Annotated in this window: 56 protein-coding genes, 1 tRNA gene and 1 pseudogene (1 of these 58 cut by a window edge); 26 read left to right on the forward strand and 32 right to left on the reverse strand. The window is 63.9% G+C overall.

Annotated features, from left to right (window positions below):
• Window positions 1-81, forward strand: a pseudogene (locus tag GA0061099_RS40075) (IS5/IS1182 family transposase); the annotation flags it as partial.
• Between the two features lie 316 nt (window positions 82-397).
• Here GA0061099_RS40075 and GA0061099_RS17445 read toward each other — a convergent pair.
• Entirely contained in the window at window positions 398-1135 is a 738-nt protein-coding gene (locus GA0061099_RS17445; RefSeq protein ID WP_141697630.1) for a hypothetical protein, read from the reverse strand.
• 84 nt (window positions 1136-1219) lie between these two features.
• Here GA0061099_RS17445 and GA0061099_RS17450 point away from each other — a divergent pair, with 84 nt between their 5' ends.
• Window positions 1220-1600, forward strand: a complete 381-nt coding sequence (locus GA0061099_RS17450) for a hypothetical protein (protein WP_036027942.1) — start codon at window positions 1220-1222, stop codon at window positions 1598-1600.
• On the opposite strand, the gene GA0061099_RS17455 is transcribed toward GA0061099_RS17450, so the two are convergent.
• From GA0061099_RS17455 to GA0061099_RS17460, 3 genes are all read right to left on the reverse strand, one after another.
• Window positions 1597-2205 carry a hypothetical protein gene (locus tag GA0061099_RS17455; protein ID WP_141697631.1) on the reverse strand — a complete coding sequence of 203 codons (609 nt, stop codon included), beginning with the start codon at window positions 2203-2205 and terminating at the stop codon, window positions 1597-1599. The genes GA0061099_RS17450 and GA0061099_RS17455 overlap by 4 nt on opposite strands.
• Before the next feature lie 44 nt (window positions 2206-2249).
• Window positions 2250-2744 carry a hypothetical protein gene (locus tag GA0061099_RS41200; RefSeq protein WP_145793561.1) on the reverse strand — a complete coding sequence of 165 codons (495 nt, stop codon included), beginning with the start codon at window positions 2742-2744 and terminating at the stop codon, window positions 2250-2252.
• A gap of 312 nt (window positions 2745-3056) precedes the next feature.
• Window positions 3057-3863: a hypothetical protein gene (locus GA0061099_RS17460; RefSeq protein WP_036027944.1), complete on the reverse strand. Its 807-nt coding sequence runs from the start codon at window positions 3861-3863 to the stop codon at window positions 3057-3059.
• 229 nt (window positions 3864-4092) lie between these two features.
• On the opposite strand from GA0061099_RS17460, the gene GA0061099_RS17465 reads away from it, so the two are divergent.
• Window positions 4093-4473: a hypothetical protein gene (locus GA0061099_RS17465; RefSeq protein ID WP_141697632.1), complete on the forward strand. Its 381-nt coding sequence runs from the start codon at window positions 4093-4095 to the stop codon at window positions 4471-4473.
• Between the two features lie 405 nt (window positions 4474-4878).
• Here the strand turns inward: GA0061099_RS17465 and GA0061099_RS42760 are convergent, their stop codons facing one another.
• The 12 genes from GA0061099_RS42760 to GA0061099_RS17525 all read right to left on the reverse strand — a co-directional run bounded on the left by GA0061099_RS42760 (window position 4879) and on the right by GA0061099_RS17525 (window position 14220).
• Window positions 4879-5007: a hypothetical protein gene (locus tag GA0061099_RS42760; protein WP_276325021.1), complete on the reverse strand. Its 129-nt coding sequence runs from the start codon at window positions 5005-5007 to the stop codon at window positions 4879-4881.
• Window positions 5008-5084: 77 nt separating this feature from the next.
• Window positions 5085-5297 carry a hypothetical protein gene (locus GA0061099_RS17470; protein WP_338060691.1) on the reverse strand — a complete coding sequence of 71 codons (213 nt, stop codon included), beginning with the start codon at window positions 5295-5297 and terminating at the stop codon, window positions 5085-5087.
• 389 nt (window positions 5298-5686) lie between these two features.
• Window positions 5687-6022 carry a hypothetical protein gene (locus GA0061099_RS17480; protein ID WP_141697633.1) on the reverse strand — a complete coding sequence of 112 codons (336 nt, stop codon included), beginning with the start codon at window positions 6020-6022 and terminating at the stop codon, window positions 5687-5689.
• 160 nt (window positions 6023-6182) lie between these two features.
• The gene (locus tag GA0061099_RS17485; RefSeq protein WP_074447947.1) at window positions 6183-6803 is read right to left on the reverse strand and encodes a hypothetical protein; all 621 of its coding nucleotides are present in this window, start codon (window positions 6801-6803) and stop codon (window positions 6183-6185) included.
• 142 nt (window positions 6804-6945) lie between these two features.
• Window positions 6946-7191 carry a hypothetical protein gene (locus tag GA0061099_RS17490; RefSeq protein WP_074447948.1) on the reverse strand — a complete coding sequence of 82 codons (246 nt, stop codon included), beginning with the start codon at window positions 7189-7191 and terminating at the stop codon, window positions 6946-6948.
• Window positions 7192-7318: 127 nt separating this feature from the next.
• Window positions 7319-7786 carry a hypothetical protein gene (locus GA0061099_RS17495; RefSeq protein ID WP_036027949.1) on the reverse strand — a complete coding sequence of 156 codons (468 nt, stop codon included), beginning with the start codon at window positions 7784-7786 and terminating at the stop codon, window positions 7319-7321.
• On the reverse strand, window positions 7783-8223 hold the full coding sequence (locus GA0061099_RS17500) for a hypothetical protein (RefSeq protein WP_036027950.1): 441 nt from the start codon (window positions 8221-8223) through the stop codon (window positions 7783-7785). Before GA0061099_RS17500 ends, GA0061099_RS17495 begins: the two co-directional genes overlap by 4 nt.
• Before the next feature lie 401 nt (window positions 8224-8624).
• Window positions 8625-9080, reverse strand: a complete 456-nt coding sequence (locus GA0061099_RS17505) for a hypothetical protein (RefSeq protein ID WP_074447949.1) — start codon at window positions 9078-9080, stop codon at window positions 8625-8627.
• Window positions 9081-9155: 75 nt separating this feature from the next.
• Complete coding sequence (locus GA0061099_RS17510; RefSeq protein ID WP_141697634.1) at window positions 9156-9557, reverse strand: hypothetical protein; 402 nt, start codon at window positions 9555-9557, stop codon at window positions 9156-9158.
• Window positions 9558-9924: 367 nt separating this feature from the next.
• Window positions 9925-12363: a DUF3987 domain-containing protein gene (locus GA0061099_RS17515; RefSeq protein ID WP_074447950.1), complete on the reverse strand. Its 2439-nt coding sequence runs from the start codon at window positions 12361-12363 to the stop codon at window positions 9925-9927.
• A 148-nt stretch (window positions 12364-12511) separates the two neighbouring features.
• Entirely contained in the window at window positions 12512-12709 is a 198-nt protein-coding gene (locus GA0061099_RS17520) for a helix-turn-helix domain-containing protein (protein WP_036027954.1), read from the reverse strand.
• 131 nt (window positions 12710-12840) lie between these two features.
• Window positions 12841-14220: a tyrosine-type recombinase/integrase gene (locus GA0061099_RS17525; protein ID WP_074447951.1), complete on the reverse strand. Its 1380-nt coding sequence runs from the start codon at window positions 14218-14220 to the stop codon at window positions 12841-12843.
• Between the two features lie 906 nt (window positions 14221-15126).
• Between GA0061099_RS17525 and GA0061099_RS17530 the strand changes: the two genes are divergently transcribed.
• Entirely contained in the window at window positions 15127-15321 is a 195-nt protein-coding gene (locus tag GA0061099_RS17530; RefSeq protein WP_036027955.1) for a hypothetical protein, read from the forward strand.
• Between the two features lie 12 nt (window positions 15322-15333).
• Here the strand turns inward: GA0061099_RS17530 and GA0061099_RS17535 are convergent, their stop codons facing one another.
• Complete coding sequence (locus GA0061099_RS17535) at window positions 15334-16506, reverse strand: OpgC domain-containing protein (RefSeq protein ID WP_036027956.1); 1173 nt, start codon at window positions 16504-16506, stop codon at window positions 15334-15336.
• Between the two features lie 253 nt (window positions 16507-16759).
• Here GA0061099_RS17535 and GA0061099_RS17540 point away from each other — a divergent pair, with 253 nt between their 5' ends.
• The gene (locus GA0061099_RS17540; RefSeq protein WP_024337795.1) at window positions 16760-17065 is read left to right on the forward strand and encodes an ETC complex I subunit; all 306 of its coding nucleotides are present in this window, start codon (window positions 16760-16762) and stop codon (window positions 17063-17065) included.
• A 37-nt stretch (window positions 17066-17102) separates the two neighbouring features.
• On the opposite strand, the gene GA0061099_RS17545 is transcribed toward GA0061099_RS17540, so the two are convergent.
• Complete coding sequence (locus GA0061099_RS17545; RefSeq protein WP_035999655.1) at window positions 17103-17501, reverse strand: hypothetical protein; 399 nt, start codon at window positions 17499-17501, stop codon at window positions 17103-17105.
• A gap of 182 nt (window positions 17502-17683) precedes the next feature.
• Here GA0061099_RS17545 and GA0061099_RS17550 point away from each other — a divergent pair, with 182 nt between their 5' ends.
• Window positions 17684-18178 carry an Lrp/AsnC family transcriptional regulator gene (locus GA0061099_RS17550; RefSeq protein WP_035999653.1) on the forward strand — a complete coding sequence of 165 codons (495 nt, stop codon included), beginning with the start codon at window positions 17684-17686 and terminating at the stop codon, window positions 18176-18178.
• Window positions 18179-18223: 45 nt separating this feature from the next.
• On the opposite strand, the gene GA0061099_RS17555 is transcribed toward GA0061099_RS17550, so the two are convergent.
• A complete protein-coding gene (locus tag GA0061099_RS17555) occupies window positions 18224-19252 on the reverse strand; it encodes an AraC family transcriptional regulator (RefSeq protein ID WP_036027957.1) in 1029 nt (342 codons plus the stop codon).
• A 110-nt stretch (window positions 19253-19362) separates the two neighbouring features.
• Here GA0061099_RS17555 and GA0061099_RS17560 point away from each other — a divergent pair, with 110 nt between their 5' ends.
• The 4 genes from GA0061099_RS17560 to GA0061099_RS17575 are packed head-to-tail and all read left to right on the forward strand — an operon-like array spanning window position 19363 to window position 25082.
• Window positions 19363-20535, forward strand: coding sequence for an isovaleryl-CoA dehydrogenase (locus GA0061099_RS17560; RefSeq protein WP_035999647.1), 1173 nt, complete (start codon window positions 19363-19365; stop codon window positions 20533-20535).
• 24 nt (window positions 20536-20559) lie between these two features.
• Entirely contained in the window at window positions 20560-22164 is a 1605-nt protein-coding gene (locus GA0061099_RS17565) for a carboxyl transferase domain-containing protein (RefSeq protein ID WP_036027958.1), read from the forward strand.
• A gap of 4 nt (window positions 22165-22168) precedes the next feature.
• Window positions 22169-24172: an acetyl/propionyl/methylcrotonyl-CoA carboxylase subunit alpha gene (locus GA0061099_RS17570; RefSeq protein WP_036027959.1), complete on the forward strand. Its 2004-nt coding sequence runs from the start codon at window positions 22169-22171 to the stop codon at window positions 24170-24172.
• 1 nt (window position 24173) lies between these two features.
• Window positions 24174-25082, forward strand: coding sequence for a hydroxymethylglutaryl-CoA lyase (locus GA0061099_RS17575; RefSeq protein WP_036027960.1), 909 nt, complete (start codon window positions 24174-24176; stop codon window positions 25080-25082).
• Window positions 25083-25187: 105 nt separating this feature from the next.
• Here GA0061099_RS17575 and GA0061099_RS17580 read toward each other — a convergent pair whose 3' ends face one another.
• The 4 genes from GA0061099_RS17580 to GA0061099_RS17595 form a co-directional block, all read right to left on the reverse strand.
• A complete protein-coding gene (locus tag GA0061099_RS17580) occupies window positions 25188-26114 on the reverse strand; it encodes a dihydrodipicolinate synthase family protein (RefSeq protein ID WP_036027961.1) in 927 nt (308 codons plus the stop codon).
• 72 nt (window positions 26115-26186) lie between these two features.
• Window positions 26187-27170, reverse strand: a complete 984-nt coding sequence (locus GA0061099_RS17585; RefSeq protein WP_036027962.1) for a TRAP transporter substrate-binding protein — start codon at window positions 27168-27170, stop codon at window positions 26187-26189.
• A 23-nt stretch (window positions 27171-27193) separates the two neighbouring features.
• Complete coding sequence (locus GA0061099_RS17590) at window positions 27194-28459, reverse strand: TRAP transporter large permease (RefSeq protein WP_036027963.1); 1266 nt, start codon at window positions 28457-28459, stop codon at window positions 27194-27196.
• Complete coding sequence (locus GA0061099_RS17595) at window positions 28459-29067, reverse strand: TRAP transporter small permease (RefSeq protein WP_036028015.1); 609 nt, start codon at window positions 29065-29067, stop codon at window positions 28459-28461. The genes GA0061099_RS17590 and GA0061099_RS17595 overlap by 1 nt, the downstream gene beginning before the upstream one ends.
• 227 nt (window positions 29068-29294) lie before the next feature.
• On the opposite strand from GA0061099_RS17595, the gene GA0061099_RS17600 reads away from it, so the two are divergent.
• The gene (locus tag GA0061099_RS17600; RefSeq protein ID WP_036027964.1) at window positions 29295-29978 is read left to right on the forward strand and encodes a GntR family transcriptional regulator; all 684 of its coding nucleotides are present in this window, start codon (window positions 29295-29297) and stop codon (window positions 29976-29978) included.
• Window positions 29979-30081: 103 nt separating this feature from the next.
• On the opposite strand, the gene GA0061099_RS17605 is transcribed toward GA0061099_RS17600, so the two are convergent.
• From GA0061099_RS17605 to GA0061099_RS17615, 3 genes are read right to left on the reverse strand one after another with little or no spacing between them, the layout of a single operon-like run.
• Window positions 30082-31440 carry a TRAP transporter large permease gene (locus GA0061099_RS17605; RefSeq protein WP_035999621.1) on the reverse strand — a complete coding sequence of 453 codons (1359 nt, stop codon included), beginning with the start codon at window positions 31438-31440 and terminating at the stop codon, window positions 30082-30084.
• On the reverse strand, window positions 31437-31991 hold the full coding sequence (locus GA0061099_RS17610) for a TRAP transporter small permease (RefSeq protein WP_035999618.1): 555 nt from the start codon (window positions 31989-31991) through the stop codon (window positions 31437-31439). Before GA0061099_RS17610 ends, GA0061099_RS17605 begins: the two co-directional genes overlap by 4 nt.
• Window positions 31988-33010 carry a TRAP transporter substrate-binding protein gene (locus GA0061099_RS17615; RefSeq protein ID WP_035999613.1) on the reverse strand — a complete coding sequence of 341 codons (1023 nt, stop codon included), beginning with the start codon at window positions 33008-33010 and terminating at the stop codon, window positions 31988-31990. The genes GA0061099_RS17610 and GA0061099_RS17615 overlap by 4 nt, the downstream gene beginning before the upstream one ends.
• Before the next feature lie 327 nt (window positions 33011-33337).
• Here GA0061099_RS17615 and GA0061099_RS17620 point away from each other — a divergent pair, with 327 nt between their 5' ends.
• Window positions 33338-33583 (forward strand): pentapeptide MXKDX repeat protein, encoded by a 246-nt coding sequence (locus GA0061099_RS17620; RefSeq protein WP_036027965.1) that lies wholly within the window; start codon window positions 33338-33340, stop codon window positions 33581-33583.
• A 115-nt stretch (window positions 33584-33698) separates the two neighbouring features.
• On the opposite strand, the gene GA0061099_RS17625 is transcribed toward GA0061099_RS17620, so the two are convergent.
• Window positions 33699-34046 carry a DUF6481 family protein gene (locus GA0061099_RS17625; RefSeq protein WP_036027966.1) on the reverse strand — a complete coding sequence of 116 codons (348 nt, stop codon included), beginning with the start codon at window positions 34044-34046 and terminating at the stop codon, window positions 33699-33701.
• A 264-nt stretch (window positions 34047-34310) separates the two neighbouring features.
• On the opposite strand from GA0061099_RS17625, the gene GA0061099_RS17630 reads away from it, so the two are divergent.
• The 3 genes from GA0061099_RS17630 to GA0061099_RS17640 all read left to right on the forward strand — a co-directional run bounded on the left by GA0061099_RS17630 (window position 34311) and on the right by GA0061099_RS17640 (window position 35794).
• On the forward strand, window positions 34311-34547 hold the full coding sequence (locus GA0061099_RS17630) for a hypothetical protein (protein WP_035999592.1): 237 nt from the start codon (window positions 34311-34313) through the stop codon (window positions 34545-34547).
• Window positions 34548-34623: 76 nt separating this feature from the next.
• Complete coding sequence (locus tag GA0061099_RS17635) at window positions 34624-34860, forward strand: hypothetical protein (RefSeq protein ID WP_036028016.1); 237 nt, start codon at window positions 34624-34626, stop codon at window positions 34858-34860.
• A gap of 172 nt (window positions 34861-35032) precedes the next feature.
• On the forward strand, window positions 35033-35794 hold the full coding sequence (locus GA0061099_RS17640) for a hypothetical protein (RefSeq protein WP_036028017.1): 762 nt from the start codon (window positions 35033-35035) through the stop codon (window positions 35792-35794).
• Window positions 35795-36078: 284 nt separating this feature from the next.
• Here GA0061099_RS17640 and GA0061099_RS41205 read toward each other — a convergent pair whose 3' ends face one another.
• Window positions 36079-36240 (reverse strand): hypothetical protein, encoded by a 162-nt coding sequence (locus tag GA0061099_RS41205; RefSeq protein ID WP_035999590.1) that lies wholly within the window; start codon window positions 36238-36240, stop codon window positions 36079-36081.
• A 163-nt stretch (window positions 36241-36403) separates the two neighbouring features.
• Between GA0061099_RS41205 and GA0061099_RS17645 the strand changes: the two genes are divergently transcribed.
• Window positions 36404-36595 carry a hypothetical protein gene (locus GA0061099_RS17645; protein WP_074447952.1) on the forward strand — a complete coding sequence of 64 codons (192 nt, stop codon included), beginning with the start codon at window positions 36404-36406 and terminating at the stop codon, window positions 36593-36595.
• A gap of 282 nt (window positions 36596-36877) precedes the next feature.
• On the opposite strand, the gene GA0061099_RS17650 is transcribed toward GA0061099_RS17645, so the two are convergent.
• Window positions 36878-37105 carry a DUF2171 domain-containing protein gene (locus GA0061099_RS17650; RefSeq protein WP_025036201.1) on the reverse strand — a complete coding sequence of 76 codons (228 nt, stop codon included), beginning with the start codon at window positions 37103-37105 and terminating at the stop codon, window positions 36878-36880.
• Window positions 37106-37219: 114 nt separating this feature from the next.
• On the opposite strand from GA0061099_RS17650, the gene GA0061099_RS17655 reads away from it, so the two are divergent.
• Window positions 37220-38503 (forward strand): PLP-dependent aminotransferase family protein, encoded by a 1284-nt coding sequence (locus tag GA0061099_RS17655; protein WP_035999576.1) that lies wholly within the window; start codon window positions 37220-37222, stop codon window positions 38501-38503.
• A 21-nt stretch (window positions 38504-38524) separates the two neighbouring features.
• Here GA0061099_RS17655 and GA0061099_RS17660 read toward each other — a convergent pair whose 3' ends face one another.
• Together GA0061099_RS17660 and GA0061099_RS17665 are read right to left on the reverse strand one after the other, a co-directional pair.
• Window positions 38525-38743 (reverse strand): hypothetical protein, encoded by a 219-nt coding sequence (locus tag GA0061099_RS17660; RefSeq protein WP_225112821.1) that lies wholly within the window; start codon window positions 38741-38743, stop codon window positions 38525-38527.
• A gap of 140 nt (window positions 38744-38883) precedes the next feature.
• Window positions 38884-38960 (reverse strand) — tRNA-Arg (locus GA0061099_RS17665).
• 419 nt (window positions 38961-39379) lie between these two features.
• Between GA0061099_RS17665 and GA0061099_RS17670 the strand changes: the two genes are divergently transcribed.
• From GA0061099_RS17670 to GA0061099_RS17695, 6 genes are all read left to right on the forward strand, one after another.
• A complete protein-coding gene (locus GA0061099_RS17670; protein WP_036028018.1) occupies window positions 39380-44575 on the forward strand; it encodes an alpha-2-macroglobulin family protein in 5196 nt (1731 codons plus the stop codon).
• A 5-nt stretch (window positions 44576-44580) separates the two neighbouring features.
• Window positions 44581-46752, forward strand: coding sequence for a penicillin-binding protein 1C (pbpC, locus tag GA0061099_RS17675; RefSeq protein WP_225149648.1), 2172 nt, complete (start codon window positions 44581-44583; stop codon window positions 46750-46752).
• A gap of 50 nt (window positions 46753-46802) precedes the next feature.
• On the forward strand, window positions 46803-48545 hold the full coding sequence (locus GA0061099_RS17680) for an ArnT family glycosyltransferase (RefSeq protein ID WP_036027969.1): 1743 nt from the start codon (window positions 46803-46805) through the stop codon (window positions 48543-48545).
• 1 nt (window position 48546) lies between these two features.
• Complete coding sequence (locus tag GA0061099_RS17685; protein ID WP_036027970.1) at window positions 48547-49392, forward strand: phosphatase PAP2 family protein; 846 nt, start codon at window positions 48547-48549, stop codon at window positions 49390-49392.
• Window positions 49393-49456: 64 nt separating this feature from the next.
• Entirely contained in the window at window positions 49457-50194 is a 738-nt protein-coding gene (locus tag GA0061099_RS17690; RefSeq protein WP_036027971.1) for a glycosyltransferase family 2 protein, read from the forward strand.
• Window positions 50191-50529, forward strand: a complete 339-nt coding sequence (locus GA0061099_RS17695) for a lipid-A-disaccharide synthase N-terminal domain-containing protein (protein ID WP_025036223.1) — start codon at window positions 50191-50193, stop codon at window positions 50527-50529. Before GA0061099_RS17690 ends, GA0061099_RS17695 begins: the two co-directional genes overlap by 4 nt.
• Before the next feature lie 65 nt (window positions 50530-50594).
• Here the strand turns inward: GA0061099_RS17695 and metC are convergent, their stop codons facing one another.
• A complete protein-coding gene (metC, locus tag GA0061099_RS17700; protein WP_036027972.1) occupies window positions 50595-51779 on the reverse strand; it encodes a cystathionine beta-lyase in 1185 nt (394 codons plus the stop codon).
• Window positions 51780-52176: 397 nt separating this feature from the next.
• Between metC and GA0061099_RS17705 the strand changes: the two genes are divergently transcribed.
• The 3 genes in view from GA0061099_RS17705 to GA0061099_RS17715 are tightly spaced (at most 25 nt apart) and all read left to right on the forward strand, a layout consistent with a single transcriptional unit that may run on beyond the window.
• The gene (locus tag GA0061099_RS17705) at window positions 52177-53193 is read left to right on the forward strand and encodes an amino acid ABC transporter substrate-binding protein (protein ID WP_036027973.1); all 1017 of its coding nucleotides are present in this window, start codon (window positions 52177-52179) and stop codon (window positions 53191-53193) included.
• Window positions 53194-53218: 25 nt separating this feature from the next.
• On the forward strand, window positions 53219-54424 hold the full coding sequence (locus tag GA0061099_RS17710) for an amino acid ABC transporter permease (RefSeq protein ID WP_036027974.1): 1206 nt from the start codon (window positions 53219-53221) through the stop codon (window positions 54422-54424).
• Window positions 54421-54673: the beginning of an amino acid ABC transporter permease gene (locus tag GA0061099_RS17715; protein WP_036027975.1), read on the forward strand. 1268 nt of this gene lie beyond the right edge of the window; 253 of the gene's 1521 nt are visible here — the first part of the coding sequence; it begins with the start codon at window positions 54421-54423; the stop codon falls past the right edge of the window. The genes GA0061099_RS17710 and GA0061099_RS17715 overlap by 4 nt, the downstream gene beginning before the upstream one ends.

The raw sequence follows: 54673 nt of genomic DNA on the forward strand, positions 1-54673 counted from the left end.
GCAACTCGCTACGACAAACTAGCCACGAACTTCTTGGCTGCCGTCCATCTCGCCGCCATCGTTGCCTATTGGATCAATTGAGTCCGAGCCCTAATTCACCTTCGACAATATGCCTGGTAATCCGACACTGCGCTTTCGAAGTCATCTTGCGCGGAGCGCAACCGGCGAAACTCAGAAGAGCAATCGTCTGCCCCGTTACTCGAGCTCAGGCATCGAGTGTATCGCCTTAGATAACTTTCGATGTCACTCAATGCTGAATTGTACGAGGAAATCGCGCTGCTGCAGTCAGCGTTGGCGGGCTTAACAGACGCGCAAATCACGAGCCCTGCTGCAACGATGATCGAGAGAGCTCGGTGCCGCCGATCGGGACGCGCCTTTCGCCGGAACACGTTCATGGCTAGACTCCGGGAGGGCCTTGAGCGACGTCAATGACATGGCGGTCGGGCCCCACGGTGATAACGATGGTATAGGTCTTAGGACCGCCGCCTTGGTCAGTCGGTGGGGCAAGGTGGAGTTGCCCTCCGTACCACTCGCCTGGCATCAAGGTGTTGTCCTTGATCACGGCTTGCTCCAGCGCCGCCATGTTGCGCTGTCCTGTCTCGACAGTTGCGGCGATCATCGCCTCGTTTTGAATGGCCACGTTATTCTGCGCGATCGCAGCCGCAGTAGGGCTGTAGAACGTTCCCGTGCGTCCGCTGGGGGTGGTGTAGCTGCCATGCCCAGCGTTCGCGGCGCTGTAAGCGTTGGCCCCCGCAGCCAGACCGGTGAGGAGTGCGGCGGCGACTTGCCGGTTTCGCTCCTCCTGCACCAACATCTCGTAGGTCACCACCTTCATTTCGAAGTCGGAGCCCGCGACGTGCTGGACGGCTTCAACTTGTCCAACTCGGAAGTCGACCGGCTGCTTGCCTAGATTGTTGATGCCGACCACGAAGACCGGTCGGCTGTTCGTTTGCATTTGCCTAGCAGCGGGGCGCACCAAGACCAGCGAGGTCTTTTGCCGAGAGACGAGGGCAGGTTGCCCGTCTCGCATAAGGGCTTGCTGCTGCGGATTTGACGCCCGGAAAGAAACCGTCTCGCCAGTCGACATGCAGCCGCCCAGCACAGCGCAAAGCGCTGCAATAACCGAAATACGCATGGTGGATCCCCCCGGTCCGAAAGAAGCATCGAAGCGCAACCTTCGCGCGAGATCAAGAGGGGTCTGAGCAGGATCGTCGAACCAATGCCTGATCAGGGGCCGGCGTCGGTGCCGGGTGGACGCTTTCTTGCAGATCAGCGCGATGCTGAAAAGCTCGTCCGGCAGCATGACCGGTCGGTGAGCGAGCTGGAGAGCATGGGTGAGCGGCGGCTACAGCGTGCCGCGGCGGTGCTGCGGGAGAGCATCGGAGAGCCGCCGGCGCCGTCGAGCAGGGTGGGTCTCTCGGAATACGGCCGGCAGGTCTTCACGCTCGTGAGCCAAATCCTGAAGCTCAGCCCCTCTTACCTGCTCCGGGGACGCCTGACGCGGCGGCAGAATGGCAGGATCGGAGAGAGCTTTGCGGCGAAGGACCACGCGACGGAAGCGTTCATGGATCAGGTGAGGGGACTCCGGGCAGATGGCTAGCTGAAGACGCTTGCTGGCAAGCAGAGCGGGTTCTTTTCTGTCCGGGGGTCCTTCAGGACCTCTGGGTGATCGCGGTACTTCTCGACCGCCCGCCGGAGCCTCCGCTTTTGTTCCCCGCGTGGGTACGAGCGAAGGTCTGGGAAGGTGCGCCGAATTGTTTCTATGTCGGCATCGGCCGCTAACTTTTCTTCGTTGAGAGCTAGCCACCAGATTTGGAAGACCTGCACTGGAATTGGAAGTCGACCGGTCACTGCATGGTAGTCCCACCAGCCGACAAAAAGTGCGGCATCGTTTTTCTCGTCGTTGAACTTTGCGAGTATGTCCTCATCCTCGCGAGGTTTGCCATCCCGAGAGTTCATGTGTTTGAACGCATTCCAATATTGACGCTGCAAAGCGCGTAGCTGGGGTATATCCAGGTCTGGGACCGTTTCGAGCATGTGAGTTGACATCGTTCGTATGCTTGCTGAGACCGCGATCGCATCGATCAACTCTGCGCCGCCGCAGGCCAGACACTGTACAGCGACTGGATCTCGATCTCGGATGAAGAGATCGAGCGCTGTGCCAAGTTGATGACGAGCAACGTTCAATTTTGTAAGCTGAGCCATCGAGACATTCCTGAGGCTTCTTCAACCAACCCCCGCTACCGTCGCTATTGCAAGCGCTTTCCTTGTACCCATTGCGGTGGGGCAGCATTTGGATCCAGTGTGAAAACAACCTCAGTGCGGACGCGTGGCCAGAGCGGGAGCGCGGAATCGTACTCAGCGGAAACAATCATTGAACCAGTCACAATTGGATCGTCTTCCATGAAGCGCAGAGGGATCAAGCAGGTATAGGTACCAGTCTCACCAGGGGCCAAATGGCCGGTCTTAAACATGGTGAAACTGATGTCACTAATGCCTGCATGAGACTTGGTGCTGACATTCGGCGCGCAGCGAAGCACAAAATTTGTGATGCCGAAAAACTGACTTGGATTTTTGATCCTAAATGATTGCTTGAACAGTTCTCCAGCGGGAGGACCCGCGGATATTTCGGGGCTCGCAGACCACAGCGGCGACGATAGACCGAGAAGGCCAAGCGCAGTACCCACGATGAAGGCGGCGAGTGTCCACCGGTTGTCTACTATTTTCCAGAGTAAGTCGCGCACCGTCCTCAGCCCAGGCTTCCGATGAGGCACCGAAATCCAAGCTCAACCAAAGCGCGAACGCAAGGCAGCATGTCGGTGGATTGACACCTCATCGCCCTTGCGCTGTCGCGACTCGGTCGTTTCATGGGGAGGTTGAATGTTTGTTCGACCTCCGCTAGCTCAATCAGAGCAACGGCTCGAGAACGGCCATCCAGTATTTGGCGTTTACTTCTTGCGGTCGAAGATGACGGACTCCAGACACCGTCCCGGGTTCATCGGACGAGCCAACGATAGGCGGCCCAGCCGGCCAGCAGCAGGGCTGCGAGCACAAATTCAATGCGGCGCGGCCGATGCATCGCTTTGCTCACTCGCGCGGGCAGCATACATCTCTGCTAGCTTTTCTGGCCCTGGGTATTCACCCTTCCAGAGCTGAGGAAAGGGTTGCCGGTTCAGTACCACAGGCTCTAGAGCTGCAATTTCAGACGAGATGACATCGGTTTCAAGCTTGATCCTGCTATGGAGAGCGACCCCTCCCTGAAAGGCAATATCTTTGAACCTTAGCCAAGCTCCCGGATCGAACGGTTCACGTGATCCGGGCAAAGAGTTTCTTACCACGTTCACCGCCCGCAGCGTATTGTCGATAAAATACACTGTCAGGTTTTGAGCATTCTCATCTCCCCATAGGGTACGGCGAGCCGAGTTCAAGACGCCCGCGTTTTCATGAAGTCGGTCAAAAGCTGTTTGCCTCCGCTCATTTGCGCCTAGACCGGATAGTGCGAGAGACATGTGCATGACTTCCAGACTGGCAGTCACGTTTTCAATCAAGATCTTCATGTCCATAAGCTCGGCAGCGCGCTGCCGAAGGCGTTCGTAATGAGCGAAGCTATTCTGCCGGATCAACTCCGATAGCTGCCGTCGCATCGGAACGATCGTCCAATATGCTGCGATCGCAGCAGCGGTTGCAGCGAGTAGCGTCACGCCGGCTCCCAACGCATTACCCGCAAAACCAATCCAGGCATCAGGGCTGGCGGTCTTTGTCGCTTGCCAAATCGGCCCTGCAATTCCAAGCCAAAGGACGGTCGCAATGATCCACAGAATTGCAACTGCCGAGGCGATGCCCGGCCAATTCTTCTCGCTCATTCGTAATTCCCCCGTCCTGAGCTTCTACCCCAGGGCGAGAATCGACGGAAGGTCTCCCCCAAAAGGGGATGGATTTTTAAGCAAATCAAGTGCAGCATGGTCCGTGGGTGTGAGAATCCGGACCAGAGCTAGAGCCGCATTCCTCGGTCAGGAAATCACTCGTTTGGCGACGAGCGATCGCGGCTGAATTGAACCGGTGCCTCGCCGGTACCAGTTTCGACGGACGCACTTGGCGGTGCGGATTTCGGCCGGGCTGGCTATCCAACAGCAGCAGCGGGAAGCGTCGCGGCTGATCGCCTTCCTGGACGCCTCCGACCCGTACGTTATGACGGAGCGGGAAGAGGCGGTCGACGACGTGGCCTGCGACACCGACGAACTGGAGCTGAGCGAGGGGGACGATGAGGACGGTGGGGATGAGGAGCCATCGCTTGGCAGCGCTACGGGTTGGGGTGGCAGTCCCGACAACCAAGAGGGATGGGCCAGCGGATCTCGGGACGATCGCGAGGACGAGCACGACGGTCGGGAGCCGGACGAGAGCGGTATCGCTGACATGGAAGGCCTGCTTGAGCAGGTCGGCTCGCAAAGCTGGCAACTGGATGGGTACGTGTGATGCGTTTGATCCGGCTGCTACTGACGCTCGCGCGGCTCAAGGCGCATCGCTACTTGGTGAGGCTTAGTCTGTGCCTCGCTCTGCTGGCCCAGCGCCAGCATCGTTTCTGAACCGGCAGTCCCAAATAAGTACGCCGCCGGGCTCCAAATACAGCGTCCCGGCGGCGCTTGCTTCAAACTGGGACCTTATAATCCCCAGCAAACCCTGAGTAGCAAGGGCGGTGCCAGCGTCCTCGGATCGTGTATCCTTCAGCAGGCGGAGCTTGATTCGTCATGCTGGAAGCCATTCTCCTATTGCTGGGAATTGGGGCCGCAGCCCTTTTGTTGATAGCCTTCTGGGGACTGCACCACCACGTATGACGCGCGGCGGCGGCCGATTAACGCTTGCGGGCCTTCTCAATGAGGTTCATTCGAGCACCTCATATTCGAACGCTACGCCTTCGGGGTCGTTCTCCTCGAACCATTTCTCTGCGGCATCTTGGTTGGCGAACAGCTTGATGTGGTCGACGTCGCCGACCTGTTTGGCGGTGTTCACGTAGTCCCTCCTCAGCTTGCGCCGGCCCCAGTGCGGCTCTTTGCCCTTGGGGTTCAACGGCGGGACGTACCGTCGGTTCAGCGCCCGCATGACCCCGATCCGGGCGAACATTGTCGGCCGCCGCCCTCCGCGACCAAGATCAGGGCTTCCATTGCGGCCTGCCATTCGGGCGCTGCGTGCTCTTTCTTCGGCAACCCCATGATGTACTCGCCGGCATCGAGCAAGGTCACGAGCTTGCGGCCGCCGACCTCGATTGTATCCTCGAAAGGCCGCCCCCAGCCTTTGGTCATTGCGTGTTTTGGTGTCCCCTGATGGCGAGCCGTAGGTTGCCTCGCTGGAAGTCTGGCCTAACCTCGCCGCCGCGTCCACCGCACCCCTGGCACACAAGCCGCGGCTCCAGGTCCGAGAGCCGGACATCATCCGACCAGCGATCGGCGTTCAGAGCTACGTTGTGGCCGCAGTGGCAGCAGACTAGGACGCCCCGCAAGCCCATCTCGCGCATCTGGCCGAACGTGATCTTGAGCGGCCGGCCGTCGGCATGCGTAGGCGTGTAGCGTCGGGGAGGGCGAGGCATGCCGTCATCAAAGCGCGACGCCACCGAGAGTCAAATTGTCGATTACTGGTGGATCGGAACGCTTGCGAGCTACTGCGGGTCGTGGGTGGGGATGAATGGCGATGGTTACTCGTCGTCTTCCCCGGCCAGAAAGCGATCCGCGGCCCGATCCACTTCACTCTGAGGTATGCGTTGGCGCGGGGGCTTTCTTCGGGACCAAATTAATGCCTTCCCGGTGCCCCCTTCGGCCTTCGCTTGCTCGACGCTCAGCGTCAGAAAACCGTCTACGGTAAAATGTCGCCAGTAATGCTGATCAGTTTTGTCTTGGATGAGGATTGGCGTTTTGCTGCTGATGTCGATATCCAGTTGCACGAGCGGCATCTTCTCGACTTCTTTGATCATGAAATGAAGTTCGAGCGCGCGCCGATCCGCATCTCTCACTGGTACAAACCGCTTTCCCACGGAGCCTCCCGCGCGCTTTTCTTCGTCCAATGAATGGCGTGTTGATTCCGCCGGTTCACGCTGGCGGGCCTCGAGGCGAGTGATAGAGCGCGGCTCCGCCTACTTCGGCGGAGGTCGCACGCCATGATGGCGGACTACCTTTTTTGCTTTTTTTGCAGTCTTACGTACCGCCGATTTCGCCTTCTTTGCTTTCTTCGCTTTTTTTGCCATGCCACCTCTCACTGATCCAAATTGCCATTCGCTGCCACCAGTACTCATGATCGGCTTGGGGACAGTAGTTGTATCCGTTTCTTGCAATGAAGTTCTTGAACACCCTGTGGAAAAAGGGCACCCACACGCGGTTCTTTGCGCGATCTACGGCTTCGAAATAGGTCGCGTCTACCGCTGCATTGTAGGCAAGAGCGTCCAGGGCCCGCATCGGCATCGGCTCATCCGCTGCGATAGTCTGCAGTTTTGATTTCCATTTTTGGCCATCGAGCGATGAATCTAGTTCGAGCTCCGCCAGCAACTCATGGTACTTGCGCTGAAGGAATTCGTGAGTACGCGCTTTATAGCCGAAGTCGAACGTCAGCTGCGCCGTCGCGACGATCAGGACGGCGAACTCAAGCCAAGTTTCATCCATTGAAAAAAGCTTTGACGCCTTTCCGGCCACAGCCGCGCCTAGGACGATTACGAGGAAGTTCGCCGAGCGGTTGACGCCGTCGTAAAAGTCCTTGCGTGCCGTGTGATAGATCGCGTTGCGAAGTGCATCGAACTTCGCTTCGGAATGCGGGTCAGTCATAACGAACCGCCCAGCTCACTTTTTGGGCGGCGGCGGAGGAGGTGGCGGGGCCGGACGCACCGGCGGCTGATTACTTGGATTGGGGCGACCGGGTGGCGGAGCCACCCCTGCGTGCCTTGTTTCGTTGTCGCTCATCGCATGCTCAATAGCGTGGTGTCCGGTGACCGGTCGCGCCCGTATAGGGGTTCACATTGCCGCTCGTGCCGAAATTGTCGCGTTGGGTGCCGTTCGGATTAGTCGCGACGTAGGGCGCCACGTAAGTGCCGTTGCTTCGCGTGTAGCCAGATGACGAGTGGGTGCTCGGGTTAGAGCCTGTCCCGCTCAGATACTGCGCGTTCGCCGCGGGTGCGATCAGCAATAAGCTCGCAATGAGAAAAAGCCGCTTCATTCCCTATTTCTCCCCAAAATGATTTAGCAATCTCTAGATGCAACCATGGCTCCGGTCTGCAGTCTAGCCCAACCGATGATTGAGGCGCATCATTGTACCGGCGCTCAACAGTTTTATTGAGCTTATCTCAGGGCCAGGTTCGGCTTCGGCGGCCGCTTCCATGCTTGCGTGCGAAGGCCTTCGTGGCCTTGTCTTCCATCCTCGAGCGATGGCGTGCCAGCCGCTCGGGGTAGGGATATGGAAATGGCGCGCAAGCTTTCTTGAGCCCGTAGTACCGCCGGGCCCACGACTGCTGTTCATCGTCGTCGAAAGGATAGAAAGGCAGGTCGACGGAGCGGGCCCAGGGGGCGCCGGCCGGCATGTAGGCCGGCTGCTGGAGGTCGAAGTCCCACCACAGGGCGTCAGAGAGCCTGGTACGTTGCTCCCGAGCGGCCAGGCGGTCGATCGTCTCAGCGCAGTAGCGCGGCTCGCCTGTCGGCCCGCCGGCGACTGGCGCGATGATGCCGACGTTGAGGAGCTCTTCGAGCTCGTAGGCTTTAAGCTTGAGCCACTCGAGCACTTCGCGTTCGTCGTAGAGTGGAGGGGCGGTGATCATCGCATTCCAGCTCCGCCGGCAACCCGGGTCCACCTGATCGAGCGGTGTGCAAATCCCGTGTTGAAATATCCTTTCGGCGGGATAGGCACTTCGAAGAGCGTGCACACGCGCCTGAGCACATGCTTCTTCAGCCCGAGGCGACCCGCCACCTCTGCCAATGGTGCGTTCCAAACACGCAGGCCGAGCTCAACTCGAGAGATGCCGGTGTACTTGATGACCTGTTCGTTCTGGAGAGCAGCTAAACGCTCGATCATTTGTTCGGCATAGGCCGCGGCGAGCATCGCCTTCTTGATCTCAGGAGGCGGTTCGTGAGGTACGTCCGGCCGCGCCGGCGGATCCTGAGGCTGTTGGTCGGCGGCGGCGGAAGGATGCGACGCGAGTTGATGGTCGTCCGCGAACAGCGTTGCGACGTCCAGGCCTTCCGTATCGTGGCGCATGTTCTGCTCTCCGTGAGCCCCAGCATGCGTTTGGGATCACTGAAATCGGGCCCGGTCAACTGTGAGAGTTTGTCGTCTTTGTCGACATTGCGTGAACTGCATGCAACTTGAAGGCTTCGGAGCGAGCGTGTCCGCCTTTGTCGGGTCGGGAGCTATCGCAAAACTCGGCAGGCGACGGTGCGGCACTCCGAATCAAATGGCTTTGTGGGCCTGCGCTTATCGATTTTGCTCGCTTTAGCGTTTTGGAGGGAGCAACTTCGTCGACCTGGCCTGGTTGCTAGATCCGATCATGGACCGTCCGGGGTACATCTCCCGAGGCAGCTTCAATCGGATGACTTTTGGGGCGAGGCGCCTCCGCCGGCGGCGTCAGCGAGCGTGCGTGTCAGCGCCTGCCGTCCAATTCATGCCGGCGGGCGAATTTGCGCGCCTGCGGCAGCCGCAGCATGGACCATCTTCTCGCGTCCAAAGAGATTGAAAGGTTTACCTTCGCTCTCCTCGATCATGGATTGCGCCTGCAGTCTCATGAACTCGTCTGCGTACTCACGGCCCTGCAGTTGCGCGATCATGTTGTATTGACGGTTCAGCTTTGCGATGAGGCGATCCCCGGACCAACGAACAACAGCCTGCTGGATCCGCAGAATCCAGTAGGCAATGACCACAGCGGCGCTGCCGACGAACAACGAGAACGTGCCCGGAGTGATCCACGGCGCCGGATAGCCAGGCGCACCAAACGCCATTGCCATCCAATAGGCCGCCTGCGGCCACCAGAGGAGCGCGAATGCTCCCGCGATCCCAAACAGCGCGATCGCGCTGGCAAATCCCATCGTCAAGACCGTGTAGAACTGGCCGCGGGGCATCGAAAACCTCCGTTCTGGGGCTCAACGCCAGATTGCCGTAGCTGGAAGGCCTCTGCAAGCCCGCCAGAAGGCCGCTCAGTCGAGATAGGAGGGCCGCTGGACGCGTTGCATAGCGACAAGGGCCCGCTGGATCGCACGCTCTCGACGAGCCGCCAGGCTGGCCGCTGCCGTCGGCTTCTTCAACCGGATCTTGCGTCGCTTCTTACGGACCTTCTTGACATTCTTTGCCTTCGTGACTGGGAGTGGCACACCCGGGGCATGGTGGAGCTCGCAGCGCTTGTTCAGCTGCCCTTTGCGAATGCGGGTTTTTGTCGTGAGAGCCATGAACGTGCGCTTGCAGCCAGGCTCCGCGCAGACGGATTGATAGCGGATCATCTCGACGTAGCGGCCGTCCTGGCACCAGTGATCCTTCGGGCCGACGATCTGGTACGGCCGACCTCGAGACTTGAACGTGCGGTCAGGGGCGAAGCGGTTCACGAGGGCCTCCCGATATTGCGAGCGCGAGCCGGCGACTTTGATGGACGCAAGAGCCGACGCGGGCACCTCCACTGTGGTGGAGCGGCCAGCGGTGGGGGTGTCAGCGGTGTCAGCGGATTCCGCCTAAACGGGCTCGGAGGAAAATAGAGGGAGGAGGGGGTAAAAAGCCTTGGTGTATCCGCGCGCGCAAGTGACACCGCTGACACCCCAACCGCTGGCGAGGGCTTTGAAGCGTGTTTGCCGTCAGCGCTGTCAGCGCTTGTCAGCGTGGCGAAGCCTACGCCGCCGGCAGCACGTGACCTAAGCCTGTGAGGTGAAAGCGCTGACAGCGTTGACACCCGCTGACAGCGCTGACAGGACCGAAAGATCATGCCGTGCCTCCCTCTGCGGCCCGCCGGCTGGCGGCCGCGAGCGCAATTTCACCGCGGACGGCGTCGCGGCGTTCAGTTTCTGCCCGCCGGATGTCCTCGAAGCGCCCGTCGTGAACGGCGGGGTTGATCCGCCAGTTGGCGGGGTCCGAGCCTACCAGGCGGACCCAACCTTCGACCTCAAGCTGGCCCATCACGGCCATCAATTGCTTGGGGTTTTTGCCGAGGCTACGCGGCCGAGCCCTTTTGACCTCCCTGGCCGTAAGCCGCTCGATATTTCGGGTGAGAATGTAGCCCGCGACCCATCGCGCCTCGTGGTCGTGACCGGCGCCCTCGAGCACTGTGGTGTGAATGAACAGCGCGTGCGCGTAGAGAAATTCCTCGACGTAGCGCCGTGCCCTCCTGGCCGTTGCGGCTGAGATCAGATCGTCCGGGGGTAGTTCGATCGCTTCAGCGACGATGGCCCATTCGATCAGATGGAAGGCGAGGGCGTACCGGCCAAATTCCGCGTCGGCCTTTGCCAGCCACGTTTTCAGTCCGGAGGGGATGTCGGGACGGGCCATCTCTCGAGCCTTAAACGCCTTGATGGCCCAAAGCTCGTCTGCCGCATCGAGGGCGAAGCGGTAGGTTGCCTCTCCGAGACCGGCGAGTGCCAAGGCAACACGTGGGATTGTGGCCTCGATGGCCGGATCCTCGGCGTTGTCCTCTCCGAGCCCAAGCTGGCGGATCGCTATAAGCGCGAACCTTTGGAGGAGCCCGTCGGTCTCGAGATCGGGTGCTAGTCGCGCGATGAGATCATCTTGAATGCCTCCGATGATTGACACTGCCAAATTCGGAGCTTCGACTGATCCGCGGCCCTGGCGATCGACGCGGTAGGCGGCACCTTCCTTGGCCTCCAGCCAAAGTGCTCTGTCCTTGGAGCCCTTCGCCCGGTACGCGTCCATGCCTCCGAGCCACCCGGAGAGCTCATCGGAATATTGGATCAAGGGCGCAATCTCCGGCGTTTCTGCCAGGCGTGTTACGATTGCCTCGGTGGTACTGTCGTTTGAGATTTTTGAGCGCGACTTGGGCGCTGTCGGCTTCACTATGAGGTCTGCCGGATGCCCATCCGGCTCACCCGGCTCTTGGGCTTTTTTCTTCTTTGAGGTCCGAGCCGAAAACGCGAGCTCCGCCCGATCGTAGTCGGCCATTTCCTTGGCGAATGCCGCCGACCAGGCTTTGTTGACGGGGTTCGCAAAAGCAAGAGCCGCCTTCACGGCAGCGGACTTGGCCGACCCCGGATCCCCTACGAGCGCGGTCCAAAGAACACAGAGCACGGACCAAGAGCTTCGGTTCTGAAACATCTGCAGTCGGTTGCTGGCCGGGATCAAAGAGCCGACGACGGCCACCGCCGCAGCCGTGACCGCGTCCGAATTTACGCCCAGCGATCGCGCCCGATCCTTCCCGAAAGCAACCAGGAAAGGCGGGACAATCCCGTCGAGCATGTCTGCTGGCGGCTTCTCCTGCTTCCAAAGGTCGGCCGGTTCGTCCCAATTCCCGGCTGGCGGTTGCCGCGCGGCGACGTCGACGGCTTCAAACTCTGCTTCGGGGCACAAGATGCCGGCGGGATCCTGCGCATACGTGTAGGCGTTGCGAACCCGGATCTCGATGTGGTCGTAAGTTTTTCCGTTGGCGCCCGGCCAATGTTCAACGATCAGCTCCAGGCACTTCTCCTGGCTGATGCCAAGACCGCGGACGTGGCACGCCACGATGTAGGTCCCGTGCGAGGGCGCGCCCCCGGCGAGATAAGCGATCGCGCGTTCGATGTTGAATGGGACATCCAATTCGACCAAAGGGATGTCCCGGTCGATTGCTGAATGCTCGCGAGGGCGGCCGCAAGCGGTCGCCCATGCCTCGGGAAGGGCGGCAAACTCTTCGCCCCCGATGAGGCCATACTCATTGCCATCGACCGTGCTACCGCCGCCGACAACATAGCCGCCAACACCTCGAACATCGATTCCCGCACCGAGCTTCGAATTGCTGTTACCCAATGGCCAAGGCGCCACAAAGTAGCGATGCTCGCCGCCCGAGGCGGTCCGGAACGTCATTTTTGGGGGAAGTTTGCCTAGATCTTGCTCGAGTTCGGCAAGTGACTGCTTCCCCGGTTTCCCTTCCTTGACGTCGATGTCGATAACGACAAGGAAGCCGCTCAAGAAGGGGAGGCCGGTGCGCAGGCCAACGTTGCACACGCGATAGCCGCCGGCCCACAGCCTCTTTACACGCGCGGTATCGTGGGTTGCGAGATCCTTCCAACTGTCCTCGAAGACCGGTGTCTTCCGATTGGGCGCTAGCGGGAATACGTCAAAACCCAGCTCGGCAAGACCGAGCGCGATGTCGAGTTTCGGCTTTAGGCTGGCAAGGGTAGTTCTTTGTTTCGTAACGCTATTCGTGATATCCATCTCTTACTGTTTCAATTTCTGGCCCCGTTCGACCTGCAAGTCGGCGGGGCCATTCTTTTGGCGCCCGACGGGGACGTTTCTTTCTGGCCCTCATTGTCTGGTGTTTAGGAATGCTTGGCCGGTGGAGCGCGCCAACGCGCGCGAAGGGTTAGGCGGCCGTTTCGGAGGTCGACTTGCGCCGACGGCTCCACATCCAAGCATCAAGGTCAGTCACGTCGTAGACCACCTTAGAAGGGATTGGCGTGATGTAGGTCGGGCCCCCGCCACGAACGCGCAGGCGTTCTAGCGTCGCAGTCGAGAGGCGCACGTGCTTGGCTGCCTCTTTTGTATTCAAAAATTGCTGCATCCTTTCTCTCCATTTGGAGGCGCCGGCGCTCAGCGAAGAAGCGACCGGGGCCGACTGACTGGATCAGATGCTAGCCACGGCCATCAGAAGCCGTCTCCCCTTGCATTTGTGGGTTTGTCGATTTTAGCGATTCACAAACCCACAATTCTGCGTTCTCCCTCACTGATCGGCACGACGTTCTCGCCTGCGAGGATCGGTTTCTGCGCTGGCAAAGCTCCAATTCCAATGATCTTTCTGAGCTCGGTTTCCAAGATCGAGGCCACCAACCGCTTCTCCGGCAGCATGTCGTACTTGTCATAGGTGGCGGTGACATCGCCCTCCAAATGGTCCAGCAGCGCTTTGACGTCCTCGCGTTTCGCGCCGCCGCGGCGCGCGATCGTCGCGGCAGTGCGCCTGAGATCGTGCGGTGTGAAGTGCGCTAAGCCAAGATGCTCCCGGATGCCCTTGCGTGCCGGCCCTTTCCCTTTGGCTGACCTTCCGTTCAGGGCGGCGGACAAGGCATCTCGGGTGACCGGCAGCAGCTGGGGCCTCGCCTCCACCTGAGACTCGTTCCCAGTTGAGTCGGCCCCCTTGGCCGCCGTGGACCATGAGCAGAAAACGGCCCCTTGATCGTCCCGAATGATTGCCTCTCGCACCGTGGCAACTGCCAGTGCATTCAACGGGACAATCACTTCCCGGCGCTTCTTTACCCGATGTTTTGGGATGTGGTACTGCGGATCCTCACCCGTAGACCCCACCAATTCTAGGATGAGCAAGCCGGCCGATTGGCCAGGCCGGACCATGGTTGCCAGAATGAACCGAAGGGCGAGGGCGACGGCGCGGCCGGCCGGCAGCTCTGGATCATCCAGACCCCACCAAAGCGTCCGGATCTCCTCATCATTGAGGACGCGCTCTCGGGCTGTTTCTTGGTAGCGCCGGCGCATATCGGCGACCGGATTGATCGGGACATGCTTGCGCCCGGGTTCCTTTGCCCAGGAAAACAGAGTGTGGAGGATTGATTGCGTCCGGTTTGCCCCCACGGGCGCCGTGGCGCCGATCTCCTCGAGGAGTTCGGCCACGTCGTCGTCAGTAATCTCGGAAGCGATTCGGCGCTTCCACTTGGCCCGGGGCTTCTTTAGGTACCCCTCATCGTTCTTCCAGCTCGTCTTCCGCACCTTGGCATATTGGTCAAGATAAAGCTGGGCGAGCTCATCGAACGTCAATCGGTCCCGCTTGGGTCGATTCGCTCGCTTCTCCGCGGCGGGGTCGGCGCCATTGGCAATGTTCCCCAGCAGGATCTTGGCTTGGGTGCGGGCTGCCTCGGGAGCCAGCTTGCCGACCGCAGCCACGGTGTAGCGCCGGACCGGCGCCGTACGGCCGGTTCCCGCCCGGTAGACAATGATGAACGACTTGGCCCCGGTGGGGCGGACGCGCACCCCAAACCCGGGAAGCTTCGCGTCCCAGACCGTGTATTCGGACGCTTGCTTTTCCAGGCCATCGACCAGGCTCTTTGTGATGGTTTGACCGCTCATTTGCCCTCCGGGAAGCACGGGGGAAGCACCGCGGTGCCAATCACAGCAGGCGCCTGATACCGGATGGTTATGGCGTGACCGGTTTTCCTCGCCACGTTAGGGCGCGTGAGGGGGGCTGAGGGCGGGTGAGGGAATAGCTGGTATGTTTTGGGTACTGCAGGTCGTTGGTTCGAATCCAGCTGCCCCGACCAGTCCCGGGCGGCGCTGGCCTAGAGGTCAGCATCCAACCGGCAATGGCCAGGCATCTACGCGTCCGGCCTCCGCTTCGCGCGGAAATCAGCAAAGCCTCATCGAACCTTCGCCCGTCGCGATAGACAAATCCGTGTTGGGGATTTCAGCGCCCAATGTCTAAACGGACGCCGCCAAGCGATGAATATTCCGCTTGCGCGGCGTTGCGTTTTGTCCGCCGCGCTCGTCAGTTCGAGGCGTACCAGCCGGGCGGAAATGGCACGTACGGCCAGGCCATCTGATTGTCGTTGGCGGCTTGCGGCGGCCGTTGCGACGCCATGCTCACGATTGGCGCGGGCGGGATCACGCGCAACGCGAGGCGCAGACGCGCACATTGCAATTTCATCATTGTCGTCCCCCCAGCAATCTACTTGCTTCCAAACGTCCGATCGTCTGCAAAGTTCAGTCTTAAAATCGCCCTGCGCCGAAACGGCGCGCCCGTCCTCAAATCACGGGCATTCTAGAAAAACCGGCGCGGGCTTTCAACCAAACGCGCCGCTCCATCCCAAGAAGTAAGGTTGATCGGCAAGGTTAAAGGCGAGCGGCTGTTGCGGCCGTTTGGCTGGCTGCTATCAGGTCGGTCCCGGCTCGCGATGGGCTGTCCATTCTGTGCCACCACAGATGATTGTTCGTCGCGGCGCGCGGATCAGCCTAAGTTCTGCGCCAGCGAGTTCTGCCATGTCTATTGACCGCAACATCGGGACCATCGGTCCGCAGTCAAACTGGACCGAGATCTGGCACCTCTGGACGGTGATCGTGCCGCGCCGCTCCATCAACGGGCAGTTCGTGCTCGGCAAGGTCTGGCGCCGCCATGACGGCCGCGACTGGATCTACAAGAAGTTCACCGAGTTCGACGGCGAAGAGGCGGCCTAACTGCCGCCTCTCTCAGGCCGCCTTCGCTTCCGCAGCCGGCTTGGCCGGCGGCGGCTTCAGCGGCTTGTCCTGCTTCTTCGACCACGAGATGTAATAAGCCACCGTCGTCATGATCGCGATGCCGGCGACGCTGACGAAGATCTGCGCGAGCAGCGACCCTGAGCTCATCGACAGCTCGAAATGACCGACGAAGGACAGGAACACGCCGACGCAGAACACGGCGAGCGACTGCTGGCCACAGACGATCAAGGGGTCGAACACCTTCCACTCCAGCCCCGGCCACTCCTTCGGCACGAAGCGGATCACCAGGATCACGATCACCACGAAGTGGAGGAAGCGATACGGTGCGAGGTTGGTCTTGTCATTGGGGTTGAAGGCCGAGAACAGCCATTCCGGGAACATGCCGCCGAAGGTGGGGAAACGGCCGGCCATGGTCATGACCAGCGCGAACAGGAGATAACCGAGGCAGACCCACAGCGTAACAGGCGAATTGATCAGCGTTGCCGAGCGCCGCGCGCCCCCCATCGAGCACCAGGCGCCGAACACGAACAGCACCTGCCAGCAATAGGGGTTGAAGTACCACTGGCCGGCCGGATAGGCGTTCAGGTTCCAGCCGTAATGGCGCGCGGCGAGCCACAGCACGATCGACAGTATCATCGTCAAATCGGGCTTGCGCAGCATGAACCACAGCACCGGCGGAAACAGGCCCATCAGCACGATGTAAAGCGGCAGCACGTCGAGGTTGAGCGGCTTGAAGCGCAGGAACAGGCCCTGGCGCAGCGTCTCGGTGGCGTTGTCGACGAGGCCGGCGACGTTGAACTCGTTGATCATCTCGGAATCGCCGAAGCGCAGCGCGAGATAGCTGATTGATGCGATGTAGATCACGAACAGGATGATGTGGGCGACATAGAGCTGCCAGACCCGCTTGGTCAGCCGCGTGGCACCGACGATGAAGCCGCGGTCCAGCATCATCCGTGCATAGACGAAGGAGGCGGTGTAGCCGGAGATGAAGACGAACAGGTCGGCCGCGTCGGAAAAGCCGTAGTTGCGGGTCGTGATCCAGTTCACGACGTTGTCGGGGATATGGTCGAGAAAGATCGCCCAGTTTGCGACACCGCGAAACAGGTCGAGCCGGAGGTCGCGACCCTTGTCGGGAAGTGTGGCGCTGACGTTCAGGAAGGCCATGCGTCGGGAGCTTTCAGAGAGGACAGAAGCACGGAGATCGATGAAACCGGGCCGCCAAACGGGGTCCCAGGATGAAACGCGGGTACGCAATTGTCACGGTGCAGCATAATGACTATACCGTTGGCGAGGGTTGCCGGGCCCGGAATCAGGATCAGTTCCCAACCGGCTTCTCTATACTATCCCCGAGATTTCCACCAACTGCCACCGTGACGCATCGAAATCGAACGGAAAGACCAAGAGGCCCGGACCAGTCATGACCGCACGCATTTTCAAGCCCGCCAAAAACGCGATGCAATCCGGCCGGTCCAAGACCAGGGAATGGCAGCTCGATTACGAGCCGGAGCAGCCGCGCTCGGTCGAGCCGCTGATGGGCTGGACCTCGTCGGCCGACATGAAGCAGCAAATAACGCTGCGCTTCCACAGCAAGGAAGAGGCGATCGCCTATTGCGAGCGCAAGGGCATCGCCTACCAGGTGATCGAGCCCAAGGAGTCGATCCGCCGGCCGGTTGCCTATGCCGACAATTTCTCGTTCCGCCGCGGCGAACCCTGGACGCATTGAGGGGTGGGCGGCCGCTCTGGAAACCCTGGCATCGGTGTCAGACCAGCTCCTTCCAGATCACCGTCGTGGAACGGAATGCGTACCGTCGATCGGCGAGCAAGAGGGGAAGATGCCAAGGAAGTCCAACTAAGATTACGGCGAAGGCGGCGACTGGCGCTCCGTATTCGGGGCGAGCTGCTGCGAACCGTATGCTGGCAATCACCAGCGTTGCGATCAGGTTGAGCGTGAACAAGGGAAAGGCCGACTGCCAAAGTCGCTCGGATAGTATCGGCCGCTGGAATGCGTAGCCAAACAAGCCGACAAGCTGAGCAATAGTCAGCGTCAGAATGACGTAGTCTGCCAACGGGTAGATCGGGTGCGGCCCATCGACGAGGATAACGCCGACGCCCCCCAAGGTCGTAACGCCGAACAGCGCAAAGTAAAGTTTCCAAAGCATCCCGCAGACCGTGCATTGCTGCGGCTCCTATAGCTGCGGGCGATACGTTTCGCAATTGCATCTACCGCGCGAAATGCGTGCGGTAGCGCCACAAGATCGGCCAGGGGGTCCGTCCGGCCCTTGGCAGCCATTTCCCACCGTGCTTCGCTGCCTCGCATGACACGACCAGGACGAGGTGGGGGATGGCGGGGCGTGACCAGCTCGACGGCGTCGATCTGAAAATCCTATCCGAACTGCAGCAGGACGGGCGGGTTCGCAACAACGAGCTGGCGCTGCGCGTCGGCGTTTCCGCGCCGAACTGCCTGCGGCGGCTGAAGTCGCTGTTCAGCCGCGGCGTGATCCGGGCGGTTCGCGCCGTGATCGACGAGCGGCTGCTCGGCTACGAGGTGGTGTCGTTCGTCTCGATCCAGCTCGGCAGCCAGGCCCAGCCGGTGCTGGAGGCGTTCGAGAGCTCGATCGCCGCAATCCCGCGCATCCAGCAATGCTGGCGGATTTCCGGCGACACCGACTATCTGCTCAAATGCGTGGCCCCGAGTGTCGAGAGTATGCGGCAGCAGCTCTTGCATTTCGCCGCGATGCCTAACGTCAAGAACGTGCGCAGCTTCCCCGTGCTCGGGGTCGCCAAGGACGTGCCGCTGCCATTGCAGGAGGTCGCGGTGGCAGTGCCGGCGGGGTAGGGCTCCGAATATTCCACGATCAAGTCTGATTCTCAGAAAAGCGCCTCAGCGATACCGCCCCCGAAACTCGCGCGGGGAGGTGCCGGTCCAGTTTCGGAAGGCCCGCGAAAAGCTCTTCTCGTTGCGGAAGCCGGCGATCTCGGCGATGCGCTTGATCGGCGTGCGGCCGCGCATCAGCTCCTGTTTGGCCAGCTCGAATTTCGTCTCCTCCTTGAGATCGCGCAGCGAGGTGGACTCCTCGCGCAGACGGCGATGCATCGTGCGGGTGGAGAGCGCAAGCTCGCGCGCGACGTCCTCGGCGCCGAGGACCCGTCCGCGCGCTTCTCGCAGCACGCGGCGGACGCGCTCGACCAGCAGGCGGTCGCGCCGGTACGGCAGCACGGTGAGCCGGAGCGCGCCCTTGAGCATGTTGTCGAGATCGGCCGCGCTGCGCGTCAGCGGTAGCGACAGATAGTGCTTGTCGAAGACGATGGCCGCGCGGTCCGCGTCGAAGCGGACGTTCCGGCAAAAGATGGTCGGATAGACCGAGACGTGGCCGGGCTCTGAGTAAGGAAACTCAGCCGCGCGGAGCGCGATCTGGGAGTCGACAGCCCAGCATGAGAAGCCGAGGACGTAGCGGAACAGCGTGACGAGGCAGAACTCGCGGAAGGGCCCGAGGTCACGGAGCTGACGGATCGACACGACGGCGGTCTCTTCGCCAACCTCGAGATCGAGCAGCACATCCTCTGTGACCAAGCGGTGATGCCGGCACCAGCGCTTGAGCGCGACCTCCAGCGTCGGTGCGGTGATCGAGGCCCGGCACAGCATGCCGTAGGTGCCCCATGGCAGCCGGCGCGAGAACCAGCCAAGCGCCTCGTCATCGAGCTCGCGCATGGCATGGCCCGCCAGCGCTTCGAACTGGGCCGCGGTCACACGCCCATCAGGAGAATTCACAAGCTCCGGCGCGACCTGACCCCGGCTCAACGCTTCGGCGGGATCGCGGCCGTAATGCTCGTACGCGGCCACCACGCCGCGGACGAAGGCGGCGGGCGTGACGGCGCGGCGCGGAATCGCGGTGGCGGCTTGAAAAGGCATAGGATTCCTCTCAGAAATCCTCGCCAAGTTTGGCGGAAAATGCAACCTTTTCGACTGCAAGAGGGCCGGGACCGGGCTAGGTTCGGAGCCCAAAATACGGAGGACTCGCCTTGAACATCCCGAGCATCGATTTCGATCTGGGCGAAGACATCAGCCTGCTGCGCGACACCGTTCGTTCGTTCGTGGAGGCAGAGATCACCCCGCGTGCCGCCGAGATCGAAAAGGCTAATCTTTTCCCCGCAGATCTCTGGAAGCGCTTCGGCGACCTCGGCCTGCTCGGCATGACCGCGCCGGAGCAATATGGCGGCTCCAATATGGGCTATCTCGCCCATATCGTCGCCATGGAGGAAATCTCGCGCGGCTCGGCGGCCGTGGCCCTGTCCTACGGCGCCCATTCCAATCTTTGCGTCAACCAGATCCGCCGCAACGGCAATGACGCGCAGCGGCAGCGTTATCTGCCGAAGCTGATCTCAGGCGAATATGTCGGTGCGCTCGCGATGTCCGAACCGGGCGCCGGCTCCGACGTGGTCTCGATGAAGCTGCGCGCCGACAAGCGCGGCGACCGCTACGTGCTCAACGGCTCCAAGATGTGGATCACAAACGGCGGCGATGCCGACGTGCTGGTGGTCTATGCCAAGACCGATCCGGAGGCCGGCCCGCGCGGCATGACCGCGTTCCTGATCGAGAAGGGTTTCAAGGGCTTCACGCACGGTCAGCATCTCGACAAGCTCGGCATGCGCGGCTCCAACACCTATCCCTTGTTCTTCGACGATTGCGAGGTGCCGGAGGAGAATGTGATGGGCAAGGTGGGCGAGGGCGTCAAGGTGCTGATGTCCGGCCTCGATTACGAGCGCGCGGTGCTCTCGGGTGGCCCGCTCGGCATCATGGCGGCCTGCATGGACGCAGTGGTGCCCTACATGCACGAGCGCAAGCAGTTCGGCCAGCCGATCGGCGACTTCCAGCTGATGCAGGGCAAGCTCGCCGACATGTATGCGACCTGGCAGGCCACGCGCGCCTATGTCTATGCGGTGGGCCGCGCCTGCGACCGCGCCGACCACGCGCGCACCCTGCGCAAGGACGCGGCTGCTGCGATCCTCTATTCCGCGGAGAAGGCAACGTGGATGGCGGGCGAAGCAATCCAGGCGCTGGGCGGGGTCGGCTATACCTCCGAATTCCCGGTCGGGCGCCTGTGGCGCGATGCAAAGCTCTACGAGATCGGCGCGGGCACCTCGGAGGTGCGCCGCATGCTGATCGGCCGCGAGCTGATGGCCGAGACGGCTTAAGTCCTTCACCCCATTGGAATCACCATGCCGCTTCATTCCAGCATCGATCCGTCGTCATCAGATTTTGCACGCAATTCCGAGGCCATGCGCGGCCTCGTCGCGGACTTGCGTGAGAAACTCAGCGAGGTCGCCGGCGGCGGCGGCGAGGCTTCGCGCAAGCGCCACACCGCGCGCGGCAAGATGCTGGCACGCGAGCGCGTCGACCTCCTGGTCGATCCCGGCACCTCGTTCCTGGAGCTATCGCCGCTCGCAGCCTATGGCCTCTATGGCGGTGACGTGCATTCGGCCAGCGTCGTCACTGGCGTTGGGCGCATCTCGGGCCGCGAATGCGTGATCGTCGCCAACGATGCCACCATCAAGGGCGGCACCTACTACCCGATGACGGTGAAGAAGCATCTGCGCGCGCAGGACATTGCGCGGCAGAACAATCTGCCCTGCGTCTACATGGTGGATTCCGGCGGCGCCTTCCTGCCGCTGCAGGACGAGATCTTTCCGGACGAGCGGCACTTCGGCCGCATCTTCTACAATCAGGCGCAGATGTCGTCGCAGGGCATTCCGCAGATCGCGATCGTGATGGGCTCCTGCACCGCCGGCGGTGCCTATGTGCCGGCGATGTCGGACGAGAGTATCATCGTGCGCAACCAGGGCACCATCTTCCTCGGCGGCCCGCCACTGGTGAAGGCCGCGACCGGCGAGGTCGTCAGTGCGGAGGAGCTCGGCGGCGCCGACGTGCATTCGCGGCAGTCCGGCGTGACCGATCACTACGCCCAGAACGATGCGCATGCGATCGGCATCGCCCGGCGTATCGTCGGCACGCTCAAGCCTTCCGTGCGGCCGAACCTGAACATGCATAAGCCGCGCGATCCGCTGTTCGCGGCGGAGGAAATCTACGGCGTGGTGCCGGTCGACGGCCGCAAGCCGTTCGACGTGCGCGATATCATCGCGCGCATCGTCGACGGCTCGGAGTTCGACGAGTTCAAGAAACTCTATGGCACGACGCTGGTGTGCGGATTCGCCCATATCTGGGGCTATCCGGTCGGCATCATCGCCAACAACGGCATTCTCTTCAGCGAGAGTTCGCTGAAGGGTGCGCATTTCATCGAGCTGTGCTGTCAGCGCGGCATTCCCCTGGTATTCCTGCAGAACATCACCGGCTTCATGGTCGGCAAGAAGTACGAGGCGGGCGGCATCGCGCGCGACGGCGCCAAGCTCGTCACGGCGGTTGCGACGGCGTCGGTGCCGAAATTCACCGTCGTAATCGGCGGCTCCTACGGCGCCGGCAATTATGGCATGTGCGGCCGTGCCTACGCGCCGCGCTTCCTCTGGATGTGGCCGAACGCGCGCATCTCGGTGATGGGCGGCGAGCAGGCCTCGATGGTGCTGAGCCAGGTCCGACGCGATAATATCGAGGCCAAGGGCGACAGCTGGTCCAGGGAAGAGGAAGACAAGTTCCGCGAGCCCATTCGCGCGCAATATGAGAGCCAGGGCCACCCGTACTACGCGACCGCGCGGCTGTGGGACGACGGTGTGATCGATCCGGCCGACACGCGTCTCGTGCTCGGCCTTGGCCTCTCGGCGGCATCGAATGCGCCGCTCGAGCCGACGAAATTCGGCCTGTTCAGGATGTGATGCGATGGACCGCTCAAAACTCTACCGGCGTTTCCGCACGCTCCTGGTCGCCAACCGCGGCGAGATCGCCTGCCGCGTCATCCGCACCGCCCGTGCGATGGGCCTGCGCACGGTCGCGATCTATTCCGAGGCCGATCGCGAGGCGATGCATGTCGCGCTCGCCGATGAGGCCGTATTGCTCGGGCCCGCCCGCGCCCGCGACAGCTATCTCAATATCGAGCGCTTGATCGAGGCCGCGCGCAAGACCGGAGCGGAGGCCGTGCATCCCGGCTACGGCTTCCTCTCCGAGAATGCTGAGTTCGCGCAGGCTTGTTATGACGCCGGCCTCGTCTTCGTCGGGCCGACCGCCGGGATGATGACGGCAATGGGCTCGAAATCCGGCTCGAAAGAGCTGATGGAGAAGGCCGGCGTGCCGCTGGTATCAGGCTATCACGGCGAGGCCCAGGACGAGGCTACGCTCGCCAAGGCGGCGGACAAGATCGGCTTTCCCGTGCTGGTGAAGGCCTCCGCCGGTGGTGGCGGGCGCGGCATGCGCATCGTGCGGTCCGCCGATGAGTTGGCGCCGGCGATCGTCAGCGCCAAGCGCGAGGCCAAGGCCGCCTTCGGCGACGACCGCATGTTGATCGAGAAGTACGTCGACAATCCCCGGCATATCGAGGTGCAGATCATCGGCGACAGCCATGGCAATCTGCTCTCGCTGTTCGAGCGCGAATGCACGCTCCAGCGCCGGCATCAGAAGGTGATCGAGGAGGCGCCATCACCGACGCTCAATGCTGCGCAGCGCGAAACCGTCTGCGCCGCCGCGCGAAAAGCGGCGGGCGCGGTGAACTATGTCGGTGCCGGCACCATCGAGTTCGTCTCCGACGGCAAGGACGTGTTCTTCATCGAGATGAATACGCGCCTGCAGGTCGAGCATCCCGTCACCGAGCTGATCACCGGCATCGACCTGGTCGAGTGGCAGCTGCGCGTTGCCTTCGGCGAGGCGCTGCCGCTCAAGCAGGATGAGATCAGGATCAACGGCCATGCCGTCGAGGCGCGCGTCTATGCCGAGAACCCGACCAAGAATTTCATGCCGTCGGTCGGCAGGATCTCGACCTGGCGGTTGCCGGCGGAGACCGGGGGCTTGCGCATCGACGCCGGCTATCGCGAGGGCGATACGGTCTCGCCGTATTATGACGCCATGCTCGCCAAGGTGATCGCGTGGGCGCCGACGCGGGACGTCGCGATCGAGCGGCTGAACCGCGGGCTGGAGGAGTCCGACGTCCGCGGCATCGTCACCAACATCCCGTTCCTGTCGGCGCTGATGACGCATCCGAAGGTGCGGGCGAATGCGATCGACACCGGCTTCATCGAGCGCGAGCTGGCGGTGCTGACCGCCGCGGCGCCGGCGCCCGGAGAGCTCGAGCTCTGCGCCGCAGTTGCCGCCATCGTCAACGAGGAGCGGCAGACCGCGCATGCGGAGGCGAGTTCGCCGTGGCAGACCTTCGGCTGGCAGCCGGTCGGTCGCCGCCAGCGCAGCTTTGCCTTCCGTGTCGGCCATGGTCCGGAGCAGAAGATCGCGCTGAACTATGGCAGCGGACCGTCGACGCTGGTGATCGGCGAGCGCGAGCTGGCGTTCACGATCGCTGCGAAGGATGGCGGCTTCGACCTGACGCTCGACGGCGTCAAATCGTCAGTGGCAGCGGTCATCGATGGCCATGAGCTGTACCTGCGCACGCGCAACGGCCGCTTCGACCTGCATTGGGTCGATCCGTTCGGCGGCGAGAGCGAGGAGCATGTCGGCGAGGACAAGATCGCAGCGCCCTTGCCCGGCACGGTGGTTGCCGTGCTGGCAGAGGAGGGGACCAAGCTGGAGAAGGGCGCGCCGATCCTCACGCTGGAAGTGATGAAGATGGAGCAGACGCTGCGCGCGCCCTATGCCGGCGTGCTGAAGTCCATCAAGTGCAAGGTCGGCGACATCGTGCAGGAGGGCGTCGAGCTCGCTATGGTCGAACCTGCAGGGGAATGAGATGAGCGATCCGGTCCGCATCATCGAAATGGGGCCGCGCGACGGCCTCCAGAACGAGGAGACCGCCGTCAGCGTTGAGGCGCGCATCGCCTTCATCGAGGCGCTCGTGGCGGCCGGGCTGGATACCGTGGAGGTCGGCGCCTTCGTCTCGCCCAAGGCCATCCCGCAGATGGCAAGCTCGGATGCCGTGCTGCGCGGCGTCGCGCAGAAGGGCGCCGAATTCCACGTGCTGGTGCCGAACGAGAAAGGCTATGACGCCGCGCGTGCCGCGGGCGCGAAAGTGGTCTCCGTGTTCGCGGCGGCCTCCGAGGGGTTTTCCCGGGCGAACATCAACTGCACGATTGCGGAGTCCATCGAGCGCTTCAAGCCGGTGCTGGCGCGCGCCAGGGAGGATGGCGTCAAGGTGCGCGGCTATATCTCTTGCGTGCTGGGCTGTCCGTTCGATGGCGAGATCAAGCCGAAGGCGGTGGCGGATCTTGCGAGCACGCTGTTCGATCTCGGCTGCTATGAGATCTCGCTCGGCGACACCATCGGTGTCGGCACGCCAGCCAGGGCCAAGGAGATGCTGCGCGCGGTTGCCGCCAACATTCCCGCAGCCAGGCTCGCGATGCATTTCCACGACACTTACGGCCAGGCGCTCGCCAACCTCTATGCAGGGCTGGAGGAGGGCGTCCGCGTCATCGACGCCGCTGCCGGCGGGCTCGGCGGCTGTCCCTATGCGCCGGGCGCGACGGGGAACGTCGCGACCGAGGACGTCGTCTACATGCTGGAGGGTATGGGCGTCAGGACGGGTGTCGATATGGAGAAGCTGCTGGCGGCGACGAACGCGATGAGCGGCGTGCTCGGCAAGCCGCCCGTGAGCCGCGTGGCCTCCGCGCTGAACGCGAAGAAGAAGCGGGCTGTCTCCTAGTTCTCCGTCATTGCGAGCGAAGCGAAGCAATCCAGAGTCTTTCCGCTGAGGCGGTCTGGATTGCTTCGTCGCAAGGGCTCCTCGCAATGACGACCGAGAGAGTTTTCAAGCCGCCTTCAGCCCGACATCCGGCAGGCGCGGGCGGTTCTTCAGCGCCTTGGCCATCAGGGCCTCGACCTCGGCCTTTTCCTGCGGCAGCAGCGCAAGGCGCGGCGGGCGGGTCAGGGCGGTGCCGCGGCCCATGATGTGCTCGCACAGCTTGATGCACTGGACGAGGTCCGGGCGGGCATCGAGGTGCAGCAGCGGCATGAACCATTCGTAGAGCGGCATCGCCTCGGCGAAGCGCCCGGCCTTGGCGAGGCGGAACAGGGTCTCGCCCTCGCGCGGGAAGGCGTTGGACATGCCGGAGACCCAGCCAACGGCGCCCATGGCGACGCTCTCGACGATGACGTCGTCGAGACCTGCGAACAGCACGAAGCGGTCGCCGACCATGTTGCGGGTGTCGATGAACCGCCGCGTATCGCCGGAGGAATCCTTGAAGCAGACCACGGTCTCGACGTCGGCGAGCGAGGCGAGGATGTCTGGCGTAACGTCGTTCTTGTAGATCGGCGGGTTGTTGTAGAGCATCACGGGAAGGTCAGTCGCGGAGGCGACGGCGCGGAAATGCGCGGCGGTCTCGTGCGGCTTGGAGGAATAGACCAGCGCCGGCATCACCATGACGCCGTCGATGCCGACGCGTGCGGCTTCCTTCGCGGTCTCCACCGCAAACGCGGTGGTGAATTCGGCGATGCCGCACAGCACGGGCACGCGGCCCTTCGCGACCGACTTCGCCGCTTCCATGATCGCGACCTTCTCCTTGCGCTCGAGCGAGGTGTTCTCGCCGACCGAGCCGCAGACGATCAGGCCGGAGACGCCGTCGCGGATCAATCCGTCCATCACCTTGGCGGTTGCGTCGATGTCGAGCGAGAGATCGTCGTGGAATTGGGTGGTGACGGCCGGGAAGACGCCTTCCCAGGCAACGCGGCGGCTCATGGTTTGACTCCAGGTGTATATGCCGGCGGGGGGCTGGAGCCGCCGGCTCTTGTGAAAGGGGTGGGAACGGGATCAGAGCGTCGCGCCGACCTTGCGCAGCTCGGCGAGGACGGGGGCCTTGGGCAGCCAGATCTTGTCGAACTCGGCAATCACGGCCTCAGTGTCCTTGGCGTCGACCTGGCGGATCGGGATCGGTGCTTTCTTGAAATTCTCGATCAGCGTGGGCTCGTTGCCGGCGAGCTCGTCGATCTGCGCGTCCAGCGTCGCCTTGATCGTTTTCGTGATCAGCTCGCGGTCGGCGGCGGGCAGCGATTGCCAGACGCGGCCGGAGACGACCGCGGCCATCGGCATGAAGACGGCGTTCATCTGCAGGATCACCTTCGACACCTTGTCGAAACGCTGGTTCCAGGAGAATTCGAGATCGGCCTCGAGACCATCGACTTGGCCGTTGGCCATGGCGTCGAACACTTGCGGCGTCGGGATCGGCGTCGGCGCCGCGCCGAGCGAGGAATAGAAGTCGCGATAGACCGGCGTCGGGTTGATGCGCAGCTTCATGCCCTTGATGTCGGCGAGCGAATTCAGGTCCTTGGAGGAGAACACCGCGCGCATTCCGGTGATGCCCCAGCCGAGCCCGATCGTGCCGGTCTCCTGCGGCAGCACCTCGAACAACTTCACCGCCGCCGGATGCCGCACGAACTTCGCCACCGCCGGCGTCGAGCGCACGATGTAGGGCGCGTTGATCGCGGCGATGTGCGGCACGCGCGAGCCGAGCTCGGCGGCCTGGATGAAGCCCATGTCGAGCGCGCCGGACTGCAATTGCTGCATCATCGCGGTCTCGTTGCCGAGCTGGCCGGCGTGGAAGACGGTCAGGGTCAGGCGGCCGTTGGTGGCGGCCTTGAGCTCGTCGCCGAATTTGAGCGCGGCCTTGTTCCAGGAATGGCCGTTCGGTGTGATCAGGCCGAGGCGGAATTCCTTGGCCTGGGCGAGCGCCAGCGACGGGGCGAACACCGAGGCGGCGGCACTGGCGGCGAGAAAGCGGCGGCGGGAAAGCGGCATGGTCGGGCTCCTTTCGGATGGGTCTATTTGACGAGGATCAGCGAGAGCGAGGGATAGAGCGAGAGCAGCACCAGGAGGATGCAGGCGATGACGAAGAAGGGCAGCGTCACCATGAACATCCTGCCGGGCTTGGCGCCGGTGACGGCGGCCGCGACGAAGAAGCAAAGCCCGACCGGCGGCGACAAAAGGCCGAGCACGAGGTTGATCACCACGACGACGCCGAATTGCCGGGGGTCGATGTGATAGATCTCGGTTGCGACCGGCAGCAGGATCGGCACCGTCATGATCAAGCCGGGAATGCCGTCGATGACAGTGCCGATCAGCAGCAGGATGACGTTGCAGATCAGCATGAAGCTGACCGGATCCTTGGCGACGGTCTGGATCCAGGCGGCGGTCTCCTGCGGCACCTTGCCGAAAATCAGCACCCAGGAGAACACCGCGGCGGCTGCGACCAGAAACAGCACGATCGCCGAATAGATCGCACTGCGCAGCATCATCTGTGGCAGCTGCGAGAACTTGAACTCCTTGGTCCAGAACTTTCCGACCAGGGCCGCAGCCACCGCGCCGACGGCCGCGGATTCCGTGGCGTTGGCGAGGCCGCCGAGAATGGTGCCGACGATGACGATCGGGATCAGCAGCGTCGGCGAGGTCCGCAGGATGGTCATCACGCGCTGGCGCGGCGTCTGGTAGTCCGCGCGCGGATAGTTGTAGATGTAGCCCATCAGCGCGATGACGAGGCAGAACATCACGGTGAGGATGACGCCCGGGACGATGCCGGCGATCAGCATGTCGCTGACCGAGACCTGTGCCAGCACGCTGTAGACCACGAACATCACCGAGGGTGGGATGATCGGGCCGAGCATGCCGCCATAGGCGGTCAGGCCGGCCGCGAAGGTCTTGTCGTAGCCCTTCTTCTCCATCTCGGGGACCATGATCTGCGCCATGATCGCGACCTGCGCGGTCGCCGATCCCAGGATGGACGAGATGAACATGTTGGCGAGGATGTTGACGTAGGCGAGCCCACCCTTGAGCGAGCCGACGAAGGCCATCGCCATGTCGACGATGCGCCGCGTGATGCCGCCGCCATTCATGATCTCGCCGATCAGGATGAAGAGCGGGATTGCGATCAGGCCGTAGCTGTCGACGCCGCCGAACAGCTGCAGCGGATAGGACTGGAACAGCACCGGGTTGCCCGAGGCGGCGATGTAGACGAGGCCGGCGAGGCAGAGGCAGAGGCCGATCGGCACGCCGACCAGCATGAAGGCCATGAAGGCTGCTGACGTGATCATCAATTGACCCCGTCGAGCTCGGAGAGCTGGAAGCCCTTCGGCGGCGTGCGCGGGACCAGCTCGAGATCTTCAAGCAAGTTGGCGAGACCATGAACGGTCATCGACACCGCGAAGATCGGCAGCGTCAGATAGAGCACCCAGGTCGGCCAATTCAGCGTCTGCGTGCGCTCGGTGTAGAGGAAGTTGAAGGTCTCGGCGGCGAGCTTACGCCCGTCGAAGCCGGCGCGGGCGACGCCGACCGGGTCCATCCAGAGCACGCAGGTGACGATCAGGGCGACGCCGAACACCACGACGAGGCCGGTCGAGATCACTTTTGCAAATTTCTGGTGCTGAGCGGAAAGTCGCTCCGTCAGCATGGTCACGGCGAAATCGAGCCTCAGCCGAGTCATCGCGGATGCCCCGATGAAGGTCAGCCAGACCACGCAATAAACGGCAGATTCATCGATCCAGTAGATCGGGAAATGCGAGTAGCGAGTGACGACATTCACCAGGATCAGCCCGGTGAGCAGGTACATCAGGCCCATCAGCGCGAGCCGCTCGCAGGCGAGCAGGGCGCTCGACATCCGGACGATCATGCGTCGGAGGCTGAGTGCGCGCGTGGCCGGCATGGTCTGCTCGATCATGAAAGAGGCCCCAACCCCCTGAAGATTTGTCGTGCGATTGCCAAATGTATAATTTATACATTTTGGGAGTCAAACGGAGTTTGCGGTCATTTCGGCGGCAGGGCGCGCGTTTGCTGGGCACTATGCGGCGCCCCGGCTTTTGCCGGGCAGCTCGACATGCAAGACAGGGACCGTGTCGGCCGCACGAGTCGGGAAGGACAACGGACGATCAGATGAAACAGCCTCTGAAGCATCGCACCCTGTCGGCTGCGATCGTCGACCAGCTCCGCCAGGCAATCCTCGACGGCTCCTATCCGGCCGGATCGCAGCTGCGCCAGGACGCGCTGGGCGAAGCCTATGGCGTCAGCCGCATCCCGGTGCGCGAGGCGCTGTTCCAGCTCGAGGCGGAAGGCTTGGTGCGCATCGTGCCGCAGAAGGGCGCCATCGTCTCGGAGCTGTCGTTGGACGAGATCAACGACGTGTTCGACCTCCGCCGTATCCTGGAGCCGCGACTGCTGGCGCAGTCGGCGCCGCGCTTCACCGCGCAGGATTTCGACGGGCTCGACGACATCCACCGGAGCTTCGAGAAGGCGATCAAGGCGCGCAACGTCAGTGAGTGGGGCCAGCTCAATGCCGACTTCCACATGGCGCTCTACGTCCACGCCCCGCAGCCGCGCACGCGCGCGATCGTGCTGTCGCTGCTGCAGACCAGCGACCGCTACACGCGGCTACAACTCTCCAACACCAAGTCGATGGGCATTGCCGAGAAGGAGCACGCCCATCTGATCGCGCTCTGTCGTGCGCAGAAAGTAGAGGAGGCCTGCCGCTTCCTGGAGCGGCACATCGAGGCCGTGCGCAAAGACCTGCTGCAGGTGGTGGCGAACGCGCCGAAGTCGCGGCGGAAGGAGAAATCGTAAGGTGGGTTAGCCGAAGTCGTAACCCACCGCTGTTCGTCTCCGCTGCGACAGAAGACGTGGATTACGCCTTCGGCTAATCCACCCTACAGGCCGGCGATCGCTTCTACCTGCTCCCGTCCGGCCCCATCACGAGGTCCGGCAGCCAGGTCGAAATCCCCGGCACCAGGCACAGCAGCAGCACTGCAAGCATCATCAAGAGCACGAAGGGCAGCGTACCCCAGATCACCTCGCGCAGGGGAATATCGGGCGCGACGTTGCGGATGACGAAGATGTTGAGGCCGACCGGCGGGTGGATCAGCCCCATCTCCATCACGATGGTCATGACGACGCCGAACCAGATGATGTCGAAATTGGCGGCGCGGAGCGGCGGCAGGATGATCGGTGCCGTCATCAGGATGATCGAGACCGGCGGCAGGAAGAAGCCGAGCACCACGACCATGACGAGGATCGCGAACAGCAGCTCCCAGCGCGGCAGGTGCATCGCAACGATGGATTCGGCGACCGATTGCGAGATGTGCAGATAGCTCATCACGTAGGAATAGAGCAGCGACATGCCGATGATCATCATCAGCATGGTCGATTCCCGGATCGTCGACTTCATGATCGGCGCGAGGTCGCTCGGCCGCCACACGCTGTAGATCGCAGCGATCAGCGCCAGCGCCAGGAGGCCGCCGAGGCCGGCGGTCTCCGACGGCGTGGCATAGCCGCCATAGAGCGCGACCATGACGCCGGTGAGCAGCAGCACGAAGGGGATCACGCGCGGCAGCACGCTGAAGCGTTCGGCGAGCGTGTACTCGTCACGATGCAAGATCGGAGCCTCCGGTCCGCCGTTCTTGTAAGCCACCTCGGCGGCGGCATATTCCTGGCGGAAGCGAACGACGGCATAGATGCCGAACAGCGTGACCAGCAGCAGGCCCGGCCCGATGCCGGCGAGGAACAGCCGTCCCAGCGACTTTTCGGCGGCGACCGCGAACAGGATCATCGTGATCGAGGGCGGCAGCAGGATGCCGAGCGTGCCCCCCGCTGCGATGATGCCGGCGGCGAAGCCGCCGGAATAGCCGCGCTTGCGCATCTCGGGGATGCCGGCCGAGCCGATCGCCGAGCAAGTTGCCGGCGAAGACCCCGCCATCGCCGCGAACAGCGCGCAGGCGAACACGTTGGCAACGCCGAGGCCGCCGGGCACGCGGTGCAGCCAGGCATGCAGCGCCAGATAGAGATCCTGGCCGGCGCGGGACTTGCCGATCGCCGCGCCCTTCAGGATGAAGAGCGGGATCGACAACAGCGTGATCGAGGCCATCTCCTCGTAGACGTTCTGCGTCACCGTATCGAGCGAGGCCGAGGGCATGAAGATGGCCATGAACACCACCGCGACCGCGCCGAGCGCGAACGCAATGGGCATGCCCGAGAACATCACCAGCAGCGTCACAATGCCGTAGGCGAGGCCGATGCCGAAAACGCTCATGGCCGCTTGGCTCCGGTGAAGGGCAGCGCAAGCTGCACGAGGATCTGGAGGCAGAGTAGGCTCATCCCAAGCGCCATCAGCGAGTAGGGGATGGCGAGCGGCGGCGACCACATCGAGTTGGAGACCTGGCCGTCGACATAGGCTTCGTGCGCCAGTGTCCACGACTTCCAGGTGAAGAAGGCGCAGAACAGGAACGTGGCGGCATCGACCAGCCAGAGCCGGACCTGGTTCGCGAATGGCGAGAGCAGGCCGACGAAGGCCTCGATGCCGATATGACCGCGGTTCTGCTGCACATAGGCCGCCGTCATGAAGGTCGCGCCGACCAGCAGGAACACGGCGGCTTCGTCCTGCCAATAGTTCGCGGCCTTGTACAGCGCGCGGCTGAGCACGCTGTAGCTCAGGATTGCACAGGCCGCGACAAGTGCGATCGCGGCGAACACGACGATGATGCTGTTGAGGACGGCGAGACCGCGATCGATCGCCGCCGCAGGGCCAGTCCCCGCGGCAACGCTCGTCCGGTCGTCACGATCCGGAAGCGGACCGTGGCTCATGCTGCGACGTCGATGGCGAGCTTGAGCAGGTTTGCGGCGGTCGCGGTCTTGGCGCTGTAGTCCTTCCACGCGGTGTCGCGGGCGATGTCGCGCCATTTTCCGACGGTGGCGGCGTCGAGCGCCGAGACCTTGGCCCCGGCCTTCTCATAGACCTTGGCGACCTCGACGTCGTCATCCTGCGCGCCCTTGCGGCCGAAGGCTTCGAGCTCGGTGCCGACCGCGAGCAGGATGTCCTGATGGTTCTTCGGCAGCTTGTCGAAGATCGCCTTCGACATCATCAGCGGCTCGAGCATGAACCAATAGGAGGCGCCCGCGCCCGAGGTCAGCGACTTCGCGACCTCTTCCAGGCGGAACGAGATCAGGCTGGTCGAGGAGGTGATGCCGGCATCGCAGGCGCCGGTCTGCATCGCCGCGTAGATCTCGTTCGACGGGACCGACAACACCGAGGCGCCGGCGGTCTGCAGCACCATGTCCATCTCGCGCGAGCCGCCGCGCACCTTGAGGCCCTTGGCGTCCTCCGGGGCGACGATCGGCTTGGAACGGCTGGCAACGCCGCCGGCCTGCCAGACCCAGGTGAGCAGGATGATGCCCTTGTCGGCCAGGAAGTCGGTCAGCGCCTTGCCGACGGGCTCCTTCTTCCAGCGCAGACCCTGATCGTAGTTGGTCACGAGGCCCGGCATCAGGCCGATATTGGTCTCCGGCACTTCGCCGCCGGCATAGGGCATCGGATAGAGGCTGATGTCGAGCGCACCCTTGCGCATGGCGGAGAACTGCGCGTTGGTCTTGATCAGCGAGGAGTTCGGATAGATCTCGGCGGCAATGTCGCCATTGCTGCGCTTATTCACTTCGGCGGCGAACATGCGGCACAGCCGGTCGCGGAAATCGCCCTTGTCGATAGTGCCGCCTGGGAACTGATGCGAGATCTTCAGCGTGGTCGCGGCCTGCGCGGTGCCGGTGCCGAAGCGGAGAATGGCAGGTGCCGCGACGGCGGTCGCGAGCAGATGGCGGCGCGTGAACATGATGTAATCCCCTTGGGCGTTTCTTTGGGCGTTTCTCGGAGTGTTTTTGGCAGAGGTGATTTGAACTGGGTTCTTCGCGACCGCGGGGCCAATCCAAGTCGGTCTCCATCCGATGGTCTTTCATCTGATAGTTCGAGACAGAGTGCCGCGGCAAGTGCCGGTTGTGCTGCGCTGCAGCACATCCGATCCATGCGGGCTCGCCAATCAACGAGGGCGGCTGGCCGCAGAAATTTATCGATGGTCAGCGTAACAACGCCACACGGCTATCCGTCGAGACAGGATAGCGGCGTCCGTCGCTGACAAACAAATCACGAAGGAAGATGAACCATGACCATTCGCACCCGCATCGTGCTCGGCGTCTCGGCTGCCGCTCTCTCGCTAGGCCTCGCGTTTGCGCCGGCCGCCTTTGCTCAGGACAAGATGGGCAAGGATGATGGCATGATGAAAAAGGACACGATGTCCAAGGACGGCATGATGAAGAAGGACACCATGTCCAAAGACGACGGGATGAAGAAGGATCACATGTCGAAGGACGGCATGAAAAAGGACGACGGGATGATGAAGAAGAACTGATCCCGTCATCGCGCAACGCCCCTTGGGCGGGCCGCGTCCTCTCGAATTCCGGCGGCATTTGAGGCCGCCGGAATGATGGCTCAGTTCAAGTTCAATTGAACGTGACCAGCGCGTTTTACTTGCGCTTCGCCTTGCGGGCGGCGTAGCGCGCATCGCGCTTGGCCTTCTGCTCGGCCTCGAGCGCAGCCTGCTTCTCGGCGGCTTCCTCGGCTTCCCGCGCGATCCGCGCAGCTTCGGCTGCCTTGGCCTCTTCCTCGAGGCGCTTCTGCTCAGCCTTTTCGGCCTCGCGCGCGGCCTTTGCCTCGGCGCGCTTGGCCGCGAGGGCCTCACGCTCGGCGCGCTTCGCCGCCACCGCGGGATCATCCGGCCCCGGCTGCGACTTGAACTTGTTCAAAAGATTTTTGCGGGCGTCCTGCGCCGCCTTTTGCCGGTCTGCAAAGCCGGGTTCCCTGAATCCACTCATCGACGAGCCTTGTCTTCCTCGCTTTCGATCCTACATCGGTGCCTGTTGGTAAGTCGGCTGGGCATAGCAGGCGCCACGCGACGCAGAAGCGTGTACATCGGCGCGCGTCGCGAAGCCACCCATAATCGCAGCCGATCAGGTCAACGAAAAATCGCCCCCCGACGATCTCTCGTAGCCCGAAAAAACTGCCGAATTGTGATGTCCCTCATAAGGGAGCACATGGGCGACGCCTAGCGTCCGCCCCGTACGAGACGGAGCACGGGCATGACAATCTCAAGACCAAGCCTGAAGGCGCTCGCGATTGCCGTCGCCCTGGCAGGCGTGGCCGGCGCCGCGCTGCTGTTGGCTCGTCCGCAGCCCATCGAAAGTGCCGTGCTGGGAGCGGATTGGGAATGCACCCAGACCGCATTCGTGCTCACGAGCTGCGCACCGCGCGTTCAGGAGGCAATTCCGGCGGTCGAAACCTTGCGCAAGGATGCAATCCAGCAGACCCGGGGCTGAATTGGGCCGGACGATCCGGATGTGACGCGACGCCGCAGAGGTGGTAAAGCCAGCGCGCCAGCGTGACCAGGCGGCCATGTCGAAGCCAGAGTCCAGATCCGAACCGGGCGAGGAGCCCCATCCTCGACCGAACCGTCAGCCCAAGCCTCCGTCCGGCGGCGACCGCCGCGGCGCGCTGGTAGGATTGATCATCGCGGTCGTGATCCTCGGCGTCGGCTGGTGGCTTGCCCGGGATCTGACGGCAGCCAGCAAGATGCAGGATTGTCTGATGTCCGGGCGAAGCAATTGCAATGTGATCGAGCCGGCTCGCTAGGCGCGCTCCACAGCATGGCTATGGGGCCGAAAAAATGCCCTGATCTTAATCATTTGTAACGGGACTTAGCCGATCAAGCAGGGCAGTGATTTCGGCCGGCATCAGCCCGGCGCGCGGCGATTCGCCGATCGCGCCCGGGATTCACGGCCATGAGAGCAGGGGGCGAGCACGCATGAGTGCGTCCAAACATCTGAAGATCTTCATTCCCTTGGTTTCGGCCACGTCGCTGCTCGCGCTGTCGGCGCAGGCGCAAGAGGCCAGGTCCCGGCAAGAGGTCGTCCAACCGCCGGCCGGGCCGGCAGCAGGCGCGCCGCCACAGGCCAATCCGCCCATGCGCAAGGGCCCTCCGCCGCAGCAAGCGACCAGGCCTGCGCAGCCCGGCGGTCAGCCCCATGCGGGTCACAACGCCGGGGGCCCGCCGCCCGGACGTCACGTCGCGCGCGGTCCTGCTCCCACACGTGATTGGGGTGGGCACACCTATCGCGGCAACCTTGCCTGGGAGGGTGGACGCTGGCGCCACGACGTCCGCCATGGCCGATCCGGCTGGTGGTGGGACGTTGGCGGCGTCTGGTATTATTATCCGCAGCGTATGGCCGGCCCGCCCGCCTACATTTCAGAGGACTATATCGACGACGTGCCGGTGGTCTACGCCCGGCCTCCGGTGGCCTATGCGCCGCCACCTCCGCCGCCGCCACCGCCGGCCGATCCCGGCGCCAGCGCGCTCGGCGGCGCGCTCGTCGGCGGCCTGCTGGGCGGACTGATCTCGGGCAATGCAACCGGGGCCGCCGCAGGCGCGGTTCTTGGCGGCGCGACGGGCGCGATTGCTGGCGCGACCGCGGCGTCCCAGCCCGGCTATTACTGGGCGCAGGGCACCTGCTACTACCGCTATCCGAACGGCCAATATGTGCAGGCCGATCCCCGCGCCTGCTATTGAGTTTTGCAGGCAGGATCGGACCATTGGAGGCGGGCTTCGGGCCCGCCTCATCCTTTTGCACGCCGGCGGTTGCTATGAATTGGCTCTGGTGCTCGTCGCCCCCTCACGTCAATTTCAAAGAAAAATGACGGGATGATTCGCGGGGGATGTGGTGCATGCTGGATGCCATCCAGATCAGCGTGGCGCTCTGGGCCATGATCGTTTGCGGCGGAATTAAACTCTCGCAGGCGTTGCCCTACCTGCTCTAAAACGGCGATCAGCTGGCAGGCCAATGCCTTGGTCGGTCAGGACACGAGCCAATCGAAGAATGCGATCGAGGCCCAGACCAGGCCCGCGATCCAGGCCACCATGACGACGCCGATGGTGCCGAGATAGGCGATGCCGAGCAGGTCCGCGCGATGTCGCTGCCTCGGGACGATGACTTCAGTTGCTGCTTTGCGTGTCATGACCGGACATCACCCATGAAGCCTGGACACGTAGTTTAGCGGAGATGTCGCGGACAGGCTGTGACGTGGTTCACAGACCGGTGCAGGAAGGCTGGTCGTTACCCCGCAATCATACGGACGAAATTGCCACGCACTCGTCCAGATGGCCGGCTAGAGTCTGCGCATGTACACCGAGTACGATCCGCAACATGAGGCCGAGGCCGCTATGAAGCGCGCCGCGGAGGCCGAGGGTGCCGACAGGCAACGGCTGATCCAGCTGGCCCTGGCATGGCACGAGCTCGCCCGCGATCTGCACGATGAGCAAGCCGGCCCCTCGCATCCAGCCGGGCGCAGGCCTTTGGCCCGAGAGCGCTGAGATGAGAAAAACCCCGTGCTCGGGGGACAAGCACGGGGTCCTTCAAAGCCGACCGGGGCTGGCGGGTCGGCACCACTCAGTTCGGTCATCCAACGCGCGGATCGCGCATTCGTTCCCGGTCAATCCGCAGCGCTGAAATCCGATCGCATTGCAGCGACCTTCCGCAGAAAGTCATCGTTAACGAATGCTCCGCGCAATCGAATTGCAGTCGCGATTCGTACTCGCGAACGAAGCGGAGTCGGACCGTGAACAAACAAAAAGCCCCCGCAGGGGCTCAGTGTTTTACGCAGCTTCGGTCTTCGGGACGGCGTCGGCATTCACCGACAGCTTGACCACGTCGCCTTCGACGGCGCCGACATATTTCGTGTCGATGTAGTGATGATGGTCCTTGTGACCTTCCGGGCTGTCCTTGCGCGTCAGCTTGATGCGGTTGCCCTCGAGACGATCGACGGTGCCGACATGTGCGCCGTCCTTGCCGATGATCTTCATGTGCTCTCTGATGTCAGCCATGCTGTCCTCCTTGCATGGCTTCAACTGCGAAGGCGCCGGTTCGTTGCAGCAGGCACGTTGGACCCGTTGGGATTTCCGGACGTTGACGCCTGATTGGATCTGTCAAGAAGCGCGATGGAGACCGTTCGGGCCTATCTGGAACGCAAGCACTGGGAACTCAGGCTGTTGAACGACGGCCTGAGAAACCCGCTCGATTTGGCGTCGCCGCGTTCCGTCGATGACGTCGTCAGGTCCAAATTCCAGATCACTGCCGCGCTCAGGGCGGAGCATGAATTACACGAGTGGAAGGCGACCGAGACCGCCTGGTCGCACACGGCCGATCCCGCCAGCGGGCCGTTCGAGTTCAGTTACGACTACCAGCGGGCCGATCTCACGGTACGCGGTCCGTCGTTCTACGAGCTCGACGGCGGCTGCACGAGCACGGCAATCTACACTGCCTCGGGGATGGCGGCGATCTCCGCGGTGCTGCTCGCCTCCGCGCGGATCGTCGCGAAGGCGGATATCCTGGTGCTGCCAGGCTGCTATGGCGAGACGCTGGAGCTGATCCGAAGCTTCATGCCGGATTTGCGGATCGAACCCTTGCCGCTGCCGCTCGGCGATGCGCTTGCACGGGTGAGCTCGCCGCGGATCCTGCTGCTGGATTCCTGCTCCGTCGCCGGCGCCATCGAGGCGGTGCTGCGCTGTGACGGCTCGGGCCTCGATCTCCTGATTTTCGATACGACGTGCTTCGCCGGCAGGTCGGGCCGCATCAGGCGCGTCGTGGGGTGGGCCAGGCGACACGGAATTGCGCTGGTGCTGGTGCGAAGCCACAACAAGCTCGATTCGCTCGGAGCGGAATATGGCCGCCTCGGCTCGGCCGTCTTCGTGCGCGGGCATGAGCGTCCACCGCGGGCAGGGGACGCTGAATGGTCACGTCTCGCGTTCGAAACGCGCAACGCAGTGCGGCTGCTCGGCGGCGCGGCATTGCCGGCCCACTTCCCGCCCTTCGCGGGCAGCGCGGCGTATTGGGCGCTGACGAAGCGGCGCGTGGCGGCGATCTTGCGCAACGGCCGCAGCTCGGCGCGATGCTTTGCCGCCGAGATCCCGGCGCTCTCGGCTCAGCTTCGCTTCGCTCACGGCCTCTACGTGACTCTTCGCGGAAGGCGCGCGCTCGACGAGGCGGCAGCACGGCAGGCTGCCGAGGACATGAGCTGCGAATTGCGCCGCGCGGGCTTTCCCATCCGCCACGCCGGCAGCTTCGGCTTCGATTTCGCCGCGACCGAGTGGTTTCACGACGCGACGACGGACCAGTACAGCGTCCGGGTGGCGGTGCCGGACCTGCCGACGGAGGTGTGGGACGATCTCACCGCGGCCATTGCGCGGTGGTGGCGGGGTCATCAGCGGGCAGGCTGTGGATAGACCGGAGGGCGGGCGCGTCGATCAGTCGACCGCCAGGCAATATTCGAGTCGCGGCTTGTCGTGACCGCGGCGCGCCCAGTCCTCAACTGCAAATGCAGGCTGACGTTGTCCCGTTGCGGCGCCAAGGATCGAGGCCTGGACCACCTTGATGGGCCTCGTGACCGCATTGGTGCTCACCAAGCCCGCGTCGACCGCCAAATACGAGATCGCAACGACCGCGACCGCAGATGCGATCGCCATTCTCGTCAATTCGGATTGCTGCATTCCCAAACCTATCGGGCGCGTCTCACCCGGCGCTTAGATAGGGCTGATCGGCGCCGTTCAAAGGCCGGCATATGGTTACCCACGCGTTCGTGAAGAGCGGCGGCGAGGCAACGAGCTGGCGATCCCGGCAGGACTCGAACCTGCAACCCGCGGAGTAGAAATCCGCTACTCTATCCAGTTGAGCTACGGGACCGTCTTGAGCCGGCCGGTTTGGGCCGCCCGGATTGGCGGCTGGCCGTTCATGTAGCATGCCAATATGAAAAAAGTGGTGTTTCGCCAAGCCTGAACCGAACCGTTTTCCTCAGTGCGGCGACAAAGCGGAACGGTGGGGTGTCAGGGTGCCGGGTCGAGCGGCAGCGGACTGGACGATGGATCACATCGCAGGGAACGCTGAACAGCTTCCGGGGCACGGCCGCCGGTCGACTGGTCAGGTAGTGCTGCGCCATCAGGACGGCGTGCGTGGCGATATCTTGGCCGGTCTCCTCTGGGCTTACCTCTGTCATGGCGAAAGCGACGCTTTGCACCTTCTGGTTCCATCGCCTTGAGTCCGTCACCTTTCCGCGCATTTCATTTGCCGCCGCGGCGTTCGTCCGCGCTTTCCGGGAGTCTTCAATGATCGGTCTCGTTCGCGCCGTCACAATCTGCGCCGCGCTAGCGCTCGGCCTTGTCACCGCGCAGGCCGCCGACAAGGCGTTCAAACGCGACGACCTCGCGGATTCCGCGATCAAGCTGGAGGCCCAGATCAAGAGCGAGGCGGGGCCGGTCGCCAAGACCAATGCGACGCTGAAGACGGACGCCGACGCCGCCTTCCGGCGCAATGATTACCGCACCGGCCTTTCCGTGCTCGGCCAGATCGCCGCGACCGCGCCCGAGGATGCCGGCAACTGGCTGCGGCTCGCCAAGGTCATCTTCCAGATCTCGCCGAAGAGCTCGAGCGAGCAGACCTTCCTTTTGGAGCGCGCCTCGACGGCGGCCTATATCGCTTACATGCGCGCCGGCAATCCGGGCGAGGAGGCCGACGCGCTCGCCGTGCTCGGCAAGGCGCTGGCCGACCGCAAGCTGTGGCGGCCGGCACTGGATGCGCTGCGGCTGTCGCTCGACATGCGCGAGGTCGCCGAGGTCCGCGGCCAATATGAGAAGATGCGCGACGAGCACGGCTTCCGGCTGCTCGACTATACCGTCGACTCGGACTCGGCGAGCCCGCGCGCCTGCTTCCAGTTCTCCGAGGAGCTCGCCAAGCGCACCGACTTCGCGCCGTTCCTGGCGCTTGCAGGCCAGGACAAGCCGGCGCTGTCGGCCGAAGGCAAGCAGCTCTGCGTCGACGGGCTGAAGCACGGCGAGCGCTACAACATCAACCTGCGCGCCGGCTTGCCGTCGACCGTGAAGGAGGGGCTGCCGAAATCGGCCGAGTTCAACATCTATGTGCGCGACCGCAAGCCGTTCGTGCGCTTCACCAGCCGCGCCTATGTGCTGCCGCGGACCGGCCAGCGCGGCATTCCCGTCGTCAGTGTCAACACGCCTGCGGTTAGCATCAATGTCTTCCGGATCGGCGACCGCAACCTGATCAACACGGTGGTCGACAGCGATTTCCAGAGGACGCTGTCGAAGTACCAGCTCAGCGAGCTCGGCGACGAGCGCGGCGTCAAGGTGTGGACCGGCGAGCTTGCGACTGCGACGACGCTGAACCAGGACGTCACCACGGCCTTCCCGGTCGACCAGGCACTCGGCGAGCTCCAGCCCGGTGTCTACGTCATGACGGCCGCGGCGAGGGCCTCGGACGAGGACTACCAGCTCGCCACGCAATGGTTCATCGTCTCCGACCTCGGCATCGCCGCTTATTCCGGCAATGACGGCATTCATGTCTTCGTCAACTCGCTGGCGTCGACCGACCCGGTCGGCAAGGCCGAGGTGCGCCTGGTCGCGCGCAACAACGAGATCCTGGCGACGCGCAAGACCGACGATGCTGGTCACGTGCTGTTCGAGGCCGGCCTTGCGCGCGGCGAGGGCGGATTGTCGCCGGCGATGCTCACGGTCACCGGCGAGAAGGCCGACTATGCCTTCCTGAGCCTGAAGACCTCGGCCTTCGACCTGTCCGACCGCGGCGTTTCGGGGCGCGCGGTGCCCGCCGGCGCCGATGCCTTCGTCTATGCCGAGCGTGGCGTCTACCGTTCCAGCGAGACCGTGTTCCTCACCGCGCTGCTGCGCGACGGGCAGGGCAATGCCGTTACCGGCGGGCCGATGACGCTGGTGGTCGAGCGCCCGGACGGCGTCGAATATCGTCGCGCTGTACTGGCGGATCAGGGCGCCGGCGGCCGCACGCTGTCCGTGCCGCTCAACTCGGCCGTACCGACCGGCACCTGGCGGGTGCGCGCCTTCACCGATCCGAAGGGAGCTTCGGTCGGCGAGACCACCTTCATGGTCGAGGATTACGTCCCCGATCGGATCGAATTCGACTTGTCCGCCAAGGACAAGCTGATCAAAGCTAACGCTCCAGTGGAGCTTAAGGCCGACGGTCATTTCCTCTATGGCGCACCTGCTTCGGGCCTGCAGCTCGAAGGCGACATGCTGATCGCGCCGGCGGCCGAGCGGCCCGGCTTCGCCGGCTACAAGTTCGGCGTCGACGACGAAGAGACCACCTCGAACGAGCGCACGCCGCTGGAGAACCTGCCGGAGGCCGACGCCAATGGCGTCGCGACCTTCCCGGTGACGCTGGACAAGCAGCCGGCCTCGACGCGCCCGCAGGAGGCACAGATCTTCGTCCGCATGGTCGAGACCGGCGGCCGCGCCGTCGAGCGCAAGATCGTGCTGCCGGTCGCGCCGGCAACGGCGCAGATCGGCATCAAGCCGCTGTTCGGCGACAAGAACGTCACCGAGGGCGACAAGGCCGAGTTCGACGTCGTGTTCGTCTCGCCGGAGGGCGAGAAGCTGCGCCGCGACGGCCTGCGCTATGAGCTCCTGAAGATCGAGTCGCGCTACCAGTGGTACCGCCAGAACAATTACTGGGAGTACGAGCCGGTCAAGTCGACCTCGCGCGTCGCCGATGGCGACGTCACTGTTACGGTCGACAAGCCGACGCGGATCTCGCTCACGCCGCAGCCCGGCCGCTACCGGCTCGACGTCAAGTCGAACGAGGCCGACGGCCCGGTGACCTCGGTGCAGTTCGACGTCGGCTGGTACTCCGACGGCAGCGCCGACACGCCGGACCTGCTGGAGACCTCGATCGACAAGCCGCAATACGCCTCCGGCGACACCATGACGGTGTCCGTCAACATCCGCAGCGCCGGCAAGCTCACCATCAACGTGCTCGGCGAGCGGCTGCTGACGACGCAGACCATCGACGTCAAGGAAGGCACCGCGCAGGTCAAGCTCCCGATCGGCAAGGATTGGGGCACCGGCGCCTATGTGGTGGCGACGCTGCGCCGTCCGCTCGATGCCGCCGCCCAGCGCATGCCTGGCCGTGCGATCGGGCTGAAATGGTTCGGCATCGACAAGCAGGCTCGCACCTTGCAGGTCAAGCTGTCGCCGCCTTCGCTGATCCGGCCGAATTCGACGCTGAAGATCCCCGTCAAGCTCGATGGGCTCAATCCGGGCGAGGACGCCAAGGTCGTCATCGCCGCGGTCGACGTCGGCATCCTCAATCTCACCAATTACAAGCCGCCGGCGCCGGACGATTATTATCTCGGCCAGCGTCGCCTCAGCGCCGAGATTCGCGACCTCTACGGGCAGCTGATCGACGGCATGTCGGGCACGCGCGGCCAGATCAAGTCCGGCGGCGACGCCGGTGGCGAGCTCCAGGGCTCGCCGCCCACGCAGAAGCCGCTCGCGCTCTATTCCGGCATCGTCACCGTCGCCGCCGACGGCTCGGCCGAAGTGAGTTTCGATGTTCCGGAGTTCGCCGGAACCGCGCGCGTGATGGCGGTGGCTTGGACCGCGACCAAGCTCGGCCGCGCCAACACCGACGTCGTGATCCGCGATCCCGTCGTGCTGACGACGACGCTGCCGCGCTTCCTGCTCAACGGCGACCGCGGCTCGGTCAACCTCGAGATCGACAATGTGGAGGGCCAGGCCGGCGACTACGTCATCAGCGTGAAGGCGGGCGGCCCGGTGAAGATGACCGGCAATCCCGCAACCACGGTGAAGCTCGCCGCCAAGCAGCGAAATTCGGTCTCGCTCGCGCTCGATGCGACCGCGGCGGGGCAGGCGACGCTCGACGTCGACATCAAGGGCCCGAATGGCCTCGCGCTGGTGCGTCACTATGCGTTCGACGTCAAGCCGGCGACGCAGGTGCTGGCGCGGCGTTCGATCCGCACATTGGCGAAGGGCGAGAGCCTGACGCTGACCTCGGACATGTTCTCCGATCTCGTGCCGGGCACCGGCGCTGTCTCAGTTTCGGCCAGCCTGTCGACCGCACTCGACGCGGCAACGATCCTGAAGGCGCTCGACCGCTATCCCCATGGCTGCTCGGAGCAGATCACGAGCCGGGCGATGCCGCTGCTCTATGTCAACGAGCTCGCGGCCGGCGCGCATCTTGCCATGGACACCGAGGTCGACCAGCGCATCCGCGACGCCATCGAGCGGCTGCTGGCCCGCCAGGGCTCGAACGGCTCGTTCGGCCTGTGGTTGGCCGGCGGCGACGATGCCTGGCTCGATGCCTACGTGACGGACTTCCTCACCCGCGCCCGCGAGAAGGGCTTTGCGGTGCCGGACGTGCTGTTCAAGAACGCGCTCGACCGTATCCGCAACTCCGTCGTCAATGCCGACGAGCCGGAGAAGGACGGTGGCCGCGATCTCGCCTACGGCCTCTATGTGCTCGCGCGTAACGGCGCGGCTCCGATCGGCGACCTCCGCTATCTCGCCGATACCAAGCTTGCCAACCTCGCGACCCCGATCGCGAAATCGCAGCTTGCGGCGGCGCTCGCCCTGGTCGGCGACCGCAACCGCGCCGAGCGGGTCTATGGCGCTGCGCTCGACAGCCTCGCGCCCAAGCCCGCGCTGGAATTCGGCCGCACCGATTACGGCTCGCAGCTGCGCGACGCCGCCGCATTGGTGTCGCTCGCCAGTGAAGGCAACGCGCCGAGGGCGACGCTGACGCAGGCGGTGTCGCGGGTCGAGACCGCCCGCGGGCTGACGCCCTACACCTCCACGCAGGAGAATGCGTGGCTGGTGCTGGCGGCGCGGGCGCTCGCCAAGGAGAACATGTCGATTGAGGTCGACGGCCAGCCGGTCAAGACCGCCTTGTATCGCAGCTACAAGGCGGACACGCTGGGCGGCAAACCGCTGAAGATCACCAACACCGGCGATGCGCCGGTGCAGGCGGTCGTCTCGGTGTCGGGCTCGCCGGTCGCGCCGGAGCCGGCGGCGTCAAACGGCTTCAAGATCGAGCGCGGCTACTATACGCTCGACGGCAAGCCCGCCGACATCAGCAAGGTCAAGCAGAACCAGCGCTTTGCAGTCGTGCTGAAGATCACTGAGGCCAAGCCCGAGTACGGCCACATCATGGTGTCCGACTATCTGCCGGCGGGTCTGGAGATCGACAATCCGAACCTGGTGTCGTCGGGCGACAGCGGCACGCTGGACTGGATCGAGGACGGCGAGGAGCCTGAACATACCGAATTCCGCGACGACCGCTTCACCGCGGCCGTCGACCGGGCCTCGGATTCCAAGTCGGTCTTCACGCTCGCCTATGTCGTGCGCGCGGTCTCGCCCGGCAAATACGTGCTGCCGCAGGCCTATGTCGAGGACATGTACAATCCCTCGCGCTATGGTCGGACCGGCACGGGCAGTGTCGAGGTGCGGGCGGCGAAGTGAGTGAGATGAGCGAGGCTGAGCCACATACACGGGCATCCACGGCCGCGCCGGCGGTGGGTGTTGGCGTGGATGGCCGGGTCAAGCCCGGCCATGACGGACGGAGGGGGCGGATCGCCTTTCGCCTTCTCTCCGCAGCCGCGCTCACCTTTATCCTCGCCATCATCGGCTTCGTTGGCTGGGTCTATTCGCTCGGCCCGCTTCCGCTCGACGAAGCCCGCCAGGTCTCAACCACCATCGTCGATCGCAACGGCAAACTGCTGCGCGCCTATGCAATGGCGGATGGGCGCTGGCGGTTGCCGGTCGATACCAGGACCAATGTCGATCCGACCTACCTGAAACTGCTGTTCGCCTATGAGGACCAGCGCTTCTACGCCCATGGCGGCATCGATCCGTTGGCGCTGGGGCGCGCCGCGTTGCAGCTGGGAACGCGCGGCCACATCGTCTCGGGCGGCTCGACCATCACGATGCAGCTGGCCCGTCTGATGGAGCCGCGGCGGCAGCGCTCGCTTTACGCAAAATTGCGGCAGATCGTGCGTGCCATCGAGATCGAGCGCAGCATGAGCAAGGAGCAGATCCTCGATCTCTATCTGGCGCTGGCGCCCTATGGCGGCAATCTCGAAGGCATCCGCGCGGCGTCGATCTCCTACCTCGGCAAGGAGCCGAAGCGGCTGTCGCTGGCGGAGGCCGCGTTGCTGGTCGCGCTGCCGCAATCGCCGGAGACGCGCCGGCTGGATCGCTATCCGGAGGCAGCCCGCAAGGCGCGCGACCGCGTGCTCGACCGCATGGTCGAGGAGCACGTGGTCAGCGCCGACGACGCCAATCAGGCCAAGGCGATGCCGGTGCCGAAACTGCGCAGGCCGATGCCGATCCTGGCGCCGCATGCCTCCGACGCCGCGCAGTCGACGGTCAAGGACGCGCCGATCATCAAGCTGACGCTCGATGCGACCTTGCAGAAGGTGCTGGAGCCGCTGGCGCGCGACCGCGCAATTGCGCTGGGTCCGAACATCTCGGTCGGCATCGTCGTGGTCGACAATGAGAGCGGCGACGTGCTCGCGCGTGTCGGCTCGGCCGATTATTTCGACGAGAGCCGGGCAGGGCAGGTCGACATGACCCGCGCCATCCGCTCGCCCGGCTCGACGCTCAAGCCCTTCATCTACGGGCTCGCCTTCGAGGACGGCTTTGTCCATCCCGACAGCTTGATCGACGACCGCCCGGTCCGCTTCGGCTCCTATGCGCCGGAAAATTTCGACATGACTTTCCAGGGCACCGTGCCGGTGAGGAAGGCTCTGCAACTGTCGCTGAACGTGCCGGCCATCGTGCTGCTCGACCGCGTCGGCTCGAGCCGGCTGACCTCGCGGCTGCGGCAGGCCGGCGGCAACCTCGTCCTGCCCAAGGACGAAGCGCCCGGCCTCGCCATGGGGCTCGGCGGCGTCGGCGTGACGCTCCAGGACCTCGCCCAGCTCTATGCCGGCTTTGCCCGCCTCGGGACCACCAAGCCGCTGCGCGAGATCGTGACGGCCAGGGACGATCGGGAGCCGCTGCGGCTGCTGGATCAGGTCGCAGCCTGGCAGGTCGGCAACGTCCTGCTCGGCACGCCCCCGCCGGAGAACGCCGCCCACAACCGCATCGCCTTCAAGACCGGCACCTCCTACGGCTATCGCGACGCCTGGTCGGTCGGCTTCGACGGTCGCATGACCATCGGCGTCTGGGTTGGCCGTCCGGACGGAGCGCCGGTTCCCGGCCTGATCGGACGCGTCGCCGCCGCGCCCATCCTGTTCGATGCCTTCGCCCGCAGCGGCAAGACGCTGGCCGCCTTGCCGAAGCCGCCCAAGGGAACCCTGGTCGCAAGCAACGCGAAGCTGCCGCTGCCCTTGAAGCGGTTCCGTCCGGTCGGCGAACTGGTGCGAAGCGGGGGCGAGCAGCCGCTGCATATCCAATTTCCGCTGAACGGCTCGCGGATCGACGTCGATCGATCGGGTGGCCGGGAGAGCGCGGCTATGCCGGTCAAGGTCGCCGGCGGCGTGCTGCCCATGACCGTCATGGTTAACGGCACCGCGCTCGGCGAGATCGACGGCCGCCGTCATCGGTTGATCGATCCGCCCGGCCCGGGCTTTGCACGGCTCACCGTGATCGACGCCACGGGCGCCGCGGACACAGTCGTCATTCGAATTCAATGACCCTGCCTTAAGCGGTTGTGGCCATGGCGGTTTCAGCGTAAGCGGAACCAATGGCCGAGACCTACCCCAGCCCCCGTTTTGGTGCCCCCCGCGAGTCGAAATCGCCCACAAATCCGGGCAGCGGGCTCGTGCGCATGCTCGACATCGTCACGGCCAGCCACCCGCGCGCGGTCGGCTTCCTGGTGCTGTGTGCGCTGCTGCTGTTCCTGCCGGGCTTCTTCACCATCCCGCCGATCGACCGCGACGAGGCACGGTTTGCCCAGGCCACCAAGCAGATGGTCGAGAGCGGCGATTATGTCGACATCCGCTTTCAGGAGGACGTCCGCTACAAGAAGCCGGTCGGCATCTACTGGTTGCAATCGGCGACCGTCGAAGCCGCCTCGATGCTCAAGCTGCCGAAGGCCGAATTGCGCATCTGGGTCTACCGGCTGCCGTCACTGATGGGCGCGATCGGCGCCGTGCTGATGACCTATTGGGCCGCGCTCGGCTTCGTCACGCGGCGTGCCGCGGTGCTGGCTGCGCTGATGATGTGCGCCTCGGTGCTGCTCGGCGTCGAGGCGCGCCTGGCCAAGACCGACGCCGTGCTGCTGCTCTGCGTGGTTGCCGCGATGGGCGCGATGGCGCGGGCCTATCTGTCCTGGCAGCGCGCCGAGGACGAGACGCATCCGCCCTGGAGCTGGCCCGCGATCTTCTGGACCGCGCTTGCTGCGGGCATCCTGATCAAGGGGCCGCTGATCCTGATGTTCGCAGGCCTGACCATCGTCGCGCTCGCGATCCAAGACCGCGACGCCTCCTGGCTGTGGAAGCTGCGGCCTGTCTGGGGCCTGATGTGGATGCTGGTGCTGGTGCTGCCCTGGTTCGTCGCGATCTTCTGGCGCGCGGGCGAGACCTTCTTCACCACCTCCGTCGGCGGCGACATGCTGAGCAAGCTTGGCGCCCAGGAATCGCACGGCGCACCGCCCGGACTTTACCTGGCGCTGTTCTGGATCACGTTCTGGCCGGGTGCGCCGCTGGCGGCGATGGCGGCGCCTGCGGTGTGGCGGGCCCGCCGCGAGCCCGGCGCGCAGTTCCTGCTGGCCTGGCTGATCCCGTCCTGGATCGTGTTCGAGGCGGTGCTGACCAAGCTGCCGCATTACGTGCTGCCGCTGTATCCCGCGATCGCGATCCTCACCGCCGGCGCGGTGGAGCGGCGCGTGCTGTCGCGCTCCTGGCTGATGCGCGGCTCGGCCTGGTGGTTCGCGATCCCCGCAGCCGCCTCCATCATCGCGGTGGTCGGCTCGGTGATACTGACGCGGCAGCCCGCTTTCGTAGCCTGGCCGTTCATCGCGGCCGCGCTGATCTTCGGTCTGTTCGCCTGGTGGCTGTTCGATACCAACCGCGCCGAGCGCTCGTTTCTCAACGCCCTGGTCGCAGGCCTGATGCTCGCCGTGACGATTTACGGCATCGTGCTGCCGTCGCTGACCCCGCTGTTTCCCAGCATCGAGATCGCGCGCGCGCTTCGCAACGTCACCTGCGTCGGACCGAAGGCGGCTGCGGCCGGTTATCACGAGCCGAGCCTCGTCTTCCTGGCGGGCACCCGGACCTTGCTCACGGACGGCTCCGGTGCGGCGGACTTCCTGCGGCAGGGCAGCTGCCGCTTCGCGCTGATCGAGCAGCGCTCGGAGCGCAGCTTCGTGCAGCGCGCCGAGGCGATCGGGTTGCGCTACAAGGTCGGCGCGCGCATCGACGGCTATAATTTCTCGCAAGGGCGCGCGATCTCGATCTCGATCTTCCGCTCCGAAGGTACCGAATAGGATGCGGGCTCTGACCGACGTTGCAGCGCATGCCGGCTATCCTGCGCAATTGCTAGCGGTGTCCTGGCGCGCGCTGGCGCAGCTTGTGCGGTCGCCCTCGCACTCGCGCCGCGCCGAGGCCGCCCGGAAGCTGGCGCGGCATTCGCTGTGGCTTGCCGCGGCGGGTGCAGCGCTCGTCATCGTGCTGATGGTCGCGTTCGATCAGACCGAGATCCTGCTGATGCCGCCGCGCGGCACGCCGAGCCTGTGGCCGATCCGCATCCTCACCGATTTCGGCAAGGACGAGTATATCCTCTCGGTGCTGGGGGCTGCGCTGGTGGTGCTGGCGCTCGTCGCGGCCGGGCTGCGTGGGAGCCGCCGCGCGCTGCTGCTCGGCTTCGGCACGCGGCTGCAATTCCTGTTTCTGTCGGTTGCCGTGTCAGCCTTCGTCGCCGAGATCCTGAAATATGTCATCGGTCGCGGACGTCCGTTCGTCGGGGGCAAGGCCAATCCGTTCAACTTCGTCCCGTTCGAGGGGACAGGGGCTTATGCCAGCCTGCCGTCAGGCCACGCCGTGGCCGCGTTCGCCCTGGCGTTTGCCGTCTCGGCACTGTGGCCGCGTCTGCGCGTCTTCATGTTCACTTACGCAATCGTGATCGTGCTGACGCGCCTGGTGTTGCTGGCGCACCATCCGAGCGACGTGGTCGCCGGCGCTCTGGTCGGAACGGTGGGCGCCATGGCCGTTCATTACTGGTTCGCGGCCCGAAAGCTCGGATTTGCCATCCGCGCCGACGGCACCATCGTGCCGCTTTCAGGGACGTTTTCCGACCGCCTCAAAAGGGTTGCCCACCGGGCATCCGCCCCATAAAAGCGGCTGCCTGCCGGGACCGCCGGTTCCCCTGGGCAGGTCAATTCCAACCACGAGCCTCGATTTGTCGACGTCCCAGCCTTCGGTGTCCATCGTTGTTCCCGTGCGCAACGAAGCCGACAACATCGCGCCGCTGATCGCGGAGATCGGCGCGGCACTCGATGGCCGCTGGCCCTATGAGATCATCTACGTCAACGACGGCTCGACCGACGCCACCGGCGAGCGGCTTGGCGCCATCATGAAGCAGCAGAGCAATCTGCGTCAGCTTCGCCATGCAAGATCGGGCGGCCAGTCGGCGGCCGTGCGCAGCGGCGTGCGCGCGGCGCGCGGAGAGATCGTGGCGACACTCGATGGCGACGGCCAGAACAATCCGGCCTTCCTGCCCGACCTGATCGCGGCGGTCGAGAAGGGAGCAGGGCGCGTCGGGCTCGCGGCCGGCCAGCGGATCGGGCGCAAGGACACCGGCTTCAAGAAATTCCAGTCGCGCGTCGCCAACGGCATTCGCAACGCCATCCTGAAGGACGGCACGCGCGACACCGGCTGCGGGCTGAAGGCGTTCCGGCGTGACGTTTTCCTGATGCTGCCTTATTTCGACGGGCTGCATCGCTTCCTTCCCGCCCTGGTCCGCCGCGAAGGCTACGACATCGCCTATGTGGACGTGATCGACCGGCCGCGCCATTCGGGCGTGTCCAACTATGGTTTCTTCGACCGGCTGTGGATCGGCATCATGGATCTCGCCGGCGTTTGGTGGCTGATCCGCCGCAAGAAGCCGACGCCAGAAGTGACCGAGGTGGACGCATGATCATTCAATACGGTCAGGCGCTGAGCAATTATCTCTATGACGTCTTCGTCGCCAAGTTCGACTTCTGGCTGGCATTCGGCCTGGTCGCGCAGCTGTTCTTCACGGCGCGCTTCCTGGTGCAGTGGATCGCGAGCGAGCGCGCCGGCAACAGCGTGGTGCCGATGGCGTTCTGGTTCTGCTCGATGGGCGGCGGGCTGATGACGCTGGTCTATGGCGTCGTCAAGCGCGAGCCCGTCATCATCCTCGGACAGTCGCTCGCGACCATCATCTATATCAGAAACATCATGCTGATCTGGAAGAACCGCGGCACCGCCTCGAAGACGCTGGACCGCTGATCCAGCGTTCGGCTCCGCTTGTTGAAGCCTGGCACGTTGCTAGGCGAGATGCCCAATCCTGATGCTCACATGGCCGCTTTGAGGGCAGCGAAGCCGCGGTCGAGATCGGCCTTGAGGTCGTCGGTGCTCTCGAGCCCGATGTGGAGACGCAGCGTCGGGCCGCCGGGCTCCCATTTGGTCGCGGTGCGATAGGCATCGCAATCGAAGGGAATTGCAAGGCTCTCGAACCCGCCCCAGGAAAAGCCCATGCCGAACAGCTTCAGCGTATTGAGCATGGTGTCGACCGCCTGCTGCGGCGCCGGCTTCAGCACGATGCTGAACAGGCCCGAGGCGCCGGTGAAGTCGCGCTTCCAGATCGCATGACCGGGATCGGTCTCCAGCCCGGGATGCAGCACGCGCGCAACCTCAGGCCTTGCCGCCAGCCAGCGCGCCATCTCGAGCCCGGAGCGATGATGTTGCGCAAGCCGCACCGACAGCGTGCGGAGGCCGCGCAGCGCCAGGAAGACGTCGTCGGGGCCGGCACAGACGCCGAGCAAGCGGATGCCTTCGGCAATCATCGGCCAGGCCTTGGCGTTGGCCGAGATGGTGCCGAACATGATGTCGGAATGGCCGCCGATATATTTCGTCGCGGCCTGCATGCTGATGTCGACGCCCTGGTCCAGCGAGCGGTGATAGAGCGGCGTCGCCCAGGTGTTGTCGTCGATGACGAGCGCGCCGCGCCCATGTGCGACTTCGGCGATGGCGCGGATGTCGGGCATCTCGAACGATTGCGAGCCCGGCGCCTCCACCAGAACGGCCCGGGTGTTGGGCTTGAACAGCTTGTCGATGCCCGCGCCGATCATCGGATCGAAATAGGTGGTCTCGACGCCGTAGCGCGTGAGCATGCCGTTGCAGAAATTGCGCGAGGGCCGATAGATGTTGTCGACCACCAGGATGTGGTCGCCGGCTTTGAGCACCGAGAGCAGGGTGGTGGAAATCGCCGACAGCCCCGACGGCACGATACCGACGCCGGCGCATTGCGGACCCTCCAGCGCCATCAGCGTCTCCTGGAACGCCTTGGTCGTCGGGGAACCGTGACGGCCGTAGGTGAACTCGCCGCGATGGGCGTGCAGGTCCTCTGCGGTCGGATAGAGCACGGTCGAGCCGTGGAAGACCGGCGGATTGACGAACCCCTTCTGCGCCTTGGTGTCGCGGCCGGAGGTGACCAGCCGGGTCTCGGCGTGCAGCTCTTGGGGGGACGAAGAATCCATGGGCCTGCTTTCAAAACCGCGTTTCCACCGGACGCATTGCGCCCCTGGGCCGGCCGAAAGGCCGCGGTCGTTAATAACAGAACACAGAAGAGTCCCGTCAACCCCTTGACCCGGAACGCCAGTCGTTCTGTGATGCGCAGGTGCTATTCAGTCGCCGCATGTTGAGGGGCCTGCCGCGACCTTCGATCCATTGCCTGACCGGACGTCGCGTCACAGCCAAGAGATGGCGGGCGCCGGCGGCGGGGATGAAGGTATGGGCTCCCGAGATCGGCGAGTGTTCGGCAAGGTTTTCCAGCATGACTCTTGCAAGGCCGGATTCTTGAAGGACCTGGTTTGGCAGAGACGATCCTAAGACAACATTCCTGACCTTGAGACGACCTTGAAAGGCCCAAAGCCCATGAAACGCGTAACCCTGGCTCTCTCCCTTGCTCTCGCCGCCGGCCTCACCGCCCAAGCCGCCGATGCGCAAACGCTCAAGACCGTCAAGGATCGGGGCATGGTGTCCTGCGGCGTCAGCCAGGGCCTGCCGGGCTTCTCCTCGCCCGACGACAAGGGCAACTGGACCGGCATCGACGTCGACGTCTGCCGCGCCATTGCCGGCGCCATCTTCAACGATCCGACCAAGGTCAAGTTCGTGCCGCTGTCGGCCAAGGACCGCTTCACGGCGCTGCAATCCGGCGAGGTCGACGTGCTCTCGCGCAACACCACCTGGACCATCTCGCGCGACACCTCGCTCGGCGCCAATTTCACCGGCGTGACCTATTACGACGGGCAGGGCTTCATGGTGAAGAAGTCGCTCAAGGTGAATTCGGCGCTCGAGCTCAACAGTGCATCGGTCTGCGTGCAGACCGGCACCACCACTGAGCAGAATCTCGCCGACTACTTCAAGGCCAACAACATGAAGTACGAGGTGATCGCGTTCGCCACCAACGACGAGACCGTCAAGGCCTATGAGGCCGGCCGCTGCGACGTCTTCACCACCGACCAGTCGGGCCTGTACGCCAACCGCCTCAAGCTCGCCAGCCCCAACGACCACATGGTGCTGCCCGAGATCATCTCGAAGGAGCCGCTCGGCCCGATGGTGCGGCACGGCGACGACCAGTGGTTCGACATCGTGAAATGGACGCTGTTCGCGATGCTCACCGCCGAAGAGCTCGGCGTGACCTCGAAGAACATCGACGAGAAGGCGAAGCTGGAAAATCCCGAGCTGAAGCGCGTGCTCGGCAGCGACGGCAATTTCGGCGAACAGCTCGGCCTGACCAAGGATTGGGTGGTGCGGATCGTCAAGACCGTCGGCAATTACGGTGAGGTGTTCGATCGCACCGTCGGCGCCGGTTCGCCGCTCGGCATCAATCGCGGTGTCAACAATCTCTGGAACAAGGGCGGTCTTCAGTACGCGCCGCCGATCCGCTGATCAGCCCTGATCGGCCGGCAGCGGCATGAGCACCGAGGCTCGAAAACCGCCGCCCCAGATCGCGCTGAAGATACGGCGCATTCTGGGCGGCAAGGCAGGCTGGAACGGCGTTGCCGTCCAGTTTGCCTTCGCGGCGATCCTGGGCTGGATCGGCTACGAGATCGTCTCCAATGCGCGGGCCAATCTCGAGAACCAGCATATCGCCGCCGGCTTCGGCTTCCTCAGGAACAATGCCGGCTTCGACGTCAATCAGACCCTGATCTCCTATACCGGCTCGGACACGTTCCTGCGCGTGTTCGTGGTCGGGCTGTTGAACACGCTCGTGGTCTCCGTGGTGGGCATCGTCTTCGCCACGGTGATCGGCTTCATCGTCGCGCTGTGCCGGCTGTCGCCCAATTGGCTGCTGTCGCGGGTCGGCGAGATCTATGTCGAGGTCATCCGCAACCTGCCACTGCTGTTCCAGATCCTGTTCTGGTATCTGGCGGTGCTCGCGGCCTTGCCCAATCCGCGGCAGAGCATTTCCCTGTTCGGCATTGCCTTCATCAGCAATCGGGGCCTCGTCATTCCCAGCCCGATCGGTCAGAGCGGTCTCGCGCCGTTCCTCGCGGTGCTGGCGCTCGGCATCGTCGCCTCACTGGCGCTGCGCGTCTACGCAAGGCGAGCGCTGTTTCAGCGCGGGCAGGTGATCCGCATCTGGCCTTCCGTGCTGGCCCTGCTGTTCGGGCTTCCGCTGGCCACGATGCTGGTCTTCGGTCTGCCTTTCACCTTCGAGCTGCCGCAGCTGAGGGGGTTCAACTTCGCCGGCGGCTCACGCATCATCCCGGAATTCGTGGCGCTGACGGTGGCGCTGGCGACCTATACCGCCGCCTTCATCGCCGAGATCGTGCGCGCTGGCATCCTGTCCGTTCACAAGGGGCAGATGGAGGCGGGATCTTCGCTCGGCCTCAGCCGCGGCGCCACGCTCCGCCTCATCGTCGTGCCGCAGGCCATGCGCGTCATCGTGCCGCCGCTAACCAACCAGTACCTCAATCTCACCAAGAACTCGTCGCTGGCGGTCGCGATCGGCTATCCTGACCTGGTGTCGGTGTTTGCCGGCACGTCGCTGAGCCAGACCGGGCAGGCGATCGAGATCATCGCCATGACGATGGGCGTCTATCTCCTGATCTCGCTCCTGACCAGCGCGATCATGAGCGTCTACGGTTGGCGTGTCAGCCGGAGCCTCGGCGCATGAGCGATGTCATCTCGTCCAGCTTCGTCCGCCAGGACCTGCTCGCCGAGCGTCCGGCGCCGGTGAAGACCACGGGCTTCATCGGCCTGATGCGCACGCGCCTGTTCAACTCGCCGACCAACATCCTGCTGACGATCGTCGGCGCCTTGCTGCTCTGGTTCACCATCGTTCCCTCCGTCAAGTTCCTGTTGGTCGATGCGGTCTGGAGCGGTAAGGACCGCACCGCGTGCCTCGCCGAGAACGCCGGCTTTG

Origin of the sequence: Bradyrhizobium yuanmingense, assembly GCF_900094575.1 — a bacterium.
GTDB classification, from domain to species: Bacteria; Pseudomonadota; Alphaproteobacteria; order Rhizobiales; family Xanthobacteraceae; genus Bradyrhizobium; species Bradyrhizobium yuanmingense.

What these genes read in the sequence shown, in the direction of transcription:
- GA0061099_RS17445 (WP_141697630.1), bottom strand. Translation starts at nt 1,135, where the DNA reads ATGCGTATTTCGGTTATTGCAGCGCTTTGCGCTGTGCTGGGCGGCTGC.
- GA0061099_RS17450 (WP_036027942.1), top strand. Translation starts at nt 1,220, where the DNA reads ATGCCTGATCAGGGGCCGGCGTCGGTGCCGGGTGGACGCTTTCTTGCA.
- GA0061099_RS17455 (WP_141697631.1), bottom strand. Translation starts at nt 2,205, where the DNA reads ATGGCTCAGCTTACAAAATTGAACGTTGCTCGTCATCAACTTGGCACA.
- GA0061099_RS17460 (WP_036027944.1), bottom strand. Translation starts at nt 3,863, where the DNA reads ATGAGCGAGAAGAATTGGCCGGGCATCGCCTCGGCAGTTGCAATTCTG.
- GA0061099_RS17470 (WP_338060691.1), bottom strand. Translation starts at nt 5,297, where the DNA reads ATGACCAAAGGCTGGGGGCGGCCTTTCGAGGATACAATCGAGGTCGGC.
- GA0061099_RS17485 (WP_074447947.1), bottom strand. Translation starts at nt 6,803, where the DNA reads ATGACTGACCCGCATTCCGAAGCGAAGTTCGATGCACTTCGCAACGCG.
- GA0061099_RS17490 (WP_074447948.1), bottom strand. Translation starts at nt 7,191, where the DNA reads ATGAAGCGGCTTTTTCTCATTGCGAGCTTATTGCTGATCGCACCCGCG.
- GA0061099_RS17495 (WP_036027949.1), bottom strand. Translation starts at nt 7,786, where the DNA reads ATGATCACCGCCCCTCCACTCTACGACGAACGCGAAGTGCTCGAGTGG.
- GA0061099_RS17500 (WP_036027950.1), bottom strand. Translation starts at nt 8,223, where the DNA reads ATGCGCCACGATACGGAAGGCCTGGACGTCGCAACGCTGTTCGCGGAC.
- GA0061099_RS17505 (WP_074447949.1), bottom strand. Translation starts at nt 9,080, where the DNA reads ATGCCCCGCGGCCAGTTCTACACGGTCTTGACGATGGGATTTGCCAGC.
- GA0061099_RS17515 (WP_074447950.1), bottom strand. Translation starts at nt 12,363, where the DNA reads ATGGATATCACGAATAGCGTTACGAAACAAAGAACTACCCTTGCCAGC.
- GA0061099_RS17520 (WP_036027954.1), bottom strand. Translation starts at nt 12,709, where the DNA reads ATGCAGCAATTTTTGAATACAAAAGAGGCAGCCAAGCACGTGCGCCTC.
- GA0061099_RS17525 (WP_074447951.1), bottom strand. Translation starts at nt 14,220, where the DNA reads ATGAGCGGTCAAACCATCACAAAGAGCCTGGTCGATGGCCTGGAAAAG.
- GA0061099_RS17530 (WP_036027955.1), top strand. Translation starts at nt 15,127, where the DNA reads ATGTCTATTGACCGCAACATCGGGACCATCGGTCCGCAGTCAAACTGG.
- GA0061099_RS17535 (WP_036027956.1), bottom strand. Translation starts at nt 16,506, where the DNA reads ATGGCCTTCCTGAACGTCAGCGCCACACTTCCCGACAAGGGTCGCGAC.
- GA0061099_RS17540 (WP_024337795.1), top strand. Translation starts at nt 16,760, where the DNA reads ATGACCGCACGCATTTTCAAGCCCGCCAAAAACGCGATGCAATCCGGC.
- GA0061099_RS17545 (WP_035999655.1), bottom strand. Translation starts at nt 17,501, where the DNA reads ATGCTTTGGAAACTTTACTTTGCGCTGTTCGGCGTTACGACCTTGGGG.
- GA0061099_RS17550 (WP_035999653.1), top strand. Translation starts at nt 17,684, where the DNA reads ATGGCGGGGCGTGACCAGCTCGACGGCGTCGATCTGAAAATCCTATCC.
- GA0061099_RS17555 (WP_036027957.1), bottom strand. Translation starts at nt 19,252, where the DNA reads ATGCCTTTTCAAGCCGCCACCGCGATTCCGCGCCGCGCCGTCACGCCC.
- GA0061099_RS17565 (WP_036027958.1), top strand. Translation starts at nt 20,560, where the DNA reads ATGCCGCTTCATTCCAGCATCGATCCGTCGTCATCAGATTTTGCACGC.
- GA0061099_RS17570 (WP_036027959.1), top strand. Translation starts at nt 22,169, where the DNA reads ATGGACCGCTCAAAACTCTACCGGCGTTTCCGCACGCTCCTGGTCGCC.
- GA0061099_RS17575 (WP_036027960.1), top strand. Translation starts at nt 24,174, where the DNA reads ATGAGCGATCCGGTCCGCATCATCGAAATGGGGCCGCGCGACGGCCTC.
- GA0061099_RS17580 (WP_036027961.1), bottom strand. Translation starts at nt 26,114, where the DNA reads ATGAGCCGCCGCGTTGCCTGGGAAGGCGTCTTCCCGGCCGTCACCACC.
- GA0061099_RS17585 (WP_036027962.1), bottom strand. Translation starts at nt 27,170, where the DNA reads ATGCCGCTTTCCCGCCGCCGCTTTCTCGCCGCCAGTGCCGCCGCCTCG.
- GA0061099_RS17590 (WP_036027963.1), bottom strand. Translation starts at nt 28,459, where the DNA reads ATGATCACGTCAGCAGCCTTCATGGCCTTCATGCTGGTCGGCGTGCCG.
- GA0061099_RS17595 (WP_036028015.1), bottom strand. Translation starts at nt 29,067, where the DNA reads ATGCCGGCCACGCGCGCACTCAGCCTCCGACGCATGATCGTCCGGATG.
- GA0061099_RS17600 (WP_036027964.1), top strand. Translation starts at nt 29,295, where the DNA reads ATGAAACAGCCTCTGAAGCATCGCACCCTGTCGGCTGCGATCGTCGAC.
- GA0061099_RS17605 (WP_035999621.1), bottom strand. Translation starts at nt 31,440, where the DNA reads ATGAGCGTTTTCGGCATCGGCCTCGCCTACGGCATTGTGACGCTGCTG.
- GA0061099_RS17610 (WP_035999618.1), bottom strand. Translation starts at nt 31,991, where the DNA reads ATGAGCCACGGTCCGCTTCCGGATCGTGACGACCGGACGAGCGTTGCC.
- GA0061099_RS17615 (WP_035999613.1), bottom strand. Translation starts at nt 33,010, where the DNA reads ATGTTCACGCGCCGCCATCTGCTCGCGACCGCCGTCGCGGCACCTGCC.
- GA0061099_RS17620 (WP_036027965.1), top strand. Translation starts at nt 33,338, where the DNA reads ATGACCATTCGCACCCGCATCGTGCTCGGCGTCTCGGCTGCCGCTCTC.
- GA0061099_RS17625 (WP_036027966.1), bottom strand. Translation starts at nt 34,046, where the DNA reads ATGAGTGGATTCAGGGAACCCGGCTTTGCAGACCGGCAAAAGGCGGCG.
- GA0061099_RS17630 (WP_035999592.1), top strand. Translation starts at nt 34,311, where the DNA reads ATGACAATCTCAAGACCAAGCCTGAAGGCGCTCGCGATTGCCGTCGCC.
- GA0061099_RS17635 (WP_036028016.1), top strand. Translation starts at nt 34,624, where the DNA reads ATGTCGAAGCCAGAGTCCAGATCCGAACCGGGCGAGGAGCCCCATCCT.
- GA0061099_RS17640 (WP_036028017.1), top strand. Translation starts at nt 35,033, where the DNA reads ATGAGTGCGTCCAAACATCTGAAGATCTTCATTCCCTTGGTTTCGGCC.
- GA0061099_RS41205 (WP_035999590.1), bottom strand. Translation starts at nt 36,240, where the DNA reads ATGACACGCAAAGCAGCAACTGAAGTCATCGTCCCGAGGCAGCGACAT.
- GA0061099_RS17645 (WP_074447952.1), top strand. Translation starts at nt 36,404, where the DNA reads ATGTACACCGAGTACGATCCGCAACATGAGGCCGAGGCCGCTATGAAG.
- GA0061099_RS17650 (WP_025036201.1), bottom strand. Translation starts at nt 37,105, where the DNA reads ATGGCTGACATCAGAGAGCACATGAAGATCATCGGCAAGGACGGCGCA.
- GA0061099_RS17655 (WP_035999576.1), top strand. Translation starts at nt 37,220, where the DNA reads ATGGAGACCGTTCGGGCCTATCTGGAACGCAAGCACTGGGAACTCAGG.
- GA0061099_RS17660 (WP_225112821.1), bottom strand. Translation starts at nt 38,743, where the DNA reads ATGGCGATCGCATCTGCGGTCGCGGTCGTTGCGATCTCGTATTTGGCG.
- GA0061099_RS17670 (WP_036028018.1), top strand. Translation starts at nt 39,380, where the DNA reads ATGATCGGTCTCGTTCGCGCCGTCACAATCTGCGCCGCGCTAGCGCTC.
- pbpC (WP_225149648.1), top strand. Translation starts at nt 44,581, where the DNA reads ATGAGCGAGGCTGAGCCACATACACGGGCATCCACGGCCGCGCCGGCG.
- GA0061099_RS17680 (WP_036027969.1), top strand. Translation starts at nt 46,803, where the DNA reads ATGGCCGAGACCTACCCCAGCCCCCGTTTTGGTGCCCCCCGCGAGTCG.
- GA0061099_RS17685 (WP_036027970.1), top strand. Translation starts at nt 48,547, where the DNA reads ATGCGGGCTCTGACCGACGTTGCAGCGCATGCCGGCTATCCTGCGCAA.
- GA0061099_RS17695 (WP_025036223.1), top strand. Translation starts at nt 50,191, where the DNA reads ATGATCATTCAATACGGTCAGGCGCTGAGCAATTATCTCTATGACGTC.
- metC (WP_036027972.1), bottom strand. Translation starts at nt 51,779, where the DNA reads ATGGATTCTTCGTCCCCCCAAGAGCTGCACGCCGAGACCCGGCTGGTC.
- GA0061099_RS17705 (WP_036027973.1), top strand. Translation starts at nt 52,177, where the DNA reads ATGAAACGCGTAACCCTGGCTCTCTCCCTTGCTCTCGCCGCCGGCCTC.
- GA0061099_RS17710 (WP_036027974.1), top strand. Translation starts at nt 53,219, where the DNA reads ATGAGCACCGAGGCTCGAAAACCGCCGCCCCAGATCGCGCTGAAGATA.